Origin of the sequence: Paenibacillus cisolokensis, from assembly GCF_050481165.1 — a bacterium.
GTDB classification, from domain to species: Bacteria; Bacillota; Bacilli; order Paenibacillales; family Paenibacillaceae; genus Paenibacillus_AH; species Paenibacillus_AH cisolokensis.
In genome coordinates this window covers 1-49,564 of record NZ_JBCNFP010000053.1, presented here as the reverse complement: position 1 = coordinate 49,564, position 49,564 = coordinate 1, and the positions used below count along the sequence as shown (strand labels likewise).

The 49,564-nt window shown below is 56.9% G+C and carries 44 protein-coding genes and 2 pseudogenes; 37 read left to right on the top strand and 9 right to left on the bottom strand.

What is annotated here, in order from left to right:
- Window positions 1-85 precede the first annotated feature (85 nt).
- From ABEV74_RS09205 to ABEV74_RS09150, 12 genes and pseudogenes are all read left to right on the top strand, one after another.
- Window positions 86-247 carry a hypothetical protein gene (locus ABEV74_RS09205; protein WP_430145347.1) on the top strand — a complete coding sequence of 54 codons (162 nt, stop codon included), beginning with the start codon at window positions 86-88 and terminating at the stop codon, window positions 245-247.
- A 360-nt stretch (window positions 248-607) separates the two neighbouring features.
- Window positions 608-1,518, top strand: a pseudogene (locus ABEV74_RS09200) (reverse transcriptase domain-containing protein); the annotation flags it as partial.
- A 245-nt stretch (window positions 1,519-1,763) separates the two neighbouring features.
- The gene (locus ABEV74_RS09195; RefSeq protein ID WP_062495682.1) at window positions 1,764-2,663 is read left to right on the top strand and encodes a dienelactone hydrolase family protein; all 900 of its coding nucleotides are present in this window, start codon (window positions 1,764-1,766) and stop codon (window positions 2,661-2,663) included.
- 27 nt (window positions 2,664-2,690) lie between these two features.
- Window positions 2,691-4,598: a cache domain-containing sensor histidine kinase gene (locus ABEV74_RS09190; RefSeq protein ID WP_430145344.1), complete on the top strand. Its 1,908-nt coding sequence runs from the start codon at window positions 2,691-2,693 to the stop codon at window positions 4,596-4,598.
- Window positions 4,588-5,904, top strand: coding sequence for an ABC transporter substrate-binding protein (locus ABEV74_RS09185; protein ID WP_430145341.1), 1,317 nt, complete (start codon window positions 4,588-4,590; stop codon window positions 5,902-5,904). Before ABEV74_RS09190 ends, ABEV74_RS09185 begins: the two co-directional genes overlap by 11 nt.
- Window positions 5,905-5,916: 12 nt before the next feature.
- Window positions 5,917-7,092, top strand: a complete 1,176-nt coding sequence (locus ABEV74_RS09180) for a response regulator (RefSeq protein WP_430145338.1) — start codon at window positions 5,917-5,919, stop codon at window positions 7,090-7,092.
- A gap of 131 nt (window positions 7,093-7,223) precedes the next feature.
- The gene (locus ABEV74_RS09175) at window positions 7,224-8,531 is read left to right on the top strand and encodes an ABC transporter substrate-binding protein (protein WP_430145336.1); all 1,308 of its coding nucleotides are present in this window, start codon (window positions 7,224-7,226) and stop codon (window positions 8,529-8,531) included.
- Between the two features lie 158 nt (window positions 8,532-8,689).
- Window positions 8,690-9,536, top strand: a pseudogene (locus tag ABEV74_RS09170) (carbohydrate ABC transporter permease).
- Between the two features lie 119 nt (window positions 9,537-9,655).
- Complete coding sequence (locus ABEV74_RS09165) at window positions 9,656-10,441, top strand: carbohydrate ABC transporter permease (protein ID WP_235593457.1); 786 nt, start codon at window positions 9,656-9,658, stop codon at window positions 10,439-10,441.
- 638 nt (window positions 10,442-11,079) lie between these two features.
- Window positions 11,080-11,589 carry a ribonuclease H-like YkuK family protein gene (locus ABEV74_RS09160; protein WP_372447132.1) on the top strand — a complete coding sequence of 170 codons (510 nt, stop codon included), beginning with the start codon at window positions 11,080-11,082 and terminating at the stop codon, window positions 11,587-11,589.
- A gap of 93 nt (window positions 11,590-11,682) precedes the next feature.
- The gene (locus tag ABEV74_RS09155) at window positions 11,683-12,618 is read left to right on the top strand and encodes a manganese-dependent inorganic pyrophosphatase (protein ID WP_062495666.1); all 936 of its coding nucleotides are present in this window, start codon (window positions 11,683-11,685) and stop codon (window positions 12,616-12,618) included.
- 197 nt (window positions 12,619-12,815) lie between these two features.
- Window positions 12,816-13,598, top strand: a complete 783-nt coding sequence (locus ABEV74_RS09150; RefSeq protein WP_062495664.1) for an alpha/beta hydrolase — start codon at window positions 12,816-12,818, stop codon at window positions 13,596-13,598.
- A gap of 165 nt (window positions 13,599-13,763) precedes the next feature.
- Here the strand turns inward: ABEV74_RS09150 and ABEV74_RS09145 are convergent, their stop codons facing one another.
- Together ABEV74_RS09145 and ABEV74_RS09140 are read right to left on the bottom strand one after the other, a co-directional pair.
- A complete protein-coding gene (locus ABEV74_RS09145) occupies window positions 13,764-14,243 on the bottom strand; it encodes a C40 family peptidase (protein ID WP_062495662.1) in 480 nt (159 codons plus the stop codon).
- Between the two features lie 518 nt (window positions 14,244-14,761).
- Window positions 14,762-15,094, bottom strand: coding sequence for a winged helix-turn-helix transcriptional regulator (locus ABEV74_RS09140; protein WP_062495660.1), 333 nt, complete (start codon window positions 15,092-15,094; stop codon window positions 14,762-14,764).
- A 197-nt stretch (window positions 15,095-15,291) separates the two neighbouring features.
- Here ABEV74_RS09140 and ABEV74_RS09135 point away from each other — a divergent pair, with 197 nt between their 5' ends.
- Entirely contained in the window at window positions 15,292-16,236 is a 945-nt protein-coding gene (locus ABEV74_RS09135) for an aldo/keto reductase family protein (protein WP_430145332.1), read from the top strand.
- 129 nt (window positions 16,237-16,365) lie between these two features.
- Here ABEV74_RS09135 and ABEV74_RS09130 read toward each other — a convergent pair whose 3' ends face one another.
- Window positions 16,366-17,214, bottom strand: a complete 849-nt coding sequence (locus tag ABEV74_RS09130; RefSeq protein ID WP_430145330.1) for a hypothetical protein — start codon at window positions 17,212-17,214, stop codon at window positions 16,366-16,368.
- 447 nt (window positions 17,215-17,661) lie between these two features.
- On the opposite strand from ABEV74_RS09130, the gene coxB reads away from it, so the two are divergent.
- From coxB to ABEV74_RS09055, 15 genes are all read left to right on the top strand, one after another.
- On the top strand, window positions 17,662-18,705 hold the full coding sequence (gene coxB / locus ABEV74_RS09125) for a cytochrome c oxidase subunit II (RefSeq protein ID WP_430145327.1): 1,044 nt from the start codon (window positions 17,662-17,664) through the stop codon (window positions 18,703-18,705).
- A gap of 50 nt (window positions 18,706-18,755) precedes the next feature.
- Window positions 18,756-20,606 carry a cytochrome c oxidase subunit I gene (gene ctaD / locus ABEV74_RS09120; RefSeq protein ID WP_062495654.1) on the top strand — a complete coding sequence of 617 codons (1,851 nt, stop codon included), beginning with the start codon at window positions 18,756-18,758 and terminating at the stop codon, window positions 20,604-20,606.
- Window positions 20,603-21,223 (top strand): cytochrome (ubi)quinol oxidase subunit III, encoded by a 621-nt coding sequence (locus tag ABEV74_RS09115; RefSeq protein ID WP_062495652.1) that lies wholly within the window; start codon window positions 20,603-20,605, stop codon window positions 21,221-21,223. The genes ctaD and ABEV74_RS09115 overlap by 4 nt, the downstream gene beginning before the upstream one ends.
- 3 nt (window positions 21,224-21,226) lie before the next feature.
- Window positions 21,227-21,547 carry a cytochrome C oxidase subunit IV family protein gene (locus ABEV74_RS09110; RefSeq protein ID WP_062495650.1) on the top strand — a complete coding sequence of 107 codons (321 nt, stop codon included), beginning with the start codon at window positions 21,227-21,229 and terminating at the stop codon, window positions 21,545-21,547.
- A 97-nt stretch (window positions 21,548-21,644) separates the two neighbouring features.
- Entirely contained in the window at window positions 21,645-22,544 is a 900-nt protein-coding gene (ctaG, locus tag ABEV74_RS09105) for a cytochrome c oxidase assembly factor CtaG (protein WP_430145323.1), read from the top strand.
- A 35-nt stretch (window positions 22,545-22,579) separates the two neighbouring features.
- Window positions 22,580-23,041: a DUF420 domain-containing protein gene (locus ABEV74_RS09100; RefSeq protein WP_430145321.1), complete on the top strand. Its 462-nt coding sequence runs from the start codon at window positions 22,580-22,582 to the stop codon at window positions 23,039-23,041.
- A 1,352-nt stretch (window positions 23,042-24,393) separates the two neighbouring features.
- Complete coding sequence (locus ABEV74_RS09095) at window positions 24,394-25,116, top strand: hypothetical protein (protein ID WP_430145318.1); 723 nt, start codon at window positions 24,394-24,396, stop codon at window positions 25,114-25,116.
- A gap of 29 nt (window positions 25,117-25,145) precedes the next feature.
- On the top strand, window positions 25,146-25,595 hold the full coding sequence (locus ABEV74_RS09090; protein ID WP_062495642.1) for a GntR family transcriptional regulator: 450 nt from the start codon (window positions 25,146-25,148) through the stop codon (window positions 25,593-25,595).
- Between the two features lie 23 nt (window positions 25,596-25,618).
- The gene (locus tag ABEV74_RS09085; protein ID WP_430145315.1) at window positions 25,619-26,533 is read left to right on the top strand and encodes an ABC transporter ATP-binding protein; all 915 of its coding nucleotides are present in this window, start codon (window positions 25,619-25,621) and stop codon (window positions 26,531-26,533) included.
- Between the two features lie 19 nt (window positions 26,534-26,552).
- Window positions 26,553-27,455 carry an ABC transporter ATP-binding protein gene (locus ABEV74_RS09080; RefSeq protein ID WP_430145314.1) on the top strand — a complete coding sequence of 301 codons (903 nt, stop codon included), beginning with the start codon at window positions 26,553-26,555 and terminating at the stop codon, window positions 27,453-27,455.
- Complete coding sequence (locus tag ABEV74_RS09075) at window positions 27,448-28,749, top strand: ABC transporter permease (RefSeq protein ID WP_430145311.1); 1,302 nt, start codon at window positions 27,448-27,450, stop codon at window positions 28,747-28,749. The genes ABEV74_RS09080 and ABEV74_RS09075 overlap by 8 nt, the downstream gene beginning before the upstream one ends.
- A gap of 23 nt (window positions 28,750-28,772) precedes the next feature.
- Complete coding sequence (locus tag ABEV74_RS09070; RefSeq protein WP_062495636.1) at window positions 28,773-29,249, top strand: small multi-drug export protein; 477 nt, start codon at window positions 28,773-28,775, stop codon at window positions 29,247-29,249.
- Window positions 29,250-29,434: 185 nt separating this feature from the next.
- Window positions 29,435-30,568, top strand: a complete 1,134-nt coding sequence (locus tag ABEV74_RS09065) for a Fe(3+) ABC transporter substrate-binding protein (protein WP_430145353.1) — start codon at window positions 29,435-29,437, stop codon at window positions 30,566-30,568.
- Window positions 30,569-32,230 carry an ABC transporter permease gene (locus tag ABEV74_RS09060; protein WP_430145307.1) on the top strand — a complete coding sequence of 554 codons (1,662 nt, stop codon included), beginning with the start codon at window positions 30,569-30,571 and terminating at the stop codon, window positions 32,228-32,230.
- Window positions 32,227-32,880, top strand: a complete 654-nt coding sequence (locus tag ABEV74_RS09055) for an ABC transporter ATP-binding protein (protein ID WP_062495632.1) — start codon at window positions 32,227-32,229, stop codon at window positions 32,878-32,880. The genes ABEV74_RS09060 and ABEV74_RS09055 overlap by 4 nt, the downstream gene beginning before the upstream one ends.
- A 119-nt stretch (window positions 32,881-32,999) precedes the next feature.
- Here ABEV74_RS09055 and ABEV74_RS09050 read toward each other — a convergent pair whose 3' ends face one another.
- The gene (locus ABEV74_RS09050; RefSeq protein ID WP_430145305.1) at window positions 33,000-34,292 is read right to left on the bottom strand and encodes a serpin family protein; all 1,293 of its coding nucleotides are present in this window, start codon (window positions 34,290-34,292) and stop codon (window positions 33,000-33,002) included.
- A gap of 181 nt (window positions 34,293-34,473) precedes the next feature.
- Between ABEV74_RS09050 and ABEV74_RS09045 the strand changes: the two genes are divergently transcribed.
- Window positions 34,474-35,490, top strand: a complete 1,017-nt coding sequence (locus ABEV74_RS09045) for a glycosyltransferase family 2 protein (RefSeq protein WP_430145302.1) — start codon at window positions 34,474-34,476, stop codon at window positions 35,488-35,490.
- Window positions 35,491-35,493: 3 nt separating this feature from the next.
- Complete coding sequence (gene wsfD, locus ABEV74_RS09040; RefSeq protein ID WP_430145299.1) at window positions 35,494-36,948, top strand: glycan biosynthesis hexose transferase WsfD; 1,455 nt, start codon at window positions 35,494-35,496, stop codon at window positions 36,946-36,948.
- A 145-nt stretch (window positions 36,949-37,093) separates the two neighbouring features.
- Here wsfD and ABEV74_RS09035 read toward each other — a convergent pair whose 3' ends face one another.
- A complete protein-coding gene (locus ABEV74_RS09035; protein ID WP_062495627.1) occupies window positions 37,094-37,441 on the bottom strand; it encodes a LytTR family transcriptional regulator DNA-binding domain-containing protein in 348 nt (115 codons plus the stop codon).
- Between the two features lie 283 nt (window positions 37,442-37,724).
- Here ABEV74_RS09035 and ABEV74_RS09030 point away from each other — a divergent pair, with 283 nt between their 5' ends.
- Together ABEV74_RS09030 and ABEV74_RS09025 are read left to right on the top strand one after the other, a co-directional pair.
- A complete protein-coding gene (locus ABEV74_RS09030; protein ID WP_430145297.1) occupies window positions 37,725-38,843 on the top strand; it encodes a lactonase family protein in 1,119 nt (372 codons plus the stop codon).
- Window positions 38,844-38,904: 61 nt separating this feature from the next.
- Window positions 38,905-40,134, top strand: a complete 1,230-nt coding sequence (locus ABEV74_RS09025) for an MFS transporter (RefSeq protein ID WP_062495624.1) — start codon at window positions 38,905-38,907, stop codon at window positions 40,132-40,134.
- Window positions 40,135-40,291: 157 nt separating this feature from the next.
- Here ABEV74_RS09025 and ABEV74_RS09020 read toward each other — a convergent pair whose 3' ends face one another.
- Both ABEV74_RS09020 and ABEV74_RS09015 read right to left on the bottom strand, forming a co-directional pair.
- A complete protein-coding gene (locus tag ABEV74_RS09020) occupies window positions 40,292-40,453 on the bottom strand; it encodes a hypothetical protein (RefSeq protein WP_430145293.1) in 162 nt (53 codons plus the stop codon).
- 31 nt (window positions 40,454-40,484) lie between these two features.
- Window positions 40,485-40,664 carry a small acid-soluble spore protein H gene (locus ABEV74_RS09015; protein WP_213529199.1) on the bottom strand — a complete coding sequence of 60 codons (180 nt, stop codon included), beginning with the start codon at window positions 40,662-40,664 and terminating at the stop codon, window positions 40,485-40,487.
- A gap of 250 nt (window positions 40,665-40,914) precedes the next feature.
- Between ABEV74_RS09015 and ABEV74_RS09010 the strand changes: the two genes are divergently transcribed.
- The 3 genes from ABEV74_RS09010 to ABEV74_RS09000 all read left to right on the top strand — a co-directional run bounded on the left by ABEV74_RS09010 (window position 40,915) and on the right by ABEV74_RS09000 (window position 43,816).
- Window positions 40,915-41,598, top strand: a complete 684-nt coding sequence (locus ABEV74_RS09010; RefSeq protein WP_430145350.1) for a M15 family metallopeptidase — start codon at window positions 40,915-40,917, stop codon at window positions 41,596-41,598.
- Window positions 41,599-41,751: 153 nt separating this feature from the next.
- Window positions 41,752-42,996: an MFS transporter gene (locus tag ABEV74_RS09005; RefSeq protein ID WP_430145291.1), complete on the top strand. Its 1,245-nt coding sequence runs from the start codon at window positions 41,752-41,754 to the stop codon at window positions 42,994-42,996.
- Window positions 42,997-43,657: 661 nt separating this feature from the next.
- Window positions 43,658-43,816 (top strand): hypothetical protein, encoded by a 159-nt coding sequence (locus ABEV74_RS09000; RefSeq protein ID WP_430145289.1) that lies wholly within the window; start codon window positions 43,658-43,660, stop codon window positions 43,814-43,816.
- A 145-nt stretch (window positions 43,817-43,961) separates the two neighbouring features.
- Here the strand turns inward: ABEV74_RS09000 and ABEV74_RS08995 are convergent, their stop codons facing one another.
- Complete coding sequence (locus ABEV74_RS08995; protein WP_430145286.1) at window positions 43,962-44,933, bottom strand: MraY family glycosyltransferase; 972 nt, start codon at window positions 44,931-44,933, stop codon at window positions 43,962-43,964.
- A gap of 86 nt (window positions 44,934-45,019) precedes the next feature.
- Complete coding sequence (locus tag ABEV74_RS08990) at window positions 45,020-46,201, bottom strand: ROK family transcriptional regulator (RefSeq protein ID WP_062497232.1); 1,182 nt, start codon at window positions 46,199-46,201, stop codon at window positions 45,020-45,022.
- Between the two features lie 192 nt (window positions 46,202-46,393).
- Between ABEV74_RS08990 and xylA the strand changes: the two genes are divergently transcribed.
- Window positions 46,394-47,707 carry a xylose isomerase gene (gene xylA / locus ABEV74_RS08985; protein ID WP_430145284.1) on the top strand — a complete coding sequence of 438 codons (1,314 nt, stop codon included), beginning with the start codon at window positions 46,394-46,396 and terminating at the stop codon, window positions 47,705-47,707.
- Window positions 47,708-47,743: 36 nt separating this feature from the next.
- Window positions 47,744-49,240: a xylulokinase gene (xylB, locus tag ABEV74_RS08980; protein WP_430145282.1), complete on the top strand. Its 1,497-nt coding sequence runs from the start codon at window positions 47,744-47,746 to the stop codon at window positions 49,238-49,240.
- Window positions 49,241-49,564 lie beyond the last annotated feature (324 nt).

The following is a 49,564-nucleotide window of genomic DNA, read 5'->3' as shown; positions in this document are numbered from 1 at the left end:
ATTTAAGCTGCGAAAGTTGAGCTATTAATTTGAAACTTTATTTAGTTTTAATGTTGGGGGTTCTTATTTTAGGAAAAATATCTTTTTGCTTATATATTTTCGCAAGCTGCCCGTTCCGGGCAAACTCGCACTGCGCGGCATCGATACCGACTGTATGAGAGCTCCGCAGCTCGACCTGCCCGAGGAAGAAATCGCCGATTTGAAGCGCAAGCTGGATGAGCTGAACGCGATAACCCGTTACGAGTGAGCTTCGCCGTGCGGCGGGAATTCGGTCATCCGTTGCCGTGTAATAATAAAGGAAAAATAAGAGCAGGAGTTCCTGGACAGGGACTCCTGTTTGTCTATGCGTACGTCCGGCATGGGCGTCATCTATAGGGTGAGAGTCTCGAACGTGGGCTGGCGAGCGCCTACCGTAGCCAAGGGCAAGGGTGTCGGTCGCGAGTCCGAATCTGAAGGAAGTCGGAGGCAAACGCACGGGCCAAGGTACACGAACCCAACTTGAGACAGGATTAGTCGGATGAGTTGCCGCAACACAACGAAATCCTGAGCCACCAAGGGATAATCCTATAAACTTGGGTGGTCGCGGGCGGAAAGATGACGCTCTTTTTTTCGGCCGGGAAAGCGGGCGCATGACGCGGTAAAGCAAGCGCAGACGTATATCCAGAGCGGTCTCAGATGGGTCGTGGACATGGACTTGGAAAAGTTCTTTGACCGGGTAAACCACGACATGCTCATGGCGAGGGCAGGGCGGAAGTGAAAGATAAACGAGTTTTGAAGTTGGTCTGAGCCTACCTGAACGCGGGAGTTATGGAAAACGGAGTATGCCAGAAGACGGACTAGGGAACGCCGCAAGGCGGGCCGCTAAACCCGCTGCTGGCGAACATCCTGCTGGACGACTTGGACAAAGAACTGACCGAGCGCGGCTTGCGGTTCGTCCGCTACGCCGACGACTGTAACGTGTTCGCCGGGAGCAAGCGAGCAGGACAGTGTGGTATGGAATAAGTGATTCGCTTTGTAGAAGGAAAGCTGAAACTGAGAGTGAACCGGGACAAGAGCGCGGTAGATCGGCCATGGAACCGTAAATTCCTTGGCTTCAGCTTCCTGTCGAATCGACAGGCAACGATCCGATTGGCTTCCAAAACGATCTCCCGATTCAAGGAGAAGATAAAAGAACTTAAGAGCCGAACCTGGTCAATCTCGATGGAAGACCGCATTACCCGAATCAATCGATACCTCATGGGATGGATTGGATATTTTAGGCTGGCCTCAGCAAAGAATCACTGCGAGAGATTTGACCAGTGGATACGCAGAAGACTGTGCATGTGTCTGTGGAAACGGGTGCAAACCCGACTCCGTGAACTCCGAGCACTTGGCGTCCCGGACTGGGCAGCTTGGTCGATGGCAAATTCCCGTCGGGGTGCGTGGGAAATGTCTCGGAACACAAATAACGCCTTCCCGACTTCCTACTGGGAAGCGAGAGGACTGAAAAGTCTGCTTTCTCGTTATCTAGAGTTTTGTCAACCTTTTGGAACCGCCGTATGCGGACCCGCATGTACGGTGGTGAGAGGTCGGGGGTTAGCCGCCCCCTCCTACTTGATCGATTTTGCATCGGCTTTCCGTCCCGGTTCGCGCATCGTTCGTTCGGCATGCTCAGCCATGTTCAGCATATGGCCGGCCCGGCCGTCTTGACACGTTTTCCGTTTCATGCCACAAATGAATACACAGCTTGCAAAGCTGTAACCTTTTGAGGAGGGATTCATCGAATGAGTCAGGAGCAGCGGGAAAAATTGTATGCCATGCTCGGCGATCTGCCGCCGAAATCGGCCTTGACGAGCAAGCTCGTCGCCATCGAGGACAGGGAAACGTACGTGCTGGAGAAGCTGACGCTCGGATTGAACGGCATCGAACCGGTGCCGGCTTATTTCGTCAAGCCGAAGCATGCGGAAGGGCCGTATCCGGTCGTTCTCTTCCATCACTCCCACGGGGGAAATTATCGGTTGGGGAAAGACGAGCTGATAAATGGAAACGTTTACTTGCAGCATCCGCCATATGCGGAAGCGCTTGCGAGACAAGGATATGCGGCGCTGGCGATTGACGCCTGGGGGTTCGGGGAACGAAGCGGCAGAAGCGAAAGTGAAATTTTTAAAGAGATGCTTTGGCGCGGACAAGTGATGTGGGGGATGATGGTATACGACAGTCTCCGGGCGGTCGAATACGTGATCGGACGGGCGGATGTAGATGCTGCCCGAATCGGAACGATCGGCATGTCGATGGGAAGCACGATGGCGTGGTGGACCGCCGCGCTGGAACCGCGGATTCGCGTATGCGTGGACCTGTGCTGCCTGACCGACTTTCAGGCTCTGCTCGAAACGCGCGGACTGGACCGCCACGGCATCTATTATTACGTCCCTGGCCTTCTGAAGTCGTTCACGACGGCATCGATCAATGCGCTTATCGCGCCGCGTCCCCATCTCAGCCTGGCGGGGATTTACGATCCCTTGACGCCGGCGGCCGGGCTCGACCGGATCGAGGCGGAGCTTGACCGGACATACCGGCAGCTTGGCGCGCCGGAAGCCTGGAAGCTGCTCCGCTATCCGACCGGCCATTACGAGACGGCGGAGATGAGGGCGGAGGCGATGGCTTTTCTGGCCAAGTGGCTGTAGCGGCGGCGAAGGCGAACGAGGAGGGATATGATGCGTGCCATTCGCCGTCCGCTGCCGATTCTGGCGCAACTATGGGCGGGAATGTTTCTGATTGCGGTGCTTGTGATCGCGTTGACGATTTTTTTCAATTACCGTTTCAATTCGCAGACGATGCTGAACCGGATGGCCGACAATACCCAGGAGTCGGTCGAGCAGCTTTCCGACAAGATCGATGTGCTGTTGCGCCAGTACGACCAATTCGCTCATCTCGTCGTATTCGACAGCCGGGTGCAGCGGACGCTGGCCGAATCGGGATACGGCCGTGAGGAGCCGGACGCTGTCGGCTTGAACCGTTATCTCGGGGAAAGAACGCGCCATATTGACGGCGACATGCTCATTCATCTGTTCGACACGGCCGGCCGCGCCTATGCGTCGACCGACGCGCTGCAGCTGTTCTGGCGCAATTATGACGAAGTCGCCGCCATTTCGTGGTACGCCAAAATGGCGACGATGGACGGCCATATGCTGTGGGTATACGGGCCGGCATGGCGGGACGGGGAAATTCCGGCCATTATCGGGGCGAGAAAAATCAAAAATGCGGACGACCTGCATATTGTCGGGGATCTGTTCGTCGTCGTGCCCGTGGACAGGATCAACCGGGTCATTGCCGAAACGCCGCCGCCGATCGAACGGAAAGTGCAGGTGATGGACCCGCTTGGCAACATCGTTTATTCGACCGTCCCGGATGAGATCGGGACGGCCGCCGATATCGGGCTGTTCGCCAAATTCGCAGGCAGCGGGCCGCTCTTCTTCGACTGGACGACGCGGGAGGAGGGGCGGCGCGTCTACGTTACCTATGCGAAGTCGGCGTATTCCGGCTGGACGACGATCGCCTACTTCGACCGTGAGGCCGTATATAGTGATACGACGCGTATGTGGGGCGCCGCGCTGCTGACGATCGCTTCGGGCGCGGCGCTGGCGCTCATTCTCGTCGGCTATTTCGCCTGGACGCTGACGAAGCCGATCCGGCAGCTGGCGCTTGGCATGAACCGGCTCGGCAGAGAGGGGGTGCGGCCGCTCGGCATGCGGTTCGCCAGCATGGAAATTTCGCTGCTGTACGCCAACTACAACCGGATGCTCGACCAGCTGAAGGAGCTGATCGACCGGCTGTCGGAGCAGCAGATCAGCGTACAGCGGGCGCAGCTGGTTGCGCTGAAGGCCCAGTTTCGCCCGCACTTTTTGTACAATTCGCTCAATTTGATTTATTGGACGATCGAGGACGGCAGACCCCGCGAAGCGCAGGACATGACGATTGCGCTCGGCGAGCTGCTGCGCTACAGCGTTCATCCGTCGTCCGAGCTTGTGACGCTGCGCGACGATCTCGATCAGCTGGAGCGGTATCTGTTTTTGCAGCGCGCCCGTTACGGCGACCGTTTCCGCTTCGAGCTGGAGACGGAGGAAGGACTGGGCCGCCAGCGGGTGTTCCGCCTCATGCTGCAGCCGCTCGTCGAGAATGCGTTCCGCCACGGGCTCGAGCGGAAGCCGGAAGGCGATTGGCTCATCCGCGTCCGGATCAGGCGCATGGACGGAACGATGCACTGCACGGTCGAGGACAACGGGGCGGGCATGGAGGCCGGCCGGCTGAGAGCGCTGGAAGCGAGCATCGCGCTGGAAAGAAGGGAAGACGCCAACGCCGGCGGCATCGGGCTGTCGAACCTGCATCACCAGATCCGCTCTTTCTTCGGACCGCCGTACGGTTTGCGGCTGTTCGCCAGCCCGCTTGGCGGATTCGGCGTAACGTTGACGCTGCCGCTGAACGAAGACAAGGAAACCGGCCAGGACAAGCTTATGCATGGCGGGCGGGCCGCCGGCGCCGGAAAGGAAGCGTACGACGAAGCCGGAGCGGGCGCTGGCCAAGCGGGGGAAGCGGAAAGGGGGGATGCCGATGATCGCTAGGAAGGCTGCCGCCAGACTGCCGTCGCCGATGGCGCTGACGATGTGGATGACGCTGATGACGCTGACGGCGCTTCTCAACTCCTGCATGCCGCAGGCTTCGCTGCCCGAACTCAGGTCGCGGCCGGAGCAGAAGACGCTTGCGATCTGGCTGTGGCAAGGAAACGGAATGGAAAAGCTGATTGAAGATTATTCGCAGCTTAGGCCCGATATCGATGTCGAAACGGTGTACGTCCGGTATGAGGACGTCGTGCCCAAGCTGTTGTCCTCGTTTGCCAGCCGTTCGGGGGCGCCGGACCTCGTCCTGCTCGATGCGGACCAGATCGGCGAGGCTGAGGCGTTTCGCGGATATTTTCACAATCTGTACGATTTCGGCGCCGACCGGAACCGGTATCTGGACTGGAAGCGGGAGCAGGCGGAACTGGACGAAGGACGGTTTCTGTTCGGTTTGCCGGCGGATATCGGCCCGGTGGCGATCGCGTATCGCCACGATCTGTTTGCCGAAGCCGGACTGCCGTCCGGCCGCGAGGAGGCGGCGGAAGCGCTGAGCGATTGGGAAACGTTGGAGCAATGGGGCTTGAAGCTTCGCCGGGAGATCGACGTGGCGTTGGTCGATAACGTGACGAGCGTATATACGGCATCGTTGCACGAATACAGCACGCAGCCTGCGAGCCGATCCGGCTCCGGGGAAACGGATAAGGACGGCCGGCTGGCGCTCATCCGGAAAGCGTGGGATCGTGCCGTCAGGTTCCACAGCCTCGGTCTGAGCGCCGGATTGCCGTCGCGGACGCCGGATTGGGCGCGCGGCGCGGTTGAAGGCCGCTATGCGGCCGTCATCGGACCGTCATGGCTTCACGGGGCGATGAAGACGAATGCGCCGGCAACGTTCGGCAAGTGGGACATGATCCGAACGCCGGAGGGGCCGTCGATTATGGACGGTACGTTTCTGGCCGTGCCGGCGACGAGCCGGTATCCGGAGGAGGCTTATGCGCTGGCGGATTGGTTGACGTCGCCGGATCGGCAGCTCGACGGGTTTCTGCAGAGCGGAAACTTTCCCTCTACCCCCCGATTGTACGGTTCCCCGGAACTGAGCGGGCTGCAGGACCCGTTTTTCAACAATGCCCCGACAGGGCAAATCTACACATCCGCCGTGCTGCATTACCGGGGCCCGGCGATTCGAACGGAACAGCGCGTCCGTACGATCGAAGGGGAAGCCGCGGTCCGGGAGGCGCTGCGCCGTCTGGAAAGCGAAAACGCCGATCCGGAACGGCTGTGGGCGGAAGCGGAGAAACAGATCGCCGGTCATTGAAGGAGGAATGCCATGTTTACTGTACTTGTCGTCGACGACGAGCCGAACGTGCGGGCGCCTGTGCGGCGCATGCTGTCGCAGATGGAAGGCGCGGACCGGGTGCTGGAGGCGGCTGACGGGAAGCAGGCGCTGGAGCTGCTGAAGCGGCATGAGGTGCATCTTGTTATTACGGACATCCGGATGCCGGGAATGGACGGGCTGGCGCTGGCCGCCACGATTCGCGGCCGCTATCCGGACACGGAAGTATACGTGTTGACCGGATATGCCGAATTCGAATACGCCCAGCGGGCGGTCGAGCACCGGGTATCGGGCTACCTGCTCAAGCCGCTTTCCAGACATAAGCTCGCGGAAGTGTTCGAAGCGGCCAGCCGCAAATACCGGCTCCGACGCCACTCCTATCAGGTCAATACGATCCGCAGCAAGGCGCTGCTGGAGAAGCGGGTACACGATCTGCTGCACGGCGTTCCGCTGCCGCAGTTTGACGAGGGGCTCATTCCGCCCTTCGAGCGCATCGCGCTGATCTCCTTTTCCACAAAAGATTTGCGGTCGTTCGGCGAAACGTCGGTCCGCTCCTTCATCCGGAACGGCGCATACGACGCGTTCTGCAGGCTGGGCGTGCCCGTCGTTTGCATGGAAGAGCGGCTGGTGTCGATCGTGCTGTTCGCCGTCTCGTTCGACCGGGAAGCCTGGGACCGCCAGACGGCGGAAACATCCGCCTGGATGGAGGACAAGCTGCGATTGCCGATCCGGACCGGCTGCGGCGGGTCGACCCGGGAGCTCGCAGATCTCAGCCTGATGTATATCCGCAGCATGGTGAAGCTCGGTTTCACCGAGGTGTCCCGCCGCGGCTCCGAAGCCCGTTTGTCGCCTATCGTCCGCAGTTTGCTCGATTACGTGCGCAGCGAGTATGCCGGAAGCGCCTTGCTCGCCGATTTCGCCGAAGCCCGGCAGGTGAACGCCAATTATTTGAGCAACCTGTTTCATCAGGAGACGGGCATGACCTATACGCAGTATCTTACCCATTACCGTCTGACCGAAGCGAAGCGGCTGCTGCGCGAAACGAATCTGAGAATCTATGAAGTGTGCGCGCTGACCGGCTACCGCGATCCGGCTTACTTCAGCCGTCTGTTCAAAACGGTCGTAGGCTTGTCGCCGAACGATTACCGCCTCGGTACGCCAAATACCTGACCAGTACAATTACCTAACAATAGTTCAAGAAATCGAAGATTCGTCATCTGTCGCCCCGGATGCCCGAAACCTATACTTTTTGTCAAGGCTTACTTCGCAAGCCTGTCGATCATAAGAGGGGAGTGTTGCGGATGAAACGATCGGGAAGGCGCAAACCTTGGATGCTGGCGATACTGGTTATGGCGTTGCTGCTGTCGGCGTGCGGAAGCGGAGGCGATCCGGCGGATTCGGCCGGCGCCGAGCCGGAGAAGAGCGGCGAGAAAGTGAAGCTTCAGATGTGGTTTTGGCAAGGGGCGGCCTTCGAAAAAATTATTCCGGAGTTCAACAGGCTAAATCCCGGCATCGAGGTCGTACCGCAAATTTACAAATGGGAGGATGCGCACAAGAAGCTGCTGACCGCCATGTCGGCCGGTTCGGGCGCTCCCGATATCGCGATGGTCGATATTTCGCAGTTGGACCAGTTTCTGAAATATCCGGACAAGTTCTACGATCTGAATGAATTCGGGGCGCAGGAGCTGGCGGGCGACTATCTGGAATGGAAATGGAAGCAGTCCATGGTCGGGGACAAGCAGCTCGCTTTGCCGACGGATATCGGTCCCATGGTGCTCTATTACCGGGCAGACCTGTTCGAGCAAGCGGGCTTGCCGTCCGAGCCGGAAGAGGTGGCGGCGCAAATTCAAAACTGGGATCAATTTCTCGAAGCGGGCAAAGTGCTGAAAGAAAAGACCGGCGCCGTTATTCTCTCCAACCCTTACGAGCTGTACGGCGCGATTCGCGATCAGGGCGACCAGCTCTACTTTGACGAGGAAGACCGGTTAATTATCGAGGAAAATCCGCAAATCAAGAAAGCGCTGTCGTACTACATCAAAGCGCGGGAAATGGGAATTGCCGGCGCCTACGATCAGAAGAACGCGCTCCCGGAATATTCGGCCGCGCTGAACTCCGGCAAGATCGCCACCTACATTTCGGCCGCCTGGGGACGCGGACATGTCGAGACGCGCGCGCCGGACACGAAGGGCAAGTGGCGTGCGGCGAAAATTCCCGAAGGAACGGGCAACATGGGCGGTTCGTTCCTGCTCATTCCGAAGGAAACGAAGCATGCGAAGGAAGCGTACAAGGCGATTTCCTGGCTGCTTGCTCCGGAGCAGCAGCTGGAGGTCGCGAAGCTGACGGGCAACTTCCCGTCGACGCCGTCGGTTTACGGGGACGAGTTGTTTACGAACCAGGGCTTTGAGTTCTGGGGCGGACAGAAGCTCGGCGTGCTGTTCGCCGAGGTCGCCAAGGACGTCAAGGTGCAGCGCAAAGGCCCCAATTATCAAACGGTGGAAGACATTATCAGCGACGGCATGCAGGCGGTTACGGTCGACAAGTCGAAGGACCCGGAAACGGAATTTTGGGCGCTTGTGGAGAAGGCGAAGACGAAGCTCCAGAACAAGTAATCAACGAAGCCGGCGAAAGCGGGCGGGCAAGGCTAGGGGCCGATCCGATATGCGGTTTCCCGGCTCTTGTCCGCCGCCGCTGACGCCTGTCCGATCCGAATTGTCGAAGGAGGGATGGCAGCTTGAAGGGATGGAGAAAATACGCCGCTCCTTATGCGATGATTTCGCCTTTTTACCTTTTGTTTCTCGTGTTCGGGCTGTTCCCGATCCTGTTCTCGATTTACTTGTCGTTTCACGCATGGGACGGGCTCGGGGAGATGAAGTACGTCGGCCTGCGCAACTTCCGGAATTTGCTTGCAAACGATCCGGATTTCTGGAAGTCGGTCGGCAACACGTTCGTCATCTGGTTTTTATCGACGCTGCCGCAGCTGTTTCTGGCGCTTGTGATCGCCTTTCTGCTGAACGCGGGCCTTTATGAAGTTCAAAGATTTTTTCCGGGCGGTCTTTTTTCTGCCGAACATTACTTCGATCGTGGCGGTGGCGATTATATTCGGATCGTTCTTCGGCACGCAGTTCGGCCTGATCAACAGCCTGTTTCAGGCGCTCGGGCTTGAACGGATCGACTGGATCAACGATACGTTCTGGGTCAAGGTCGCCATTTCCCTGATGGTCATTTGGCGCTGGACCGGCTATAACGCGATCATCTATCTGGCAGGCTTGCAGGCGGTGCCGGGCGATCTGTACGAGGCGGCGACGATCGACGGCGCGAGCCGAACGCAGCAGTTTTTCCGCATTACGCTGCCGCTGCTCCGTCCGATCATTCTGTTCACCGTCATCCTCTCGACGATCGGCGGCATGCAGCTGTTCACCGAGCCGATGATTCTCGTCGGCAATACGGGAGGAGCGACCAAAGGCGGACTGACGCTCGTGCTTTACCTGTACAGCCAGGCGTTCGGCAATCAGCTGTTCGGCTACGCTTCGGCCATCGCATGGATGCTCTTCCTGATCATCGGCGTCTTCTCTTTTCTGAACTGGAAATTTATTTCGAAAGGGGAGACGCATTGATGGGAACGGCGAACCATGAAGGCGTGCCGCTTCAGCCGAATGCGGGCGTGCCCGGGACGGGCGGCATATTCAGGGGAAGACTGGCGGAAAGGCTCGGTACGATCGGCATTTACGCCGGTATGTTGGCCGGCGCCGTCCTCTCGCTCTTTCCGTTTTATTGGCTGCTCGTCATGGCTACCGCGACGACCTCGGATATATTCCGGTTTCCTCCCCGGCTGCTGCCGGGCGACCAGCTGCTGGTCAATATCAACAAAGTGCTGGATCATGTCGGGTTCTTCCAATCGTTCGGCAACAGCGTTGTCGTGGCGGGCGTCCATACGCTGATCGTTCTGTTTTTCTGCTCGCTGGCGGGCTTTGCGTTCGCCAAATTCGAATTTCCGGCGAAAGGCTTCCTGTTCCTGTTCCTGCTTCTGACGATGATGATTCCGCAGCAGCTCGGCCTCATTCCCCAATTCATCATTATGCAGAAGCTCGGCTGGATCAACGAGCTGAAGGCGCTTATCATTCCGGGAGCGGCGAATGCGTTCGGCATCTTCTGGATGCGCCAATATTCCCAGTCGGTCATTCACGACGAATTGATCAACGCCGGCCGGATCGACGGCTGCAACTCGTTCGATCTGTACTGGCGGGTGGCGCTGCCGATTTTGCGTCCGGCGCTGGCGACGCTCGGAATCATTACGTTTCTCGGGTCCTGGAACGATTATTTATGGCCGCTCGTCGTCATCTCGGTGCAGGAAAAATTTACGATCCAGATGCTCATCGCCTCGATGAACGGCGTATACAGCACGGACTATTCCATGGTTATGGCCGCTACGTTAATGGCGACGGTTCCGCTGATTGTCGTGTTCAGCCTGTTCAGCCGGCAATTTATCGCCGGGTTGATGCAAGGCTCGGTCAAGGATTGACGGAAGGGAAACGATTTTCACGTCTTTTCTGAAAATTTGAATAATAAGGTTGACATTCGCCGAACCGCGTGGTACCATGGCCTCACCTTGTAATCGAATCGGATGCCTGGTCTTCGGATGCCGGTAAGTAAGGCTGCGATTCGCAGCCTTTTTCTCGTGCCGCCGGGAGAGGAAAGGTCCGCATCAGCCGATCCTCAAGACCGCACCCGGGAAAGGAAGGGACAGCTATGCTTCAGTCGTATCGCATGTTCGCTTCGTCACCGGTGTTCCGGCAGACCGGCCACATAAGCTGTGGCGCCCCTTGTGCGCCGCACTGCCGCCATGTCTCGGGAATCCTTGCCCAAGACAGCGAAGCCGATTGCGCTTCGGCAAGGCGTGAGACGCTGAAGAGGCTGCCTGTCATGACCGTGTTGCGAGTCATAGAACGATGGACGAGCGGCGTTGCTGCCCGGACATGGACGCAATCCTGCCTTGTTGGCGGGGGGACGCCGTGTCCGGGCCGTTTTTTTCCGTAACTGCCTGGGACGGCATACTCGATTATGCTTGCCGCAGCGCATACAACGCATACTAGGAGCATATGGCGTGCATACGAAAACGGGGTGAGACCATTGCGATTTCAAAATTTAAGCGAAAGCGGCATGACCGTTACCGATGTGCAGGAACGTATTATACGGTTTATCGAGCGCGACCCCAAAGCCTCCTATCAGTTTGCGATCGGAACGGACAGTCAGGTGCACCGGAGCCATACGAAGTTCGCGACGGGCGTTGTCATTCACCGATTGGGCAAAGGCGCGTGGGCCTGCTACCGGCAGACGGTTATTCCCCGCGAGCTGACCTCCATCCGGGAGAAGCTGACGCTGGAGACGACTTTCTCGCAGCAGGTGGCACAATGGTTCGACGAGGACTTTATCCGCAGGATGGAAGAGGCTTTGCTGCCGTACGTCTACCAGGGGGCGATGCTGCAGACGTATATCGACATCGACGCCGGCACCGAGCCGATCGTCAACAAAACGTCGCTGTATGTGCAGGAGATGATCAATCGCGTCGAATCGACGGGACTGTACGTTCCGCGCGTCAAGCCCGATTCGTACGTCGCTTCCGCCTATGCGAACCGGTATACGAAGAAGCCGGCGAGCATCGTCATGTAGCGGCCCGCAAAAATCTTCAATTAAAGGGATGGGAATAATATCAGTTTCACGCTATAATTGAGGGTGTAAATTTTGCGATAAAGGAGTTCAATCATGGAAAAAGTTCTGATTTTCGGCCACAAAAATCCGGACACCGATTCGATCTGTTCCGCCATTGCATACGCCGATCTGAAAACCCGGCTGGGCCAAAACGTCGAGCCCGTTCGCCTCGGAAGCGTGAACGGCGAGACGCAATACGCCCTCGACAAGTTCAAGGCGGAGGCGCCGCGTCTCGTCGAGACGGTTGCCAACGAAGCGAAAGGCGTCATTCTCGTCGACCACAACGAGCGTCAGCAAAGCGCTTCGGATATCGATAAAGTGCAGGTGCTGGAAGTCATCGACCATCACCGGATCGCCAACTTCGAGACGAGCGGTCCGCTGTACTACCGCGCCGAGCCGGTCGGCTGCACGGCGACGATTCTGAAGAAGCTGTACAAGGAGAACGGAATCGCCATTCCGCAGCAGATCGCCGGCCTGATGCTGTCCGCGATTATTTCCGACTCGCTGCTGTTCAAATCGCCGACCTGCACGGAAGAAGACGTGGCGGCTGCCCGCGAGCTGGCGGAAATCGCCGGCGTCGATGCCGAAGCGTACGGTCTCGAAATGCTGAAGGCCGGCGCCGACCTGAGCGACAAGACGGTAGCCGAGCTGATTTCCCTCGATTCGAAGGAATTCCAGATGGGAGGCGCCAAAGTCGAGATCGCTCAGGTGAACGCCGTGGATACGAACGACGTGCTTTCACGCCAGGCGGAAATCGAGGCCGCGCTCTCCCGGATTATTGAGGAGAAACAGCTCGATCTGTTCCTGTTTGTCGTAACGGATATTCTGAACAACGATTCGATCGGGCTGGCCCTCGGCCGTGCCGCCGATGCTGTCGAGCAAGCCTACAATGTGAAGCTGGACGGCAACAAAGCGGTGCTGAAAGGCGTCGTCTCCCGCAAATCGCAAATCGTGCCGGTGCTGACCGACACGTTCAACAAACGCGCTTAATGTAAATATGGCTTTGCTGCAACAGGCTGTCCGGCAACAGGTTTTGATGTCCGGACAGCCTGTTTTGCCTTGTCCGGCCAACCGTCGGCCGTCGGCCGCCGCGCCGCTTGGCCGCTTGCGCGATCAAGCTTTGTTTCAATCGGTCCGGGATATCGGATACAATGGGGATATTCGGTTCATGAAAGGGAGATGAGAACATGGCTTTCATGCAGTGCGATTTCTTTTCCGAAACGCTCGGCCTGTCCGTATCGATGAACGTCATTGTGCCGCAGAAGACCCGTTCGCAGATCGGCATGGAAGGAAAGGCGTCAGCCGACAGGCATCCGACGCTCTATTTGCTGCACGGGCTGTCGGACGACCATACGATATGGATGCGCCGCACCTCGATCGAGCGTTATGCGGCAGAATACGGTCTGGCGGTCGTCATGCCGGCCGTCGGCAGAAGCTTCTATACCGACGCGGTACAGGGGGCCAAATACTGGACGTTCGTCAGCGAAGAGCTGCCGGCGCTCGCCCGCTCGTTCTTCCCGCTGTCGGATGCGCGGGATGCGAATTTCGTCGCCGGCTTGTCCATGGGGGGATACGGCGCCATGAAGCTCGGTCTTCGGCGTCCCGACCTGTTCGCGGCGGCGGCAAGTCTGTCGGGCGCCCTCGATGTCGCGGAGCTTGATGCGGACCGCGTCACGATGAGCCAGGCGGAATACCGCCGCATCTTCGGCAGCGGCGAAGAGGTGCGCGGATCGGACAACGATTTGTTCGCGCTGGCCGAGCGTCTGTCCCGCTCTAGCGGACCCAGGCCGAAGCTGTTCCAGTGCTGCGGTACGGAAGATTTCCTGTACAGCCATAATATCCGGTTCCGCGACCATGTCCGCTCCCTCGGACTCGACCTGACATACGAAGAAGAGCCGGGGGGCCATGAGTGGGGCTATTGGGATATGAAAATCAGACGGGTGCTCGAATGGCTGCCGCTTCAGCGGTAGTTTCATCTTCGACACGGATCCAAAACGATACGGGCGTCCATGTGAGGCAATCATCGATTTCGGTACGACAGCCTGCAGGCAGCTGGCTGCATAAGAAAAGGAAGTCCATCCGGCGGACTTCCTTCTCTTTATGCGTATACATGTGGCGCGTGCCAAGCTTGTCCTTTACAGGACGCGGCGGGCGGTCGTGTAATTTTTGCTCCACCAGCCGGATTTGATCGTGCTGATGGTCACGCCCGGATCGCCATAAGTGTGAATGATTTTGCCGTTTCCGATATAGATGCCGACATGATGGATCGGCGAATAGAAAAATACGAGGTCGCCAACCTTCAGGTTGCTTTTGGACACGTACTTGCCGACTTTGGATTGTGCCTTCGACGTGCGGGGGAGGTTGATGCCCGCGGCTTTCTTCATGACATGCTTCACGAATGACGAGCAATCAAAATAACGGGTCGTACTGGTTGACGCGCCGAACCGGTACGGGGTTCCCAAATATTTTTTCGCTGTCGATACTATTTTTGAAGCAGTTGAACTGCTGGCTGCGCTCGCTTGTTGTGCCGGCATTACCGGGACAGCCGAAGTGAAAGCGATAGACAGACCGAGTGCAGTCGCCGCGAATAATTTTACCAAACGATTCCATTTCATGAGAAAGTTCTCCCATCCTTTCCTGATATATCTTGAACTTGCAAGTTTCTAGTACTACCTTACCATAACCGGAACCTGTAAGCCTTTTCCTATGAGACAAAAAACCTTTCCATTCCAGCGATTATACGTATTTCTAAAAAATAAATGAGAATATTCTCAGCATGAAATCGAAAGGATTAAAGTCTTATGACTTTTATCCTGATTCTATAGTAAACAATGAACTTGTTTCCTTTCCAAAGAACGATGATTATTTCTCAAAAATGATTTATTTGTAATTATATGGGTGTTTGTTGAAAAGAGGGGTTAGCGTACCGTAAGGGCATAATATCGCATATCGGGAGGAGTGTCGCCGGATCCCGTCGCAGGATCCTGCAGCATAACAGCAGAACGGATAGAGGCTGAACCGGACGAAACCGGGCGTTGCCGTACGCAAGCGGAACGCTGTCAAGATGAATGAACCGGCGCAATATCAGCCCGGCCATAACGCGCAGGCCGGCCCGCTGCCGGGCGCGCCCGTCTTATGTCCAACGGGCGGCCCAAACCTTCATCTGGTGGATGATCGGATGCAAATCATGCCCTTTCGGCGTCAGCGTATATTCGACGGTGACCGGAACGGTCGGGTATACGCGGCGCTCCAGCACGCCTTTCTCTTCCAGATGCCGGAGCGTGCTGGTCAGCGCACGCGGGCTGATCGCGGGGATATGGCGCTGCAGCTCGCCGAAACGCTTCGTGCCGCAGAACAGCTCGCGAAGAACGAGAAACGCCCATTTACCGCCGATCACGTCCAACGTTTTTTCGATGTTGCATTCGATGACGGACGGATTTTTCGGCACATGATTGCTTTTGCTCATCTGAACGGCCCCTTTCCCTGACAGGATTCGTTGTGTCAAGTATACTGAAGTATAGTAGATATCGTTAGGATAATATCATGAAACGGCTTTCACTTCTTTCAATATTATACGAACTTTTATACAATGGTAAAGAGGTTGATAAATATACATAAAAAGATTGCGGTTCCAGAGGATGGATCGAAAGGGGAGGGTGGCAAATGAAATACAGGAGACTCGGCGGAAGCGGATTGAAAGTAAGCGAGATCAGTCTTGGCAGCTGGCTGACCTATGGCGGTTATGTCGAGCGGCAGCAGGCGGTGCAATCGATTCATACCGCGTATGGACTTGGCATTAATTTCTTCGATACTGCCAACATCTACGAGCGGGGCGCGGCCGAAAAAGTGCTGGGGGAAGCGCTGAAGCAATATCCCCGCGAGTCTTACGTGCTCGCGACCAAAGCGTATGGGGTCATGGGCGACGGCCCGAATGACCGCGGATTGTCCCGCAAGCATATTATCGAGCAGTGCAACGCCAGTCTGAGACGGCTTGGCCACGATTATGTCGATATCTTTTATTGTCACCGGTTCGATCCGGAGACGCCGCTGGAAGAGACGCTGCGGGCGATCGACGATTTGATCCGTCAAGGAAAAGTGCTTTATGCGGGTGTCAGCGAATGGACGGCGGCGCAAATTACGGAAGCGCTCAATATTGCGGACCGCCGGTTGCTGGACCGCATCATCGTCAATCAGCCGATTTACAATATTTTCGAGCGGTATATCGAGAAGGAGATCATTCCGCTCTGCGAGCAGCGGGGCGTCGGGCAGGTCGTTTATTCGCCGCTTGCGCAAGGCTTGCTTGCCGGCAAGTATTCCTCTGCTACCGAAGTTCCCGAAGATAGCCGGGCTGCCAAGCTGGATTGGGTGCGCAAACAAATCAGCGAAGACAAGATCGCGAAGGTGAAGCGGCTTGAGGGCGTCGCGCAAGAAATCGGCCTGACGGTCGGTCAGCTTGCCCTCGCCTGGATATTGCGGCAGCCGAATGTCGCGAGCGCCTTGATCGGCGCGAGCCGCCCCGAACAGGTGAGGGAGAATGCCCGGGCTTCCGGCGTCGAACTGTCGGCCGAAACGATCGAGCGAATCGAAGAGATTCTGAAAGACGAATAAAAAATCGGAACGGATCGTTCGAAGGCAGCTGCCTCCGAACGATCCGTTTTGCATTCGTACATCGCCACAATAAAAATATGAAGAAATTGTTTAAATACGAACAATCGGTTTTGGCCGCGAAGGCCGATGCTACTTGTATTGCTGCTGGCCAGTCCGGATCAGCGTATCCGGTGCCGACGAGCGCTGGGCGCCGGCGGCCCGCTGCGCTTCGCTCGGGCGCGTCTTTTCTTCCTGCGGCGGAATGCTTGGCTTGTCGGCACCGGCCGCTCGCCGCTCCTTGATCCGCTGCAGCGGAGCGGGAACGTCGCCGACTCCGGCGAACTGGTACTTCACGAGCCGGTTAAAAGCTTCGGTATAAGGCTCAAGCGGCCTTCCCGCCCACGATTCTTTCGCATACTCGACCAGTTCGTTGACGAAATCCATATTGGCCGAAATATGGACTTCCTCGACAGCCGGAGCGAGCCGTCTGACAATGACGGCGACGCTTTGTTTCAGTTCGCCGGAAATCTGATTCAGGTCATTGACAGAGAAGTAAGAATTGTAAGGCGTCACCATCTTCCGGTTGTCCCAGTAAGAACTGCCTGTATCCGCGTTATAGACGCCTTCGTTCATCCCGGTATTGTTCTGTTCCCTCGAAGCCCTCCCGCCGCTGCGCAAGGTGCCGACAGCTGTCCAGTCGAGCACAAGGCCGACATACGCATTTTTGTCCGTCAGCATGACGACAGAGGTCGCAACGCCGTTCAGCTTCGCCACTTCCGATGAAAGCGCGCGGCTGTACTCAAAGTATCGATTGTCGTGCTGGCGGGGGTCGTTCGTCGTTGAGCCGTACATTTTGCTGCCGATTGTTTTCGGATCGCCTTTTTGGCGGGATCCGTAATCCAGGTCGCTGTCCTGGACTCTGCGCACATAATTGCACCCGGTTGTGGCGGCGAGCGCGATGATGACGGATAACAGAATCGCGGTGGTGCGGTACCTCATGGCCCGTTTGCCTCCCTTTCGTTTCTTTAACGTATAGGCTTTGTTCCCTCCGGCGAAATATGCGTGCATGGCGGATACATAATTGACCATGGATATGGTGCACAATGTAGGATAGAGTCTGGGACGGACTGCGGCAGTCCCGACGCCGCTTCAGCGGCTGCGAAAAGGGTTCGGCGACATTCGCGCAGCAGTGGAAAAACCGCGCCGGATCGGCAATTTTGACATCTTTGAGAACAATTTGTGAACTCCTTCCCGAACATTGACAAATAGGTACTACAACTTTATATTAAGTAAAGTAATTAAGTTGTACGAAGTTGGCAAAATGCATCATCGCACCACACAGTTCCCTTTGGCCATACCGCACAAAAACGCTTACATACCGCTTGCATTCATGAAGCGGGGTTTGTTTATGGGCAACTGTGAAAACGTAAAAAGTGGGGTTGATTAATGATGAATCGGTGGCATGCAGTAAAACGTCTCTTGCCGCTGCTCGCCGGAATGGCACTGCTGCTCTCCGCTTGCGGTCGTGCGGATCTGTCGGCGTTAAATCCGCAAGGGCCGGTAGCTGAAGAGCAGTTCGGTTTGATGAAACTGGCGATTACGATTATGTCCTTTGTCGTCATTGTCGTTTTTAGCCTCTCTCTGTACGTCATCGTGAAGTTCCGCCGGAGACGCGGCGACAATACGATTCCCGTTCAGGTTGAAGGCAATCACAAGCTGGAGATCGTCTGGACGGTTATTCCGATCATCCTGCTGATTATTCTGGGCGTGCCAACGGTTCAGTCGGTATTCGGTTTGTCAAAGGATTACTCGAAAGATCCGAACGCGGTTCAAGTTATCGTCACGTCCCATCAATACTGGTGGGAATTCGAATATCCGCAATTCGGCATCAAGACAGCGCAGGAAATGGTCATTCCAACCAATGCCAAAATTGCTATCGAAACGAAATCGGGAGATGTCAAGCACTCGTTCTGGATTCCCGCCCTGGCCGGCAAAATCGACTCGAACGCCGGCGCCAACGTGAACACGATGTACTTCGAAGCCCCGAAGCCGGGCGTCTATTTGGGCAAATGTGCTGAACTGTGCGGCCCTTCCCATGCACTTATGGACTTTAAGGTGAAGGCGGTGGACGAAGCTTCCTTCGACCGCTGGATCGCAGCGTTGAAGGAGCCGGTGGAACTTCCTGCCGATCCTGCCGTCCGAGAAGCCTTCATCAGCAAATGTCTGTCCTGCCACGCGGTCGGCGATCAGGGCGGCATGATCTATCCGAACCTGACGGGCATCGGCAGCCGGGAGACGGTTGGAGGCATATTGGTCAATACCGATGATGCGAAATACGCTAACGAAGGTACGGTTTATGAAAACTTGAAAAGATGGATCGAGGATCCGGACCAAATCAAACCCGGCAACGGAATGGGCAAAGTGGCGTTGACGGAGCAGGAGCTTGACGGCATAGCCAAGTATTTGTCGGAGCTAAAGCTTGATTATTAAGGATCGACAGAATATAGAAAAATCATCGGTGATTGAAGGAGGTCCCCACCTTGGCTCACGCAGCACACCCGGTTAAACGTTACCGCGGCCTGATGGATTGGCTGACGACGGTTGACCATAAAAAAATCGGCATTCTGTATTTGATTGCCGGCGGATTTTTCTTCCTGATCGGAGGGCTGGAAGCCATTCTGATTCGCATCCAGCTCTGGAAGCCGCTCAATAACTTTGTCAGCGCCGACATGTTCAACGAACTGTTGACGATGCACGGCACGACCATGATTTTCCTGGCAGCGATGCCGCTGCTGTTTGCGCTGATGAATGCGATCATTCCGCTGCAGATCGGCGCGCGCGACGTCGCATTCCCTTTTCTGAACTCGCTCGGATTTTGGACTTTTCTGTTCGGCGGTCTGCTGCTGAATGTCAGCTGGTTTACCGGAGGAGCTCCCGACGCCGGCTGGACTTCGTACGTGCCGCTCGCGGGAACGACTTACAGCGGAGATCATGGCGTAGACTACTATGTTATCGGTTTGCAGATTGCCGGTATCGGCACGCTGCTCGGCGGCATCAACTTTATGGCGACGATCATCAATATGCGCGCCCCGGGCATGAGCTTCATGCGGATGCCGATGTTTACGTGGACGGTATTTATTACATCGGCGCTGATCCTGTTCGCTTTCCCGGCTCTGACCGTCGGTCTTGCGGCGCTCATGTTCGACCGGCTGTTCGACGCCAATTTCTTCAATCCTGCCAATGGCGGGAACACGATTTTGTGGGAGCATATTTTCTGGATTTTCGGTCACCCTGAAGTGTATATTTTGATCCTGCCGGCTTTCGGCATCATTTCCGAAGTGGTCTGCACGTTCTCGCGGAAACGGCTCTTCGGATACAGCTCGATGGTTTTCGCGACGATGCTGATCGGATTTCTGGGCTTCATGGTTTGGGCTCACCATATGTTTACGACAGGGCTCGGACCGGTGGCGAACGCGTTGTTCTCGATCGCGACCATGCTCATTGCGGTGCCTACGGGCATTAAAATCTTTAACTGGATTTTTACCATGTGGGGCGGCTCTATCCGCTTTACAACGGCCAGCCTGTTCGCGATCGGATTTATTCCGACGTTCGTTATGGGCGGTGTAACCGGCGTTATGCTGGCTGCGGCGCCGGCCGACTTCCAGTACCACGACTCCTACTTTGTCGTAGCGCACTTTCACTACGTCATCGTAGGCGGATTGATTATGGGGATCTTTGCGGGCCTGCATTACTGGTGGCCGAAGATGTTCGGACGGATGCTGAACGAAACGATCGGAAAAATCACGTTCGTGACGTTCTTCATCGGGTTCCATATGACGTTCTTCGTCCAGCACTTCCTCGGTTTGCTCGGCATGCCGCGCCGGATCTGGACCTATCTGGACGGTCTCGGCTTCAACGGACTGAACCTGATCAGCACGATCGGCGCCATCCTGATGGGCATCGGCACGGTCGCCTTCCTGATCAATATCGTCATTACGGCGGCGAAACCGCGGAATGCCGCGGACGATCCGTGGGAAGACGGCCGCACGCTGGAATGGGCGATTTCTTCGCCTGCGCCGGAGTACAACTTTGCGCAAACGCCGCTCGTTCGCGGTTATGACGCGCTGTGGAAAGAGAAAATGGACGGCAACAAAGGCATGACGCCCGCCGAACCGCTGGGATCGATTCATATGCCTTCTCCGTCGATTCTGCCGTTCATTATGTCGGTCGGATTGTTCATTGCCGGTTTCGGTTTCATGTACCACAATTACTATATTGGCGCAGCCGGCCTCATTATCATGTTTGCCTGCATGGTGATCCGGTCCGTCAAGGATGACCACGGCTTCCATATTGAGCCGGACGAACTGCAGGGCAAGGGGGTAAAAGCATGAGCGCTCATTCACACGCAGATGGCAAGCTGCCGCACGAGCCCGAGAAGGCAACCCTGGAAGGCCGCAACAAGGTTCTGGGCTTCTGGCTTTTCCTTGGTGGGGAGACCGTCTTGTTCGGTACTCTCTTCTCGGCCTTCCTTGCGCTCCGCCATCAGGTGGGCGAAGGAAATCCGACAGGTCAGGAACTGTTCCAGCTGCCGCTCGTGGCGCTTGCGACTTTCCTCCTGCTGACGTCCAGCTTGACGAGCGTCTTCGCCATCCAGGCGATGCACCGACAGCAAACGAAGCAGCTTATTTCGTGGCTTGTCATTACGGTATTGCTTGGTCTCGGCTTTCTGATTCTGGAGATCTACGAATTTTATCACTATGTGCATGAAGGTCACGGCTTCACGACGAGCGCCTTCAGTTCTTCCTTCTATACGCTGGTCGGGTTCCACGGCGCACACGTGCTGTTCGGCATTTGCTGGATTTCGCTTCTGATCGGGCAGCTGATGAAAAAAGGGTTGACCGTCATAACGGCGCCGAAGGTTTACGTTTCGGCCATGTACTGGCACTTTATCGACGTCGTCTGGGTTTTCATTTTCACCGTCGTTTACTTGATGGGAAAGGTGGGCTGATCGATGGCAGCAGACAATCATACGCTGACAGAAGAGCGGCCGAGACGGCATAGGCTTGAAGGACCCCAAAAGCATGTTATCGCGTTTATCTTCTCGGTCGTATTGACGTTGCTGGCGTTTGCGCTGGTCATGTCCGGCGAGATGAACGAAACGTTCATTTACATCATGCTGGTGACGATGGCGATTTTGCAGGTCATTATTCAAATGGCATTCTGGATGCACATGAAAGACCGCGGTCATCTGTTTCCGATCATCGGTATTTTTGGCGGTGCCTTCGTCGCATTTACCTGTGTCATTATGGCACTTTATTGGGTTTGGTGGTAAGCAGCCGATCCATAATTGAAAAGAGGCGGGTCCAATCGGGCCCCTCTTTTTTTTAAAAATATAACGTCTCCTTGCGTTTGTGAAGGGAGGGATTGAGATGCTCGGTTTGGAATATTTCAGCTTTGAAGAGTTGTGGAGTCCGATGTTTTTCTTTTTCATGACGGCTGTCGTCATCGGCTATTTCTATATCATCGGGCCGTGGCGGTTGAAGCATGAGCCTGGCGAAGCGCCTGCGACAACAAAACAAAAAGTAATGTTCGTAACCGGCATATTGTTCTATTATCTGGCAAACGGCGGTCCGCTTGACCTGCTTGGCCATCTTCTGTTTACCGCTCATATGGTCAGTATGTCGCTTTCCTATCTGATTGCGCCACCGCTTATCCTGCTTGGTGTGCCCGCTTTCGTTTGGAGGCGACTGTTCGCAGCTCCTTTCTGGCGCAAATTTTCCGGATTGATGCATCCGATTCTGACGCTGCTCCTTTTTAATATTCTGTTTTCGATTTATCATGTGCCGCTTGTGCATGACTATGTCATGACCCATTTTATGGTGCATCGCTTGTATTATGTGGTGCTGTTGATCACGTCGATGATGATGTGGGCGCAGATCGCTTGCCCGGTTCCGGAGTGGAGCCGGCTGACCGATGTGAAGAAGATGGCTTACGTTTTTGCGAATGGCGCCTTGTTGACGCCTGCGTGCGCGCTCATTATTTTTTCCGGCAATACGCTGTACGGCACGTACAACGACCCGAACGTATGGGCGACCGCAATGGGCTATTGCGTCAGCGGGGACCCGGGCGATTTGTTGACCCGTTTTAACGGCGGTCCTCTGTTCTTTCAAATCTTGGATCCTTTGGAGGATCAGCAGCTCGGCGGTATCGTCATGAAGCTCGTGCAGGAAGTGATGTACGGGGCCATACTGGCTTATATTTTCAGCCATTGGTTCAAGCGCGAGCATACGGAGGACGATCTTCCGGGCGCCACTGACGGAGCGCATTAACCAGATTTTCATTTGCGAATATAGGTGGGATACCAGTGGAACATTTTTTGATTTTGCCGACGATCAGCACATCATTCATTATCATTAGCGCCGTTCTCGTCGCGATCGGTTGGCCGCTTGCCGCCAAGAGACGGCTGGAGGCGCACCGCAAAGTAATGCTGGCGGCGGCAGCGGCGGCCCTCGTTTTCTTTATCGTATACGTCTCGAGAACGATCTTCGACGGCAATACGCAGTGGGGCGGACCGGACAGCCTGAAGCCTTTCTATCTCGTTTTTCTGCTGTTTCATATCGTGCTCGCCACGATCGCGGCCGTATTCGGCATTACGACGCTGACGCTGGCCTTCAAGGAGAAATTCGCCAAGCACCGCCGATGGGGCAGGGTGACGGCCGTAATCTGGTTCGCCACCGCGATAACCGGCGTTATGGTTTATTTGCTGCTGTATATTCTGTATCCGGGCGGACATACGAAACCGCTTATCGACGCCATATTTGGCTAAGATTGCGACCATTGAATCTGGGAAGATCGGACGGGACGATGCCGCGGCATTCGTCCTGTTTTTTAACTCATTGTTCGAAACTCCCTCAGCGTCTCATGCCGGCAACCCATCACTCGCATCTCACTCGCGTCCCATGCCGGTATCTCATCAGACGCAACTTATCGACCGCAATTCATCGCCAACATCCCATTAGCCGTAACTCATCTCCGCATCTCGCGACCGTAACTCATCCCTCGCATCGTATCCCATTTACCGTAACTTATTGACCGCATCTCAACATTCGCGTCTCAACATTCGCATCTCAGCATCCGCATCTCAACATTCGCATCTCAACATCCGTATCTCAGCATCCGTATCTCAGCATCCGTATCTCAACATCTGTATCTCGACATCTGTATCTCAACATCTGTATCTCAACATTCGTATCTCATCGCTCGTGTCTCATCACTCGTGTCTCGTCACCCATATTTCACCGACCGCATATCTCGACCTCCAAGGATGAGCCGATGCTGGCCATTGTGTTGCGCGCGTCGCCCCCGTCGGTATACGGTCCGGGCACACATGCAGCAGCGCCGATACCATAAGAACACCATATTTACTGCATAACCGGCCCGCTCATCAGCTATTCGTCCGCCTTCAGCACTCGCTATTGGCGCTTGCCCAGACTCTCATTATTTGCGCGTAACTCATAATCGATGCAAAATTACAAAATACTGCAAATATGCATCTTTTAACGACGAAATCGGTTGATTTTGAAGAAATTCCTGCAAAAATACAGTTTTTTTAAGCCTCAACGGCTCTATCGCAAGGTTTCGGCATGAGAATAATGTACTTTTGCAGGAATTTTCTGTTATTACTAGATAATATAGAAAAAAGATGTATATTTGCAGGAATTCCCTTTAGATCCGTTCCGCCTGCCCCCGAAACTAGCAAAGCTGGCCTGGCATCAATCGGTTTCCTCACCGTGCGCGATTTGGAGCCCGACTAAAGTTTCGCACAGAAAGATTCGGCCCGGCAACAAAGCCCCATCCCAGCAACAAAGTCCCATCCCGGCAACAAAGCCCCATCCCAGCAACAAAGCCCCATCCCGGCAACAAAGTCCCATCCCAGCAACAAAGCCCCATCCCGGCATTAAAGCCCCATCCCGGCATTAAAGCCCCATCCCGGCATTAAAGTCCCATCACAGCATCAAATCTCCGTCAAAGCTCCGTCAAATCTCTGCTTTCCCGATCCGGTCAAACCCCAAGTTCGCGGTTCCATAGAACTTTCTCGCCGTTTGTTGACAGCAAAAAGATGCATGGTTATACTGTATATAAATATATACACAGTATGATGACCGGGACGTGAGGCATATGAATGACTGGCGAGGCGGATGGCGAATCGCCAAGCATGAATTGCGGCGAGATCGCATGGGGCTGATGTTTACGATTATTTTTACCGTGTATCTGACAGCCGTTACCTTCCCTCTGACCAAGGCGCTTTTCGCGGGACAGCCGGACGAGAGTTGGACTTGGGCGATCGATTTCATGATGCTAAGCGTATTGCCGAGCATGGGGTTTATGGTTAGCGGCTTCACGATGAAATATTGGAAGGACGACAGCTTTACGCGGAAACTGGCGTTATGGCGAACGATGCCGATATCGATCCCGCAGATCGTGACGGGCCGGTTGTTGTTGCTGTTCGTGGTGATGATCCCCATATTGTTCATTTACTTTATATCCCAGTACGTTATCGCGTTGGCTATAGGCCAGGCGCTGCCGTTATACCCTTTCGTTCTGTACGCTCTGTTCTGGAGCGGTTATTCCATCGCTTTGGCCATTCAATATGTCTATTGGGAACAATCGGTCAGCGGCAAAAAATATTTTCTGATCTGCAGCGTCTACCTTGTCATTATAGCGGTTTTGGTGGCTGTCTTGTGGTTTAGCGGCATCGGATTAACGAGACATCTTACAGCCTCGGTCAGCAGGGGAGAATGGTGGTATCCCGGCTCGGCGCTCGCCGCTGCGGCGTTGTCCGTCATGTTCGGCAGCCGCTTGATCGCCGGCAGCATCCGCAAGCGCGATCTGCTCGGGTAACGGACCGGGAACGAAGAAGGTGATGACTTGTGTGGCTGCCCATTCATATTAACGAGCAGAGTGCGGAACCGCTCTATTATCAGATCGAGGTTCAATTGCGCGCGCTCATCGTCAGCGGCCAGCTGGCGGAGGGGACGCTGCTTCCTTCGATCCGGGAATTGGCCCAGCTGCTCAAGTGCAGCGTAATTACCGTCCGGCGCGTCTATCAGGATCTCGAGAACGAAGGGTTGCTGCGCACCCGGCAAGGTACCGGCACATTCGTAGCCAAGGTCGATCGGACCGAGCGCGACCGTCAGCGATTGCAGGCCGTAATCGCGGCATTCGAAGCGGCGATCGAAGCGGGATTGCGGGTCCAATGCTCCGAAGAAGAGCTGCGTGCGGTATTCGAGGAGGCGCTGCGGCTGAAGATGGGTTCCCGGGACGGACCCGACCGGAGACGGGATGAAAACGACAGACACCTGCCTGGCGAGAAAACATGACGGGCCGACGAGAGGGGGCAACCATGATGGAAGAGAAGGTCGCGATATCGATGGCCGGCGTCGAGCAGAACCGTCCGCACTTCAAGCTCGGACCGCTCGATCTGGAAGTTCCTGCCGGTTATGTGACGGCGCTTGTAGGACCTAACGGATCGGGCAAAAGTTCGACGTTCCGCCTGTTGCTCGATTTGGCGAAACCGGAGAAAGGAACGGTGACGGTGCTCGGCAAGCGGGTGGGCGGCGGAGACGATGTGGAGCTGAAGCGGCGAATCGGCTACTTGCCGGAGAATACGAACAGCTTCGAAGACAGCCTGAAAGCCGAAGACAAGGCCGCTTTCGTCCGGCAATGGTATCCCGATTGGGATGTTAATTATTACCGGGAGCTGCTGCGCCTGTTCGAAATCGACAGCTCGCTGAAGCTCGGCAAGATGTCCAAAGGAATGCGCCGCAAGTTCGAGCTGGCGCTCGCGCTGGCGCATCGGCCGGAGCTGCTGCTGCTTGACGAACCGTCTTCCGGACTTGATCCGATCGCCTGGAAGAAGATGATCGGCGTGCTTCATCGCCATATGGAGCGCGGCGACCGGACGATCCTGATTGCGACGCATATTGTGGAAGAGGTGCGCAGGCTTGCCGACTATATCGTCTTTATGGATTACGGACGGGTATTGGGCATGTACGAGAAGGATGAATTGCTCAGCTCCTGGTCCGTCCTGTTCGTACAGGGCGAAGGCAGGCCCGAATGGCTGCTGCGTACCGTTCCCGGAGCGATCCGGACGGAGGAGGCGGGCGGAAACGTGCGGATCGTGACCTCCCGCGCGCAGCAGGCGGAACGATGGTGCGAAAGCGAAGGCTATCGGATCGTCGCCCGAAAAATGATGGAGCTTGACGATATTTTGGAAGCTATGATGGAGCTCGAGCGAGAAGGGGTCCGCTCATCATGAAGGAGAGGGGAGCAATCGAATGAAGCCATTGAAAGTGGAACGTGTCGTGAAAGAGTATGGAGACAAAACGGCGGTAAACGGTATCAGCTTTGAAGTGTCCGAAGGGGAGATTTACGGACTGCTCGGGGCCAACGGCGCCGGCAAAACGACGACGATGCGGATGGTCCTTGGACTGATCTATCCCGACAGGGGCAGCATTCTGTACAACGGGAAACCGTACAGCCCGCAACTGCTGCCGATGTTCGGTTATCTTCCCGAAGAACGGGGAATGTATCCGAAGGTCAAAGTCAGCGACCAACTGATTTATTTGGCCCAATTGCGCGGCATGAAACCGAAGGATGCGGACCGCAATTTGAAATATTGGCTGGAGCGGTTCAATGTGCCGGAATATTACAACAAGAAGATGGAGGAGCTTTCCAAGGGCAACCAGCAAAAAATCCAGTTTATCGCGGCCGTCATCCATGAGCCGAAAATTCTCATTCTCGACGAAGCGTTCAGCGGTCTCGATCCCGTCAATGTCGAATTGCTGAAGTCGACGGTCAAGGAGCTGCGCGACAACGGAACGAGCATCCTGTTCTCGACACACCGGATGGAGCATGTCGAGGAGCTGTGCCGCAACATTACGATTTTGCACAAAGGGGAAGCCGTACTGCAGGGCAATTTGAAAGAGATCAAGAAGCAGTTTCCGCGGGAGCGGGTCATCGTCAGCGCGGACCATCCGATCGAAGGGCTCGACAGCATTCCGGGCGTACGGTCGGTCGTGCAGCATGAGAGCGGGTACGAGCTTTTGATCGATCATCCCGAGACGGCACAAGCGGTTCTCCGTCATGCGATGAGTCAAGGCGATCTGAACCGGTTCCAGCTGATGGAGCCGACCTTGAATGAAATCTTTATCCGATCGGTGGGTGATCACATTGAATAGTTTTCTCGCGGTAATCAACTTTACAGTCCGCAACAAGCTGAGGACCAAGTCGTTTGTCATCACGTCGATTATTTTCGCCCTGATCATTTCGATTGGCGTCAATCTGCCCTATATCATTTCGCTGTTCAATGACGATGACGGATCGAAGACGACGAATGTCGGCTATATCGAATCCAACGAACCTGAAATAACGGAAGCGCTGAAAAACTATTACGAACGGATGGATCAGTCGGATCTGAAAATGGTCGGTTTCCCGGATGCCGGTTCTCCGGAAGCCAACGAGCAGACGTTGAAAGACGCGATGCTGGAGAAGAAGATCAAAGGCTACATCGTGCTGGCGCCGGATGAGGCGGGCGGTTTCCCGCATGTAACATACAAATCCGAGGAAATGTTCGACACGAGCACCGCCTCCGCTCTTCAGACCGGTCTGCAAGCGGTAAAGCTTGAGGCGGTTTTGCAGCATGCCGGCCTGACCGAAGAGCAGAAGCAAGAACTGTTTACGCCGGTCGATGTCGAAACGATGCAAATCGCTCTGACCGGAACGGCCGCGGCGGGAGAAGGCAAAGACGCCGCTCAAAGTGGATTGTCGATGGGCTTCGTCTATGCGATGATGATTGTCCTCTTCATGGGAATCTTCGTCACGAGCCAGTTGATCGCCAGCGAAATTACAGCCGAGAAAAGCTCCCGCGTCATGGAGATTCTCGTCACCAGCGTTGCGCCGCTGAAGCAGATGTTCGGTAAAATTACCGGCATGTTTATTGTCGGTTTGCTGCAAATCGCGTTCTATGTAGCCGTATTCCTGGTCAATGTCAACTTGCCGCATAACGTCGATTTTCTGAAAAACTTCAACATTCATCTGTCGGACATCGATCCGCGGCTCTATGTTTACGCGATTTTGTTCTTCCTGACCGGCTATTTCCTGTATGCGACGCTGTATGCCGCCGTCGGCTCCATCGTCAGCCGTACGGAAGATTTGGCGCAGGCGCTTATGCCGGTTACGTTCCTGTCGCTGGGCGGGTTCTATATCGGCATCTTCGGTATGGGGACGCCGGATGCGATGATCGTCAAGGTCGCATCGTTCATCCCGTTCTTCTCGCCGTTCGCCATGTTTTTGCGCATCGGGCTGGCGTCGCCGATGTTCTGGGAGATTGCGCTGTCCTTCGTCATCCTGTTCGTCAGCATCTTCATCTTCGGCTGGCTGTCGGCGAAGATCTACCGCACCGGCGTCCTGATGTACGGCAAGCGCCCGACCTTCAAGGAGCTGCGCAAAGCGATGAAAGCTTATAAAGTTTAACGAACGGAGGAATTATTCGGAATATGTTGGAATGGCTGCAGCAAGCGGATGACATATGGCAGTACCTGGGGCTGTTCATCCTGGCGATTCTGCCCTGGATCGATATTTTCGTTGTGGTGCCGCTCGGCATTCTGTGGGGGCTGTCGCCGGTCGTCGTCAGCATTGTCGGTTTTGCCGGAAACTTTCTCATGATTGTACTGCTCGCTCTGTTTTTCCGCCAGCTCGCCGCATGGCGGCGGCGCCGCCGAGAGCGCAAAGGGATAACCGCCCCGACGAAGCGGGAGACGCGGGCGCGGCAAATTTGGGAGCGCTACGGTATTCCCGGTCTGTCGATTGTGGCTCCGATTCTGCTCGGGACGGATCTGGCCGCTCTGCTCGCCCTGTCGTTCGGTTCTTCGCGCATGCGCGTCGTCGTGTGGATGGGGGTCAGCCTGGTCATCTGGACGGTCATTCTCGCTCTAGGGTCGGTTTACGGCTTCGGCTATATGAAGTGGATCTAAGTTTATACGTTGCATTCATATCGTCTTCCGAAACGGGTCTTGCGGCGAACCGCCGAAGGCCCGTTTCGCATGTCGGCAGATCGGAGTAGCCTTTGCGGATAAAATTGTATTGACATGCTTAAATGTTCATGTTAAATTTCAAAATGATTATCATTCTCAACAAAGGGGACATGAATGGCATGAAGATGCTTGGCCGGTTTACTTTTTCTTCTGTTGCGGCTATTCTTCTTTTCATCCTGTTGACCGCATGCGGCGCCGGTTCGGGCAGCAGTGAAAACGGCAATACTGCCAGCCAGCCATCCGAATCGGCAGCAGCCGGGCAGTCGGAAGAGTCCGGGCAATCGCAAGAGCAGGAGCAATCCGGATCGAAAGAAGTTAACATTTATACGGCTCGTCATTATGAAGTGGATGGCAAGCTGTATGACGAATTCACCCGGGCGACGGGCATTAAGGTCAATGTCGTGGAAGGCAAAGCCGAGGAATTGATCGAACGAATGAAACGCGAGGGCGAAAGCAGTCCGGCGGACCTGTTCATTACCGTCGACGGCGGAATATTAAATAACGCGAAAACGAGCGGCATTCTGCAGCCGATTGAATCGGATACCGTGAACAGCAATGTGCCGGCTGAATATCGCGATGCGGACAATCATTGGGTCGGCTTGTCCGCCCGCGCCCGCATTATCGCCTATTCAAAGGAGCGGGTAAAACCGGAGCAGCTCAGCACCTATGAAGATCTTGCCACGGACAAGTGGAAAGGGAAAGTGCTGGTCCGTTCCTCGACAAGCCTGTACAACCAATCGCTTCTCGCTTCGCTTATCGAGTTGAACGGGGAAGCGCAAGCTGAGGAATGGGCGAAAGGGATTGTGGCCAATATGGCCCGCAAGCCGGAAGGCGGCGACCGCGACCAAGCAAAAGCGATTGTCGCCGGACAAGGCGACGTGGCGCTTATGAACACATATTACGTCGGTCAGCTGCTGAACTCCAAGGATGCGGAGGAAGTGAAAGTCGGCGAACAGATCGGCGTCTTCTTCCCGAACCAGGAGACGACGGGCACGCACGTGAACATAAGCGGCGTCGGGTTGGCAAAGCACAGCAAAAATAAAGATGCGGCGATCAAGCTGATCGAATATTTGACCGGAGCGGAAGCGCAAGCGATATTCTCAAGCGAGAACTTCGAGTTTCCGGTCAATCCGGAAGCCGAGCTGCCGGAACTGCTCAAATCGTGGGGCGAATTTAAAAAACAACAACTTGATTTCTCCGAGCTGGGAGAACACAATAAAAAAGCAGTGGAAATTTTGAATAAAGTAGGATGGGATTAAGTGATACGCCCGCAAACATGGGGAAGGGACATCCGAAGGCGAATGAACGGCTGGACGATCTCCAGCCTTATCGTGGCAGCAGCAATTTTGCTGCCCGTTTTTTTCATTCTGGTATCTCTAGCGCAAGGGCCGGGTGAGAACTGGTCGCATATCAAGCAGTATGTACTGAAGGATGCGGTGATGCAGTCCGCTTGGCTGGCGCTGCTGACGGGACTGTTCACGACAGGACTTGGCGTCGGGCTGGCCTGGCTGACGGCGGCGTACGACTTCCCGCTCAGCCGTTTGTTCCGCTGGGCGTTCGCGCTGCCGCTAGCGATACCGCCGTATATCGCCGCCTATACGTACAGCGCCATGCTCGGTTATACCGGCGTCGTGCAGACAACGCTGCGGAATACATTTGGGCTGCAGCTTTCCCAAGGCTGGTTCAATATTATGTCGGTACAGGGCGCCGTTTTTATTTTTACGATGTTTCTTTTTCCGTACGTCTATTTGATCGCCCGGGCATTCTTAGAGAGCCAGACGGGCGCATACGTCGAGAACGCGCGTCTGCTCGGTCGAGGACCGTGGTCGGTCTTCTGGCTTGTCGTGCTGCCGATCTCCCGTCCGGCCATCGCCGGCGGGGTCATTCTCGTATGCTTCGAAGTGCTCGGCGATTATGGGGTTGTCAGCTATTTCGGCATTTCGACGATTTCGACGGCGATCTTCAAGACCTGGTTCGGCATGTACGATATTGCGTCGGCAAGCCGGCTCGCGGCGTGGCTGATGATCGGGGTGCTCGGCCTGTTTCTGCTGGAACGCCAGCTGCGCAGACAGCGCCGGTACAGCGCGACGACCGGCAAGTCGCGGCCGCTTGTCCGCAGAAGACTCCGCGGGGCGGGCGGGGCTGCGGCTTGCATGTTCGGCGCAGTCGTCATGCTGGTCTCGTTCGTGATACCGGTTGCCCAGCTCGCTGTCTGGGCGACTTGGACGGCGGATGAAGTATGGCATGAAGGTTTTTACCGGATCATTGGGGACACGGTCGCCGTGGCGATCGTGCCCACGGCGCTCACTATGGTAGCCGCCGCGATTGTGGCGGTTTCGGTCCGGCAATTCGGTGGAATATTCGGCTATATGCTGGCGAAGGCGGTTACGGCCGGTTATTCGATTCCGGGAGCGATCATCGCGATCGGCGTACTGGCGGTGTTCATCAAGCTTGACGGATGGCTCGCTCCCGTCTATGCGGCCCTTCGTCTTGGCACCGGGGAAGCGCCGCTCGTGCTCAGCCTGTCGATCGTCATGCTTGTCGCGGCCTATGTCGTCCGCTTCATGGCGACCGGCTATAATGCTCTGGAGGCTGGTTTTGAGAAGATCGGTCCCCAATATGCGGAAGCGTCGCGCCTGCTTGGGAGAGGGCGGACGCAGACGTTCTTGCGCGTAGAGCTTCCGTTGCTCAAAGGGGCTCTGTTAAGCGGAACGGTGCTGACTTTTGTCGAAATCGTCAAAGAGCTGCCGCTTGCGCTGCTGTTGCGGCCGTTTAACTTTCAGACGCTTGCGACCAAGACGTACCAGTATGCCAGCGACGAACGGATTCATGAAGCATCGGTGCCGGCGCTTTGCATCGTTGTGGTCAGTCTGGCATCGGTCTATTTGCTGAACCGGATTGAAAGGGGAATGGAGGTATGAAGGTTGTCGAAATGCATCGCGTGTCGTTCACCTATGCCGGCTCGTCCGATTTGATTCTGCAAGACGTTTCGCTTGATGTCGGACAAGGAGAGATTGTCGGCCTGCTCGGCCCGAGCGGAAGCGGCAAAAGCACGCTGCTGCGGCTGATTGCCGGCCTGGAAGCGCCGACGGCCGGCCGCATCGCCGTATGCGGCAAGACGGTCGCCGACCGGACGACCTTCGTTCCGCCGGAGCGCCGCGGTATCGGCATGGTATTTCAAGACTACGCATTGTTTCCCCATATGACGGTTGCCCGAAATATCGAATTCGGTCTTCATCGGATTCCTCGGGGAGAACGGAAACAGCGCGTCCGGCAGATGCTGGAGCTGGTGCAGCTGCCGCAGTACGGCTCGCGCTACCCCCATGAATTGAGCGGCGGACAGCAGCAGCGCGTCGCCTTGGCGCGCGCGCTTGCGCCCAAACCGTCGCTGCTGCTGATGGACGAGCCGTTCAGCAACCTTGACGCGGCGCTCAAAGCGGATATACGCCGGGAGCTGAGGGATATTTTGCGGCGGGCGGAGATGGCCTGCCTTTTCGTCACGCATGACCGCGAAGATGTGGAGGCGATCTGCGACCGCAGCATAACGATTGACGCCAAAGTACAAGTATAGGTTGGGCGCCGATGCGCCCATACAAGCTTGGACAAACAAAACTGCGCTCCGCCGAACGATACGGCGAAGCGCGTCAAGCTTGTACGGCGATCATCGCCATGATACGGCGAGCCGCCGGATTAACGGTCCGGGGAGGCCGACGGGTCGTACATCGTGCCGGCAAACACGATCGTCCCCGACGATTCCTCCATAATGGCGAAAAAGAACGGCCGGTCGGCCCGCAGTACGAACGGCTCTCCGATACGCGCCGACTCGCCCCTGACCTCGACGGAAGTGGCGGCCGAAGCTTCCGTCCCCGTCTCGTTCACATCGATAAACGATTTATGTCTGACGCTGAAGATATACAGATTGGGCGGAACGTCCGCCATGCCGGACAGGTCGGCGAGCGAAGGGTTGAATACCGTCGGCATCCCCATCGCTTTCAGCGCATCCCGCAGCTCGAGCTCGCTCTCCAGCCGGAATTTCGGCAGCCAGACGCTCCCTTCCATCTGTTCGTATCCGGTCGTCCAGACAGAAGGATCGGCCGCCAGCTGCGGAAGCAGGCCGGCAAGCCCGGTCTTTTCGTTGTCGGGCAGCGCCACGATCATGCTCCAGCGGCCGTCGCCGTACGGCAGCTTCACCGCCTGGAACCCATCTCCCCGCAAATAATCGAACAATTCGTTCTGCCGGCTCATCAGCGGAACGTCCGCCGTCGTTCCGTCCTCCAGCCGGAACGGCTGCATCGACGTGGCCGCTTCCGGGAACGGCGTCTTCCAGTCGCCTTTGAAATAGATGGCCTGGAGCAGAAACATGACCGTGCTTTTATCGATCGGTCCTTCGATCAAACGGTCTATCGCGCCCTCCGTCTGCTGTTTGACCCAATCGTTGATCGTGTCGACCGCCCCCGGGTCGTCGAAGTCCAGCTGCTCAATACGGGCGTCGTAGAACCGCTCGTTCGTCTGCAGGAACTCGTCATGGAACGGCTTGCCTTCCCGCGCCCACAGCGATTGCGCCGCATGCACCCGAACCTTCGGATCTTCGCTGGCGAGCAGCTTCAGCAGCGTTTCGTTGCTTTCGTTTACGTCCTCCGGGCTCATTCCGCCGGCAATCGTCTCGCCCATCTCCTTCAAGGTGTCGGCGCGCGCGCCGTTCATCGTCATCGAGAGCGCGATCGCAATGCTGGAAGGGGATAGCAGCACGCTGCCCCCGTGCTTTTCCTGCTCGGATATTTCCAGCAGCAGCTTCATGCCGAAAGCGTTGTAAGCCGTCGTCAGTTTCCGATCGATTCCGCTTGCGTCAGGCCAGTTCGTTCCCGCCGTTCCCGGCCGGCCGACGCCGTCAGGGCCGCCTTCGCCGCCCGGCTTGCCGCATCCCGCCAAAGCGGGCAGCAGCAGGAAGGCCAGCACGAGCGACAGCCATTTTGCAGGCCGCATCGTAAGTCCCCCTTTTGTTTCGTTTCTTGCCATCTCAGACGGCCGGATTTCCCGATTTGTTTCATAGACTGCTTAAATAAGGGGATGCATGGAAAAAATAATAGAGAACGTATCCTTGCAATTGCGCGAACGATGCGATTTAATATGAAAATGGAAAAGCAGAGAAACGAAAGGGCGGTGAATGGACTTGCGTTCCGGACCGAGACTGGCCATTGTGTCGCCGTGTTATAACGAGGAAGAGGTGCTGCCGGAGACGATCATGCGCCTGAGCGGTTTGCTGACGGAACTGATGGACGAGAAGCTCGTCGCGCCGGACAGCTTCCTGCTGTTCGTCGACGACGGCAGCAGCGACCGGACATGGCCGCTCATCGTCGAAAGCCGAAGGCATAATCCGCTTGTACACGGTCTCAAGCTGGCGCGCAACGCCGGCCATCAGCAGGCGCTCGTCGCCGGTCTGATGAGCGTTCGGGATCGCATCGACTGCGCCGTTACGATCGACGCGGACCTTCAGGACGATCCCGCGATTATCCGGGAATTCGTGAAGAAGTACAAGGAAGGCTGCGATATCGTATACGGCGTACGGCGGAGCCGGGCGACGGATACGTTTTTCAAGCGGACGACGGCGATCGGCTTTTACCGTTTGATGGAGTGGATGGGCGTCAATATTGTGTTCAATCACGCCGATTTCCGGCTGATGAGCAAGCGCGCCATCGACAGTCTGGAGCGGTTCAAGGAAGTGAACCTGTTTCTGCGCGGCATCGTTCCGTCGATCGGCTTTCGCTCGGCCTCTGTCTACTATGACCGGACCGAACGTTTTGCCGGAACTTCCAAGTATCCGCTGCGCAAAATGATAGCTTTCGCTCTCGACGGCATTACATCGTTCAGCATCCGTCCGATCCGGCTTGTGACGCTTGCGGGCTTTATCGTATTTCTGGCCAGCCTGACGGCGGCCGTCTACGCGCTGATCAGCAAATTTACCGGCAACGCCGTATCGGGCTGGACGTCGCTCATCGTCTCGATCTGGCTTCTGGGCGGCATGCAACTGCTTGCGCTCGGGCTGATCGGCGAATATATCGGGAAAATCTATAAAGAAACGAAGCGTCGTCCGCTTTATATCGTCGAGACGCTTTTGCTTCCGGAAGGACAGGAAGCGGCAGCGCCGGAAACGATGAGGCTGACGGAACGAATGAGGGGATAGGAAATGAGAGAGAGAATCCGCTGGGATATCGTCGCCGTCGCCGCCGGCGCGGTTATATTGGCCGCGCTGCTGTTTACGAAGCCGTTTATCGGCGTCGCGGATAACGGCGATTTTCAGCGCATTATGGTCAGCGTCGGCTTGACGTATCCCGAGCATGCCCGTACTTACGAGGAACGTTTCTTTCACTACGCGCATTCGCAGTACAGCTACGGGGAGTTCAAGGCGGGAGGATATTGGTCGTCCCAGCTTATTTTTGCCATGGCGGCATCCCTGCTCGGCCGGATATGGAACGCAGGCGCGTTCGATATCCGGGTGCTGGGTTTCCTGTACGCGTTGACGCTGCTTGCGGCGACATGGATCGTCGTCCGGTTCGGGGCGGGCAAGTCGAGGCTGGCCGCTTTTCTGCTCGCAGCCGCGGTTCTTTTCGTCTTCTACGACATCGGCTACGTCGCGTACTTCAATTCCTTCTTCGGCGAACCGGTATCGCTGCTGTTCATGCTGATGACCGTCGGGGTCGCTTTCTGGCTGACGAGCCGGCAAGAGCCGTCCGCCTGGCTGCTTGCGGCCTTCTTCGCATCGGCGATCATGCTCGCCTGCTCCAAAATCCAGAACGCGCCCGTCGGCGTCGCATTCGCGCTGCTGGCGCTCCGGTTCGCCGCGCTTCGGGACGACCGCCGCTGGCGCAGGCGCGTCTATACGTTATGCGCTGTCACCGTGGCGGTTTCGATCGCCATGTACGTGGCGGCGCCCAAGGAATTGAAGCATATCAATCTGTACCAGACGGTATTTTACGGCATCCTGAAGGATTCGCCGGACCCGAAACGGGATTTGCGCGATTTGGGATTGTCGGAGGAATTGGCGGTGAATGCGGGCACGAACTACTTCCAGACGGACGCGCCGATCAAGCAGGACGATCCCCTTCTCGAGCGGGAGTTCTACAGCAAGCTGTCGCATAAGGATGTCGCCGTCTACTATTTGACGCATCCCGGTCGGTTTATCGACAAGCTGGAAGCGGGAGCGAAAGCCGGCATGACGATCCGCCCCTATTATCTCGGCAATTACGAGCAAGCCGAGGGCAAGCCGCCCGGCGCGCTCTCTTACGCCTACAGCGCCTGGAGCGAATTCAAGGCGAGACATGTGCCGAAGTCGCTCGGCTTTCTGATCGCTTTCTATGCGCTGTATTATCTTATCCTCCTTTTCTTGTACATGCAGCGAAGCGATCGGCGTTACCGGATCGGCCTCGAGACGCTGATGCTGATCGGGCTCGTCGGCATCTTCTCGCTGTGCGTGCCGCTGCTCGGAGACGGAGAAGCCGATCTCGGCAAGCATCTGTTCATGTTTAACGTCTGCTTCGACATGATGGCTATAGCGGGCGCCGTATGGATCGTCCGAAACGTCGTCATGCTGGTAACGAGCCGGCTCGGCTATTCGGCGCGGCGGTCGACGTACCGTTTTTGACAGCCGTCCGAATTCATGCCCCGATCGAGCTTCCGTCATGTCCGGCAAACCGGCCGATACTTGCCGAATCGAACCAAGACAGCCGGCGGTTATCCGCCGGCTGTCTTGGTTTGGGGTGCCGCCGCTCTCCCGGACCGGCGCGCCGTTATGACGCCGTTCCCTGGTTCCGGTTTTGCAGCAGCGTTTGCAATTGGTTGCGCTTCCGTCTGGAAATGACGATCTGCTTGCCGTCTGCCCCCGGCACCCGGAAGACGACGATGCCGTCCCGGATGGCGTCGACCTTGCCGAGATTGACGTAACAATCCGAACTCACTTTGAAGAAATGGGCATCCGCGGTCAATTTGCGGATCTGGTCGGCAGACATTCTTCTTTTTATATTGTAATTTCTGCCGTGAAAACTGACGAGATGATGGGCGCCGACCCTGAAGTACAGAATATCCCGGACGACATCAAACTCCTCGTACACATTGCGCTCCCGCTCCGCCGCATTCATCCAATGACCCTCCTCTTGAAACGAGAATATGATGCGTCTTGTTAGCGCTTACATTTTAACATAAACGATACCGTTTGGGAAGTGGAAATTGCCGCCGCCCGTCCCGGGCTCATGAACCCCTGTAATGGACAACGGAAGCGGTGCGGCGGCGCAATGGCCCGAATAAGTCCTCATAACGGTCCGAAAACGGCCTTCCCGGACATTGTCACTTGCAGGCGGTTGTGGTATGTTCGGTTCAAATCGGCCGATGGCCGAACACGTAAACGACGGGAGGCCAAGATGAATGGAGGGCATTAATGATCATGCGGGAACCGGCGGTCGTTCCCGCATCTTGTATGTCGGCTCGTACGGCGAAGCTTCGGAGCCGACGCTGCATGTTTGCTCCTTCGACGAAGAGACGGGGACGCTGGCGCTTGTTCAGCAGCTGGCCGGCGTCGAACACGCCTCCTATTTGGCGGTGCGCCCCGGCGGCCGCGTGCTGTACGCGGTCAGCGAGACGTCGGAGACAAGCGGCCGGCCCGGCGGGTCGGCGGCGGCATTCGCGATCGATCCGCCGACCGGGAAGCTCGCGCCGTTGGACGGCCGGCCGCTGACGCACGGCGCCCATCCGTGCTATATTAGCACGGACCGCGAAGGCCGGGCGGCGCTTGTCGCCAATTATTCGGGCGGCAGCGTTGCGCTGCTGCCCATCGGCGAAGACGGCCGGCTTAAGGAAGCGGCCGCCGTCGTGCGGCACGAAGGCGAGCTCGGGCCGAACAAGGGACGGCAGGAGAGCCCGCATCCGCACTGCATCGTGCCGCATCCGGAAGGCGGCTATGCCTATGTCCCGGATCTCGGGACCGATTCGATTGTTATCTACCGGTTCGATCCGGCCGGACTGACGTTGACGAAACATGGCGAATGCGCCATTCATGCCGGGGCCGGTCCGCGGCATCTCGTATTCCACCCGAGACTTCCTGTCGCCTATGTCATCAACGAGCTCGATTCGACCGTCACATGGCTTCGCGTCGATGCCGATTCCGGCAAGCTGGAAGCGGGCCCTGCGGTTTCGGCTTTGCCTGACGGCTTCGCGGGCGAAAGCTACGCGGCGGATATTCATTTGTCGCCGTGCGGGCGCTTCCTCTATGCGTCCAATCGCGGCCACGACAGCATCGCCGTCTTCGCGGCGGATCAGAAGGACGGGACGCTTGCCGTCATCGGCCATGTGCCGTGCGGCGGCCGGACGCCGCGCAACTTCGCGCTGTCCCCTGACGGGCGCTGGCTGCTTGCCGCCAGCCAAGACTCCGGCGTTGTAACGGTATTCGCCGTCGATGCCGAGTCCGGAAATCTGCAGCCGAACGGTTCGACGCTGAGGCTGCCGAAGCCGGTATGCGTCCGTTTTTATGAAGAAACAGCGTCTTAACCTGCGGAACTGCCGCAGCTTTCGCACAGTCTGAAATTCGCAATAGGAGGCCGTTATCCGCATGCCTGTTACGGAAACTGCCGCCCGGTCGGTCGCCGTACGGACCGGGACGGTTTATTTCATCTTGTTCGCTATCAGTGCGGTCCACATGCTCAACGATACGATGCAGGCGGTCGTCTCCGCGCTGTTTCCGATTTTCGAGGAGTCGATGGGACTTTCTTACGCCCAGGTCGGCTGGATCGCGTTCACGCTCAATATGACCTCGTCCGTCATGCAGCCGGTCGTCGGACTGGTTTCCGACAAGCGCCCGGCGCCCTGGATGCTGCCTTTCGGGATGGCGCTGAGCATGATCGGCCTGGCCGGTCTGGCGTTTGCGCCTTCCTTCTGGCTGCTGCTGCTGTCGGTTGTGCTGATCGGTCTCGGCTCCGCCATCTTTCATCCGGAAGGCTCGCGCGTCGTTTATTTCGCGGCCGGCGGACGGCGGGGACTCGCGCAGTCGATTTATCAGGTCGGCGGCAATTTCGGCCAGTCGCTGGCGCCCTTGATGACGATCTTCATCTTCGTTCCGCTCGGACAGCGGGGCGCGGCATGGGGGATGCTGCTCGCGGCGGCGGCCATCGTCGTCCTGCTCAAGGTCGTACCGTGGTATTCCGGACAGCTTGCCGCGCACGGCGCGCCCGCGAAGCGGCGCAAGCCGGCCGGCGCCGAGCAATTGCATGCCGCACGCAAGGAACGCCGCGTTGTCATGTTCGCCTTGATGCTGCTGCTCGTGCTGGTCTTCTGCCGTTCCTGGTATGCGGCGGGAATGGGCAATTTCTATCAGTTTTATGTAAGGGATACGTACGGCCTGACCATTTCGGCGGCTCAGTTGCCGCTGTTTCTGTTTATGGCCGCGGGCGTGGCGGGGACGTTTCTGGGGGGCATTCTGGCCGACCGTTTCGGCCGCAAAAACATGATGCTGTTCTCCATTGCCGGCGCGGCGCCGTTCGCCATCCTCCTGCCCCATCTGCCGCTGGCCTGGGTTTATCCGGCATCGTTCGTGCTCGGTTTTATTTTGCAATCGGGCTTCTCGGTCAGCGTCGTGTACGCCCAGGAACTGATGCCGGGCAAAGTCGGCATGGCATCGGGGCTCATTACCGGCCTGGCGTTCGGCCTCGGCGCGCTTGGCGCTGTCGTGCTCGGCAACGCCGCCGATGCGTTCGGTCTGGCGAACGTCATGCTGTACACCAGCTTCCTGCCGCTCATCGGCCTGCTCAGCTTCCTGCTTCCGCCGGATCGCCGGGATGCGTAGCCGTCCGGATCTTGCGCCGAAGGGGAGAGCCGCGACCGCACAGGGCGGCTTCGCGATCACACAGGGCGGCTTCGCGACCGCATAGGGCGGCTTCGCGACCGCACAGGGCGGCTAAAAGACCCGCGGGGGAGCCGATGCTCCCCCGAATTGTCGGGCTTCAGTCCTCCGGCGTGCGGTCCAGATACAATCTCGTTACCTCGGTATAGTTTCCGCGCGCCGCTTCCTCTGCGGTCGGCTCTTCCTCCAGACTGTTATGCGTGTCCATACCGGGCGCCAGCGTCGGCTCTTTCTTGGACTTCCGCTCTTTTTTTCTTGCCATTTCCGTCGCTCCTTCCCGCTTTCCGAGCAGATTAATGTTCGGTCAAGCTGTCCAGCGGCACGCTCAGCTCATTCTCGGGCTGGCCGAGCGGGTATATTCGGGCGGTTTCATTCTGGGCGTCGACTTGCTGGATATAGACTTGCATCCCTTGATACGTGACGTTCGCCATTACGGGCGATTCGGATATTTCGATTGCGCGCTGTTTGTTCATTTGTGCACCTCTCTTGAATTTTCTTTTCGCAAGGAAGCGGATTCCGCGGAATTCCGTTTTTTAGGTTGCGACAATCGGGGCGAATCTATCCTTGAAATCCGGGAGACGGCCGGATTATGCGAAAAAATTTAAAACAGGCTTAACTATTTCTTAAGAACTTTGAGATATAATGGCAGTTGGCGCCGTCCGTTCGGCCGATGCCGAAGCGGGCAACGCCCGTACGAAGAACGCAAGCGGAGGATTCGAAAGATTGAAGAACAGTGAACCGGCATACCGAAGACAAGCATCCAGGCCGCATTACAACCGGCAGCCGTCCCGGCTCACGTCCCGAAAGCCGTCAACCCGCAGCGCCTCTTACCGAAGACCGAGAAAAAAGAAACAGCCGAACAATAAATACGTTCTGGCCGCCATCCTTGTGCTCGTCATTCTGATCTGGGCAAAATGGCAGTCTCCGGCGCCTGAAATACCCGAATCGCAAAGGCGGACCGCCGAAACGTCCGAAACGGTTGCCGGGCTTCATCCGGCTGTCATCGAGAAAAAAAACGAGTTGGTGCGGGAAACGAAAAAAATCGGCATCTCCATCGTCATCACGCAAGGCTTCCGCAGCCATGAGGAGCAGGACAGGCTGTACGAGCAAGGACGCAAAACAGAAGGCCGCGTCGTGACCAATGCGAGAGGCGGGGAGTCGTACCACAATTACGGTCTGGCGATCGATTTTGCGCTGCGCGGAAAAGACGGGGAAGTGCTGTGGGATTTGGAATACGACGGCAACGGCAACGGAAAATCCGACTGGATGGAAGTTGTCGGAATCGCCAAGTCGATCGGCTTCGAATGGGGAGGCGACTGGGAGGATTTCCCGGATTATCCTCATCTGCAGCTGAGCTTCGGACTCAGTCTTGCCGATCTGCAACGGGGCAAGCGGCCTCCGGAATAACGGGACGACATGCAAACGGCAAACGGCTTATTTTTATAAAATATTTCCTGAACCTACGTCCCGGAACAGATTGCTTTTCCGCCGTCTGTGCCTCATGATGATAAAGGTACGGATTGAGAAACCGTAGACTGTATCAGGGAGAGTGTAAACGATATGTCCAATGCCGCGGCGGCAGTTTCCCTTGGCGGGAGCTTGTTCCGCAACCGATTCTATCAAACGGTCTTATTTTCCAACGTTTTGCTCCAAATCGGCATCTGGGTGCGGAATTTCGCCATCCTGATGTTCGTAACCGACATGACGAACGACGATCCGGTCGCCGTTTCGCTCATCTCGGTCGTCGAATTTGCGCCTATCTTCGTCTTTTCGTTCATCGGCGGCACGTTCGCCGACCGCTGGCGTCCGAAACGGACGATGATCTGGTGCGACTTCTTATCCGCCATATCCGTCTTTATCGTATTGCTGACGCTCATATACGGCTCCTGGGAGATGGTCTACCTGGCCACGTTCGTGTCGGCCATTTTGTCCCAGTTCTCTCAGCCTTCGGTCATGAAGCTGTTCAAGCAGCATATCGCACCCGAACAGCTGCAGCAGGCGATGGCCGTATTCCAGTCGCTTATTGCGATTTTCATGGTGCTTGGCCCGTCGCTCGGCATCTTCGTATACCGGCAGTGGGGGATCGAAATCGCTATCGCCGTTATGGGCGTCGCCTTTTTGCTGTCGGCTGTCGTGCTGTTCCGGATTCCGTCCGATTTTCCCCAGGAACGGACCGATGCGGAGAAACCGGATTTCCGCAAAGAATTGAAAGAGGGTTTCGCGTACGTCTGGCGTTCGCCGGTTCTCAAGGTGCTTGGCGGCGCATTTGCCGCGGCCGGGATGGCGGTCGGCATCGTTCAGACGCTCGGGCTGTTCATCGTAATTGAGCGGCTTGGCGAGCATAAAGATTTCCTGCAGTTTCTGCTTGCGGTCAACGGGGTGGCGATGCTGATCGGCGGCGGCCTTGTGATGGCGGTCGCGAAAAAAATATCGCCGCAGAAGCTGCTGGCGCTCGGGATGTCGGTCGGCGCGCTGTGCATGGTCGGAGTCGGCTGGTCGACGAGCGTACCGGTTACGCTGGCGCTGCAGTTTGTGAACGGGCTGGTCTTTCCCTGCATTCATATCGGCATCAACACGATGATTCTCCAATGGACGAACCAATCGTTCATCGGCCGCGTCAACGGTGTCCTGAGCCCGATGTTTATGGGGATGATGGTCATTATGATGTCGGTATCCGGCCTGCTGAAAAAAGTGTTTCCGCTCGTCGGCATTTATACCGCTGCCGGATTGATCATGCTGCTTGGCACGCTGCTTCTCTCCACGACTTTCAAGCATAAGCCGGAGCAGGAACAGTTGACCGCCTAGCAGCCTGCCGCCACCGGCGGCGCGGGGCGCTGAACGGGCAGCAAAGCGGCGCGTCCGCCGGCACACGGTCCGATGGGGCTGTCCCAAAAGGTCTTGAATGACCTAGGGACCGCCCCTTCTTTTTTTCTTATAGCGGTTTCGTCCGCCACCGGACATTGAGGCAGATGAGTAGCCGTCGCGATTATGTTGCTGTCGAACCGCTCGCGGGCCGGTGTCGCCGGCGATAGCCGAAGATGGCTATGCCCGCGGGCCGGTGTCGCCGGAGATAGCCGAAGATGGCTATGCCCAACGGGCTGATGTCACCGGCGAGCCGAGCGACCTATTCCGACGGGCAGGGGCCGCCGGTAACAGCTGAAGAGCGGTGAATACTGCAAAAGTGCAGGATTTTTGCCCCCGACAGATGTCTTTGGCTCAAATTACTGCGAAAGTGCAGGATTTTTTGATCACTTCCGCCTTACACGCCGTTTGGAGGCCCAAAATACTGTATTATCGCAGGAATTTGAACGTTTGGGCTGTCAATAGCAGGAAAAAACTGCACTTATGCAGCATTGGTTTTGAGCCGGGAAAACTTATCGAATATCCCTCGCACACCAAGCTGATAAATGAGCCGACACGCGAAGTGGTGGAAACCAGAAGACGGTCAAAGAGCCGGAATGGCCCAATGTGGATACAGAATTTTACAGCGCGCGCGTTTGAGAAGCTGCGCCGCGAGGAGCTGGATGCGGTCATCCGCGGCGACAAGACGCTGGAGGAAGCGCTCGACCGGATACAGGCCGAAGGGCAGGCGCTGACGGACCGCATTCCCGAGAAGAAGCCGTAATCGGGGTCGGAAACAGCAGAGCGGCCAGAATGCGGCGGAGAAAGGCTTGGCCGCATGCGGCAGGAACCTAATCGTTGCGGCAGCGACCCCTTGAAACGGCCAGCCTTGCAAGAAAAAGCCGGGAGCGGAAGCTCCCGGCTTTCGTTCACACCTGCATAAGAAGCAGCAGGATGATGGACGACAAGCTCAAGCATGTGCTGATCAGATACAAAAACAGGACGGCCTGCTTCTGCGTCATGCCGGAACGGAGCAAGCGGTAATGCGCCTGGCTCGCATCGGCTTCATAGATCGCCTTGCCCTGCATGAACCGCTTGGCGACGACGAACAGATTGTCGAAGATCGGCACGCCGAGCGCCAGAATCGGGATGAACAGCGACAGCACCGTCGCCTGCTTGAACGCTCCGTCCAGCGCGATGACGGCCAGAATGAAGCCGAGGAATGTCGCTCCCGCGTCGCCCATGAAAATTTTGGCCGGCGGTTTGTTGTAGCGCAGATACGCCAGTGTGATGCCGACGAGCGCGATGGCCATAACCGCAGAACTCGACTGGCCTTTGGCCAGGGCGACGATGAACAGCGTAATCGCCGAGATGGCGGCCAGCCCGCCTGCCAATCCGTCCATGCCATCCGAAAAGTTGATGACTGTCGTCACGCCGAATATCCAAAGAATCGTCAGAATGAATTGCAAAATCTCCGGCAGCACGACGTATTCGCCCGACATCGGATTGTAAAATCCGGTAAACGCGATCCCCGAAGCGTAGACGAGCACGGCGGCCGACACCTGCACGATCATCTTGGGAAGGGCCGGGAAGTCTTTGCCCTTCGTCTTGTACCAATCGTCGATTGTGCCGATTACGATCAGCAGCACGCCTCCGGCGAAAATGGCGGCCGTCTCCATGTTGAACTCTCTTGAAACGAGCAAGTAGGCGATAAAAAAACCGAGAAACATTACATAGCTGGCTGTGAGCGGAATCGGCTCCCGATGGATTTTGCGCTCGACATCCTTGCGGGGCTTATCTACAAAATCGATGCGAAACGCCAGCCTGCCAATCGGTGGAATCAGAACATAAACGAACAGAAACGCGATCAAAAACGCCAAAATGTATAAAATGGTTTCCACCACCGCTTCTCCCTGACGGATGGATTCTACAATGCATTATAGCACTTTGGGAGAAAAGCTGTCGATACCAGTCAAAATTGGGAGATTTATAGATTGGCGGAATCGTCGTAGCGGCCGCTTTTCACTTTGGCGAAAAACCGGCTGATCGCGTCGTTGGCGGCGCCGCGTACGGCGGACCGGTCTTCCAGCTCCGCGAACTGGATGCGCATCCGCTCCCTGTGATACGGAAGCGCCCGCTTCGCCGCTTCCTCCCGCACCGCTTCCTCGATCCACCGCTGCGCTTTGCTCATCCGGTTGCCGATAATGACGAGGTCGGGATTGAAAACGTTGGCGATGCTGGCAATGCCCGCTCCGAGGAACGTCCCCGTCTCGCGAAACAGCTGCCGGACGCGTCCGTCTTGTTCCGCGGCGTCCAGCAGGGCGTCGAGATCCTCGTAGCCGAGCGGGGCGGCGCGTTCCAGGAGCGCCATCTCGGATGCGTACAGCTCCCAGCAGCCGCGGCTGCCGCAGCGGCACGGCTTGCCGTCCAGCTCGATGGACAAGTGGCCCAGCTCGCCCGAGAAGCCGGAAGCCCCCTTATACAGCTCCTTGTTCAAAATAATGCCGGTGCCGATGCCGATCCCGACGCTGACATAGATCTGATGCGCCACGTTTCGCCCGGCGCCGTATTTCTGCTCCCCCAGCGCGCCGGCATTCGCCTCGTTGTCGATGGCGACCGGCAGCGCGAAGCGCTCCTCCGCCCATTCCCGCAGCGGGACATTGCGCCATTCCAGGTTGGGAGCGAGCAGCACCGTTCCCCGATCGTCGACGATGCCGGGCACGCCGATGCCGATGCCGACGATGCCGTACGGACTATCCGGCGCCCGGGCGATCAAATATTCGATGCAGGAGGCCAGCTCGGGAAGCACGTGGTCCGGATCGCGCCGCTTCAAGCCGCTGACGCGCTCGTGGAGCACGGCGCCGTCCAGGTCGGTCAATACGCCGCGAATGTAGTTCACGCCGAGATCGATGCCGACGGCATGGCCGGCCTGTGCGTTGAACAGCAGCATGACCGGCTTCCGCCCGCCGCTCGACTCGCCATGGCCGATCTCAATGACAAGATGGCGGTCGATCAGCTGCTGCACAAGACTCGATACGGTCGCTTTATTAAGCCCCGTTCGTTCCGATATTTGCGCCCGCGACAGCGGAGCGTCTTTCAGGACGGCTTCCAGCACGATCGCCGTATTGATTTTTTTGATCATCGCCTGATCGCCGGTCGATTTCGTTATCACTTGTCGGTTCCCCCGTCTGCAAACTCCGTTTTGTCCGGAAATGGTATCGTATGGCGGTTTCCATTTTACCACAGACAGCAGCAGCGCGAAACTTAGTTTGTTTAGTAGACAAACTAAGTTTGGGGGTGGTATCATTTGGAGTAAGGGAAAGTATCCATATATAAACTTTGACATGGGAGGCAATCATCGATGGCCTATTTCAAGAACATCGGCAAAATCGTCTACGAAGGCAGGGAATCGGACAATCCGCTCGCATTCAAGCACTACAATCCGCAGGAGATCGTATTGGGCAAGACGATGGAAGAGCATCTGCGCTTTGCCGTCGCCTACTGGCACACCTATGTCGGGGACGGCAGCGACCCGTTCGGAATCGGAACGGCGATTCGCCCGTGGGACAGCCTGACAGGCATGGACAAGGCGAAAGCGCGGGTCGAAGCCAATTTCGAATTTATGGAGAAGCTCGGATTGCCGTTCTTCTGCTTCCACGATCGCGACATCGCGCCGGAAGGCGAAACGCTGCAGGAGACAAACGCCAATCTGGACGTCATCGTCGCCCTGCTGAAGGATCATATGCGGTCGACCGGCAAAAAGCTGCTCTGGAACACCGCCAACATGTTCACCCACCCGCGATATACGCACGGAGCGGGCACGACTTGCAACGCGGATGTATACGCTTACGCGGCGGCGCAGCTGAAAAAAAGCCTGGAAATCGGCAAGGAGCTCGGGGCCGAAAACTATGTATTCTGGGGCGGACGCGAAGGGTACGAGAGCTTGCTGAACACCGATATGGCGCTGGAGCTGGACAATCTGGCAAGACTGTATCGCATGGCGATCGATTACGCCAAGGAAATCGGGTTCGACGCCCAGTTCCTGATCGAGCCGAAGCCGAAGGAGCCGACGAAGCATCAATATGATTTCGATGCGGCTACGACGATCGCTTTTCTGCGGAAATACGGGCTCGAAAATCATTTCAAGCTGAATCTGGAAGCCAACCATGCGACGCTCGCCGGCCATACCTTCGAGCATGAAATCCGCGTGGCGGCCATCAACGGCATGCTCGGCTCGCTCGACGCCAATCAGGGAGACCTGCTGCTCGGCTGGGATACGGACGAGTTTCCGACCGACCTGTACGCGACGACGCTTACGATGTACGAAGTCTTGAAGGCCGGCGGACTCGGAAGAGGCGGCGTCAACTTCGACGCCAAGGTGCGTCGGGGCTCCTTCGAGCCGGAAGATCTGTTCCATGCCCATATTGCCGGCATGGACGCTTACGCGTGGGGATTGAAAGCGGCGGCCAGGCTGATCGAGGGCAAAGTGCTGGACGCGTTCATCGAGGAGCGGTATCGGAGCTTCCGGGAAGGGATCGGCGCGGATATCGTCGCCGGCAGGGCGACGCTCGCGTCGCTGGAGCAATACGCGCTGCAGAACAAGCCGATCCGCAACGAATCGGGACGGCTGGAGCGCATCCGCGCCGCGCTGAACGAAGCGATCTTCGGCGTTTGATGCGGCGGCCCGGACATGGAGAGGAGCATGGCGGACATGAGTTACGTTATCGGGATCGATCTCGGGACGAGCGCCGTCAAAGCGCTGCTCGTCGACCGCGACGGCGCGGTGCGCGGCGAAGCGGCGCGCGAATATCCGCTGTATCACGAGCATTCGGGCTGGAGCGAGCAGGAGCCCGAGGATTGGGTCGAGGCGACCGTCGAGGCGCTGCGGCAGCTGACCGCTTCCGCAGGCATTGCGCCGGACGAGGTCGAAGGCATCAGCTTCTCCGGCCAGATGCACGGTCTCGTGCTGCTGAACGGCGACGGGCGTCCTGTCCGGCGCGCGATACTGTGGAACGATACGCGGACGAGCGAGCAATGCAGGCAAATCGAGCGGACGCTCGGAAGCAAGCTGCTCGGCATTGCCCGCAACCCGGCGCTGGAAGGCTTCACGCTGCCCAAAATTTTATGGGTGCGGCAGCATGAGCCCGACGTATTCGCGCAAGCGCGGCAGTTTGTCCTGCCGAAAGATTACGTGCGTTACCGGCTGACCGGCGCGCTTCATATGGACTACTCGGACGCCGCGGGCACGCTGCTGCTCGACGTGGCGGAGAAGCGCTGGAGCGGCGAAATACGGGAAGCTTTCGGCTTGAGCGAAAGCTTCTGTCCGCCGCTTGTCGCCTCGCATGAGCCGGTGGGCACACTGCTTCCGCAATGGGCCGGACGAACCGGTCTTTCGCCGGGTGTGAAGGTGTTCGCGGGCGGCGCGGACAACGCCTGCGGCGCCATCGGCGCGGGCATTCTGTCCGAAGGGCTGACGCTGTGCAGCATCGGCACCTCCGGTGTCATCCTTTCCTACGAGAACGACAAGACAAAGGACTTCGCGGGCAAAGCCCACTTCTTCAATCACGGCAAGGAAGACGCCTATTACGCGATGGGTGTCACATTGGCGGCGGGGTATTCGCTCAGCTGGTTCAAAAAGACGTTCGCGCCGGAGCAATCGTTCGACCGCCTGCTGGAAGGCGTCGGCGACGTTCCGCCGGGCGCCGGCGGACTGCTCTTCACGCCGTACCTCGTCGGCGAGCGGACGCCGCATGCCGATGCCGCCATACGCGGCAGCTTCATCGGCATCGACGGTTCGCACGAACGGATTCATTTTGTTCGCGCCGTCATGGAAGGGATCACCTTCTCGCTGAACGAGACGGTGGACATTTTCCGCTGGGCCGACAAGACGGTCGATCGCGTCGTGTCCATCGGCGGCGGCGCGCAAAATCCGGCCTGGCTGCAAATGCAGGCCGACATTTTCGGCGCATCCGTCGTGCCGCTCGAGAACGAGCAGGGTCCCGGCCTAGGCGCCGCCATGCTGGCGGCGTATGGATGCGGCTGGTTCGAAAGCCTCGAGGAGTGCGCCGCCCGGTTCGTACGGTATGGCGCCGCTTATGAGCCGAACCCGGAAGCCGTCCGGGCGTACGAAGAGCTGTTCCGTCTTTACCGGAGCGTCTACGGGCAGACGCGGCCGCTCAGCGCGGAGCTTGCGCCGTTTCGGGTGTAGGCGGGTTTATGCTTTGTCCGCTATGCTGACGGTCAACTAGCGGCAAACCGCATGTTTCGGGGACATGCAGGTGTCCATTAAGATTTATATGTAAGGTTTCTATTAAGGCTACTATTAAGGCTACTATTAAGGCTACTATTAAGGCTACTATTAAGGCTACTATTAAGGCATCCATTACCGATCTAACGAATCTCACAATCGCTATTTGGCGAAAAATCGATGTTCCGGAATTGTAACGAATATGAGCAACGCTATTTGCTTAAAAGTAGTCCAATTCAGGCGGAATATCGTAAATAAGGTGGCTCAGATTCGTTGCTATGAACG

What these genes read in the sequence shown, in the direction of transcription:
- ABEV74_RS09020 (WP_430145293.1), bottom strand. Translation starts at nt 40,453, where the DNA reads ATGGCAAGAAAAAAAGAGCGGAAGTCCAAGAAAGAGCCGACGCTGGCG.
- ABEV74_RS09135 (WP_430145332.1), top strand. Translation starts at nt 15,292, where the DNA reads ATGAAATACAGGAGACTCGGCGGAAGCGGATTGAAAGTAAGCGAGATC.
- ABEV74_RS09025 (WP_062495624.1), top strand. Translation starts at nt 38,905, where the DNA reads ATGCCTGTTACGGAAACTGCCGCCCGGTCGGTCGCCGTACGGACCGGG.
- ABEV74_RS09115 (WP_062495652.1), top strand. Translation starts at nt 20,603, where the DNA reads ATGAGCGCTCATTCACACGCAGATGGCAAGCTGCCGCACGAGCCCGAG.
- ABEV74_RS09045 (WP_430145302.1), top strand. Translation starts at nt 34,474, where the DNA reads ATGGACTTGCGTTCCGGACCGAGACTGGCCATTGTGTCGCCGTGTTAT.
- ABEV74_RS09140 (WP_062495660.1), bottom strand. Translation starts at nt 15,094, where the DNA reads ATGAGCAAAAGCAATCATGTGCCGAAAAATCCGTCCGTCATCGAATGC.
- ctaG (WP_430145323.1), top strand. Translation starts at nt 21,645, where the DNA reads ATGCTCGGTTTGGAATATTTCAGCTTTGAAGAGTTGTGGAGTCCGATG.
- ABEV74_RS09055 (WP_062495632.1), top strand. Translation starts at nt 32,227, where the DNA reads ATGAAGGTTGTCGAAATGCATCGCGTGTCGTTCACCTATGCCGGCTCG.
- ABEV74_RS09015 (WP_213529199.1), bottom strand. Translation starts at nt 40,664, where the DNA reads ATGAACAAACAGCGCGCAATCGAAATATCCGAATCGCCCGTAATGGCG.
- wsfD (WP_430145299.1), top strand. Translation starts at nt 35,494, where the DNA reads ATGAGAGAGAGAATCCGCTGGGATATCGTCGCCGTCGCCGCCGGCGCG.
- ABEV74_RS09085 (WP_430145315.1), top strand. Translation starts at nt 25,619, where the DNA reads ATGATGGAAGAGAAGGTCGCGATATCGATGGCCGGCGTCGAGCAGAAC.
- ABEV74_RS09185 (WP_430145341.1), top strand. Translation starts at nt 4,588, where the DNA reads ATGATCGCTAGGAAGGCTGCCGCCAGACTGCCGTCGCCGATGGCGCTG.
- ABEV74_RS09030 (WP_430145297.1), top strand. Translation starts at nt 37,725, where the DNA reads ATGGAGGGCATTAATGATCATGCGGGAACCGGCGGTCGTTCCCGCATC.
- ABEV74_RS09150 (WP_062495664.1), top strand. Translation starts at nt 12,816, where the DNA reads ATGGCTTTCATGCAGTGCGATTTCTTTTCCGAAACGCTCGGCCTGTCC.
- xylB (WP_430145282.1), top strand. Translation starts at nt 47,744, where the DNA reads ATGAGTTACGTTATCGGGATCGATCTCGGGACGAGCGCCGTCAAAGCG.
- ABEV74_RS09050 (WP_430145305.1), bottom strand. Translation starts at nt 34,292, where the DNA reads ATGCGGCCTGCAAAATGGCTGTCGCTCGTGCTGGCCTTCCTGCTGCTG.
- ABEV74_RS09180 (WP_430145338.1), top strand. Translation starts at nt 5,917, where the DNA reads ATGTTTACTGTACTTGTCGTCGACGACGAGCCGAACGTGCGGGCGCCT.
- ABEV74_RS09070 (WP_062495636.1), top strand. Translation starts at nt 28,773, where the DNA reads ATGTTGGAATGGCTGCAGCAAGCGGATGACATATGGCAGTACCTGGGG.
- ABEV74_RS09190 (WP_430145344.1), top strand. Translation starts at nt 2,691, where the DNA reads ATGATGCGTGCCATTCGCCGTCCGCTGCCGATTCTGGCGCAACTATGG.
- ABEV74_RS09160 (WP_372447132.1), top strand. Translation starts at nt 11,080, where the DNA reads ATGACCGTTACCGATGTGCAGGAACGTATTATACGGTTTATCGAGCGC.
- ABEV74_RS09110 (WP_062495650.1), top strand. Translation starts at nt 21,227, where the DNA reads ATGGCAGCAGACAATCATACGCTGACAGAAGAGCGGCCGAGACGGCAT.
- ABEV74_RS09000 (WP_430145289.1), top strand. Translation starts at nt 43,658, where the DNA reads ATGTGGATACAGAATTTTACAGCGCGCGCGTTTGAGAAGCTGCGCCGC.
- ABEV74_RS09195 (WP_062495682.1), top strand. Translation starts at nt 1,764, where the DNA reads ATGAGTCAGGAGCAGCGGGAAAAATTGTATGCCATGCTCGGCGATCTG.
- ABEV74_RS09080 (WP_430145314.1), top strand. Translation starts at nt 26,553, where the DNA reads ATGAAGCCATTGAAAGTGGAACGTGTCGTGAAAGAGTATGGAGACAAA.
- coxB (WP_430145327.1), top strand. Translation starts at nt 17,662, where the DNA reads ATGATGAATCGGTGGCATGCAGTAAAACGTCTCTTGCCGCTGCTCGCC.
- ABEV74_RS09035 (WP_062495627.1), bottom strand. Translation starts at nt 37,441, where the DNA reads ATGAATGCGGCGGAGCGGGAGCGCAATGTGTACGAGGAGTTTGATGTC.
- ABEV74_RS09155 (WP_062495666.1), top strand. Translation starts at nt 11,683, where the DNA reads ATGGAAAAAGTTCTGATTTTCGGCCACAAAAATCCGGACACCGATTCG.
- ABEV74_RS09095 (WP_430145318.1), top strand. Translation starts at nt 24,394, where the DNA reads ATGAATGACTGGCGAGGCGGATGGCGAATCGCCAAGCATGAATTGCGG.
- ABEV74_RS09130 (WP_430145330.1), bottom strand. Translation starts at nt 17,214, where the DNA reads ATGAGGTACCGCACCACCGCGATTCTGTTATCCGTCATCATCGCGCTC.
- xylA (WP_430145284.1), top strand. Translation starts at nt 46,394, where the DNA reads ATGGCCTATTTCAAGAACATCGGCAAAATCGTCTACGAAGGCAGGGAA.
- ABEV74_RS09145 (WP_062495662.1), bottom strand. Translation starts at nt 14,243, where the DNA reads ATGAAATGGAATCGTTTGGTAAAATTATTCGCGGCGACTGCACTCGGT.
- ABEV74_RS09005 (WP_430145291.1), top strand. Translation starts at nt 41,752, where the DNA reads ATGTCCAATGCCGCGGCGGCAGTTTCCCTTGGCGGGAGCTTGTTCCGC.
- ABEV74_RS09175 (WP_430145336.1), top strand. Translation starts at nt 7,224, where the DNA reads ATGAAACGATCGGGAAGGCGCAAACCTTGGATGCTGGCGATACTGGTT.
- ABEV74_RS09165 (WP_235593457.1), top strand. Translation starts at nt 9,656, where the DNA reads ATGTTGGCCGGCGCCGTCCTCTCGCTCTTTCCGTTTTATTGGCTGCTC.
- ABEV74_RS09065 (WP_430145353.1), top strand. Translation starts at nt 29,435, where the DNA reads ATGCTTGGCCGGTTTACTTTTTCTTCTGTTGCGGCTATTCTTCTTTTC.